We start from the raw sequence: 55,000 nt of genomic DNA, 5'->3' as shown, positions 1-55,000 counted from the left end.
TCATTCTTGCAAATTTGTTCTTGGATCTTGTTTGGAAAATTCAACGGCACCATTATCAAAACGGAAAGAATATGCCACTGAAAATCATTGATTCAAGTACACTCCCGTTGAATTTGACCCATTATAAATGGGCAAAATTCCGTAAAACAAAAGCTGGTGTAAAGCTACACTTACGGCTCGTTTTCATGGATAAAGACACCGTCTATCCTGAAAAAGCAGTGATTACGACAGCAAAAGAACATGACCGAAATCAACTCGAAGTCCTAGTGGATGATCAAGAAGCCATGTATGTGTTTGACCGCGGTTATGTGGACTATGAACGTTTTGATCGGATGACAGATGATGGCTATTTCTTCGTTTCAAGACTGAAGAAAAACGCAGTCATTCGTGAAGTCTATACATTTTCACTTCCTGATGATTGTCACGTTCTATCCGATAAAATGGTCTACATTGGTACCACACAAAATCGTACTGAAAATGTCTTTCGTCTACTAGAAGTTATGGACACAAAAGGGAACTTACTTCGTTTCATCACCAACCGATTTGATTTAAAACCAGAAGAGATAAGTGATATTTACCGATCTCGCTGGGCTATTGAACTCTTTTTCAAATGGCTCAAGCAACACGTAGAAATTAAGCACTTTTATGGAATGAGTGAAACAGCTATTCAAAATCAAATTTTCTTAGCCCTGATCACGTATTGCTTACATGTTCTCATTCAATTGGAGATGAAAAGTAAGAAATCCCTACTTCGAATTACTCGTTGGTTAAAGAGAGCTCTGTGGAAACCAGCTTATGTTTGGTTGCGAAAATTTGATGGGCGAGCCAGTCCATAATCTCCCTTTTGTCGTTGTCGCTCTGGTTTAACTGTATATATTTACCAAATGGGCAGTGCCACCTTTCTTTAGGTTTTGTCTTTTTGGCACAAATTCACAAAAATTAATTAACAGAAAATTCTAACTATATTTATGCAATGCTAATGATAAAAAAATTATTCCATTTCCAGCAGGGAGACAAAAGGGAGACAGCCGTCTCCCTTTTGAAAATCATCATTTGTTTCTCATCTGCGGGAATAAAAGAACATCGCGAATAGACGGAGAATTGGTTAAAAGCATGACTAATCTGTCAATGCCAATGCCAAGCCCACCTGTTGGAGGCATGCCATATTCAAGAGCTTCAATGAAATCTTCGTCCATCATATGCGCCTCGTCATTTCCCTGCTCTCTTTCTTTTAATTGAGCTTCAAAGCGTTCACGTTGATCAATAGGATCGTTTAATTCCGTAAAGGCATTTGCATGCTCGCGGCCGACAATAAACAATTCAAAGCGATCTGTGAATCTTGGATCCGCTTCATTCTTTTTGGCGAGCGGAGAAATTTCAACAGGGTGACCGTAAATAAATGTCGGCTGAATTAGTTTATCCTCGACTTTTTGCTCGAAGAACTCATTGACAATATGGCCGTATTGCATATTTTCGTTAATTTCTACTCCGTGTTCTTCAGCTAATGCCCGCGCTTCTTCGGTAGATGTAACATTCCAAAAATCAACATTTGTATATTCTTTAATCGCATCTACCATGTGAAGTCTCTTCCATTTTGGTTTCAAGTCCACTTTATATTCATCGTATTGGATTGTCGTTGTACCTAATACTTCTTGTGCAATATGAGCAATCATGTTTTCTGTCAATTCCATAATATCATGGAAATCTGCATATGCCTCGTACAGTTCGAGCATGGTAAACTCGGGATTATGTCTTGTTGAAACGCCTTCGTTGCGGAAAACGCGGCCGATTTCATAAACTTTTTCTAAACCGCCGACAATCAGCCTTTTCAAATGAAGCTCAATAGCAATTCTCATGTACAAAGGCATATCCAAAGCATTATGATGAGTGATAAACGGACGTGCTGCCGCTCCTCCAGCAATGGAGTGCATCATTGGTGTTTCCACTTCCAAATACCCGTGACTGTCTAAATAACGGCGCATGGATTGGATGATTTTGCTTCTTGTTATAAATGTGTTTTTGCTGTCAGGGTTCATAATAAGATCTAAATAACGCTGGCGGTAGCGCTGTTCAATATCTTTAAGGCCATGGTATTTATCAGGAAGAGGGCGCAAAGCTTTCGTGAGCAGCACAAATTCCGTTGCTTTTACCGAGAGCTCGCCTACTTTTGTTTTAAAAACCGTTCCCTTCACGCCAATAAGATCACCTAAGTCAGCCATATCAAAAATTTCATACTGATCCTCGCCGACGCTGTCCTTCCGAACATAAATTTGAATTTGGCCCGACAAATCTTGGATATGGGCGAAACCTGCTTTCCCTTTTCCACGTTTTGTCATAATTCTGCCAGCTATAGAAACAAAAATATTTTTTTCCTCAAGTTCTTCCTTTGTAAACTCGCCGTACTGCTCTTTTAGTTCAATCGCCTGATGCGAGCGTTCAAATTTTTTTCCGAAAGGGTCGATTCCTTTATCTTTTAATGCATGAAGCTTTTCCCTGCGAACCTGCAATTGATCATTCAACTCTTCTTGGTTATGCAAACCTTCTTTGCTCATACGTATCCACTCCAATAATCTTAAAATTTAACATAGAAAACTGCCAGATTACTGGCAGCCGTCAAAGTATAAGAGAAAGCAGATTGTCTTTATGCGGATTGACGCTCTTTCTCTTCCACTTCACTTGCAAAACGTTCAAGAAGGGAGACCAGTTCTTCTTTTGTTTCACAGTTATTAATAGCATTTCTCACTTTTGCATTGCCTCGAATACCTTTTAAATACCAAGCGGCATGTTTACGCATCTCTCTAACAGCGATGTGCTCACCTTTTAAATTGATTAAACGTTCTAAATGCAGTTTGCATACATCAATCTTTTCCCGAACTGTCGGCTCTTCAATTAATTCTCCCGTTTCTAAATATTTAACAGTGCGATAGATCATCCATGGGTTGCCTAATGCAGCACGGCCGATCATAACCCCGTCTGCACCCGTCTCGTCCAGCATTCTCTTTGCATCTTGAGGGGTTTTGACATCCCCGTTGCCAATCACTGGAATATTCACAGCCTGCTTAACTTCTCTAATAATGTCCCAGTTGGCTTCTCCCTCATACATTTGAACACGGGTTCGTCCATGCAATGCAACAGCCTTGCCCCCTGCCCGCTCAACGGCTTGGGCATTTTCCACCGCATAAATATGTTCTTCATCCCAACCCATGCGCATTTTGACAGTTACCGGTTTTTTCACTGCATCCACAACAGCGGCAACCATGTCATAAATTTTATTGGGATCAAGAAGCCATTTTGCTCCGGCATCACATTTCGTAATTTTCGGTACAGGACAGCCCATGTTAATATCGATGATATCTGCTGTTGTATTGTTATCGACAAATTTTGCCGCTTCCACTAATGTTTCTTTTTCACCGCCAAAAATTTGCAAGCTTAATGGTTTTTCCCGTTCATCAATATAGAGCATGTCCATTGTTTTCGCATTTTTATATAAAATGGCTTTATCGCTGACCATTTCAGCACAAACTAAACCCGCTCCAAATTCTTTGACCGTCAGCCGAAAAGCCGAATTGCATACGCCGGCCATCGGAGCAAGCACAACACGGTTTTTCAATTGAATATCTCCTATTTTAAACAATTTCACCTGCCTCCTTTATTTTTCAGTATCCTCAGGCATCAGCTCGTTCACGCTTACATTCAGCTTAGCAGCAATAATCTCTACTAATTCCTTGCTGGGAAGTCTGTTGCCCCTTTCAACTTCACCAAGAACCGATACAGAAACGCCTAAGTCTTTTGCAAGGCTTTCTTGTGTATAGCCTTTTAGCTTTCTAAAAGCGCGAATCCTTCTTCCCCATTTTTCTGCTTCCATATTCGCACTCCTTTTTTATCTTTTAATTGATCTATTAAAACCAGTAAAGAACGATGCTGATTAGGCCATTGTACATCTCGATCAATTTCAAACAAAGGAATCAATACGAAAGATCGTTCAAACATTCTCGGATGAGGTATGGTAAGCTGTTCTGTTTCAATATTTTCGTTATTATATAATAAAATGTCAAGGTCTATCGTTCTAGGCCCCCATTTAACTTCCCTTGATCTTCCTAAATCATATTCGATTTTTTGCGTAAATGCCAGCAGCTCAAACGGCGTGAAATTCGTCGCGATTTTAATGACCATGTTCAAAAACAACTCTTGGTCAATATAACCAACCGGATCGGTTTCATAAATAGAAGACATCTTGATAACCTCAACATCTGGATGCCTGTTCAATTGATTGATGCTTTCTTCCAAATAATATTCCCGATCGCCGATATTCGATCCTAAAGAAATATATGCATAGTTTTTCATGTTCTTCCCCTTTTGATTTCTACTGCTACAGACTTGTAATGACCCGGGATTGGCGGATCCGGCTTTACCACTTTTACTGTGCAATACAAAACAGTCGAAAACTCTTTTAACAGTTCAGATGCTAAATTTTCTGCAACGGCTTCAATAAGCTTATAGGGCTTGCCTTCCACAATTTCCTTGCAAACCGTGTACACTTTCGCATAATTCACTGTATCATCTAGTTCATCCGTTTTTCCTGCTTGCTTTAGATCCGTCTCTAAAATAACATCAACTCGAAATCGCTGTCCAAGTTTATTCTCTTCAGGATAAACGCCATGATAGCCCCAAAACTCCATTCCCGTTACATAGATCTTATCAATCGTGATCGCGCCCCTTTCCGAGCATCGCATCCATCATTTTCACCATCCGCGCAATCGGTTTAACGTCATGAACCCGAACGAATTGACAGCCCTTTTGCACTCCTAAGCATACGGTAGCCGCTGTGCCTTCCATACGCTCCTCTACCGGTAGATCGAGAACTCGTCCGATAAATCTTTTTCTCGACGTACCCAGCAAAACAGGGAAACCAAGGTTTGTAAATTCCTCCAGATGACGCATGACGTAGAGATTATCTTCAAAAGTTTTGGCAAAACCGATTCCTGGATCAAGGATGATTTGTTCGTCCCGAACGCCTGCTTTTTTGGCGATCTCGACACTTTCCATTAAATCGGAAATCATGTCTTTAATCAGATCGTTATACCCTTCTTTTTCTCGATTGTGCATTAGAATGATTGGGACGTTATATTCTGCTGCCACGCGAGCGATGTCCGGCTCCTTTTTCGCCCCCCAAACATCATTGATGATGGTTGCTCCAGCTTCCACCGCTTTTTTTGCCACATTCGCTTTGTACGTATCAATGGAAATAGGAACATGAATTTCTTTTGATAATTTTTCAATGACTGGAAGAACTCTGGCCAGCTCCTCCTCTTCTGAAACGGGTTCATGGCCCGGACGGGTTGATTCACCCCCGACATCAATGATATCGGCGCCATTTTCCACCATTTCTTTTGCATGCTTTAAAGCTTTCTCGATATCATTAAATTTTCCGCCGTCCGAAAAAGAATCAGGCGTAACGTTTAATATTCCCATTACTTGGGTTTTATCTTCGTAGTGTAATTGATACGGTCCGCACTGTAATATTTTTTCTTTCTCTATTACACCCATTGTTCATCACCCACTTCGAATTCAGATCTTGTCAAAATATGCTGCCGCACCTTCTTATAAATGGTGATTAATCGATTGGTCAAAATTCCCTGTTCACCTGCAAATGCAGTCTGACCAATATGTGTAATTGGGACAATCTCCTGCAAGGAATTTGTGATAAAAGCTTCTTGTGCAGATAACAGATGATCCAATGGATACAATCCTTCTTCATAAGGGATGCGATGTTTTTCAAGGATGGTTAACACGAACTGTCTAGTAATTCCGTTTAATATTCCTGTGCTGACAGCCGGTGTATAGACGGTGTTGTTTTTTACCCAAAAAATGTTGGAAACAATCCCTTCTGCGACATATCCTGAATGTGTTAAAAATATACCTTCCGTTTTCGGATTATCTCCAATTTCTCTCTTTGCCAGCACATTATTTAAAAAATGGTGCGATTTTATGCGAAATGATCCTTCCGGCGTGTTTCGCCGAACCGAAAGAATGACCCCCTGTTTTGTCAATCTTTCCGGCAAATTTAACTCTTTTATAAAAAAGATTAACACCGGATTTTTATAAGGAGCCGCCGACAACCCCAGCTCCTCTGCACCCGCTGAAACATTTATCCGGATATATGCATTATTTAAATGATTTAATTCAAGCAGTCTTTTAATAATTTGTTCTGCTTCCGAGTAAGAAAGAGAAAAATCTATGCCAAGCTCGCGAACCGCTGCATTTAAGCGATCGATATGATCATACAGTAAAAATGGATGACCGTTATAAGTCCTTAATGTTTCAAAAGCGCCGATTCCGTATAAAAATCCATGATCGAACGGAGAAATATGCAGCTCATCCTGCTTTTTATATTCACCATTTACATATAAGTACACTTTTATACACTCTTTTCTTCCGTACGATAATAGGAAAGGAAATGCTTTAACATCAGTTTTCCATGTTCAGTCATAATTGATTCCGGATGAAACTGCACGCCTTCAACCGGCAAAGATTTATGGCGGATTCCCATAATCTCTCCGTCATTCGTCCATGCTGAAATTTCAAAGCAATCCGGAAGCGTTTCTTTTTTGACAATTAAAGAGTGGTACCTTGTAGCGGTGAACGGGTTGTCTAAGCCGTCGAAAATAGTTTTTCCGTCATGATAAATTTGCGATGTTTTCCCGTGCATTAATTTGTCTGCGCGAACAACATCCCCACCGAACACTTGAGCTATTGATTGATGACCTAAGCATACGCCAAAAATCGGAATTTTCCCTGCGAAATACTTAATTGCCTCCATGCTGATCCCCGCCTCATTCGGCGTACACGGACCGGGAGAAATCATCAAATAGGCTGGATTGAGCTGTTCAATTTCCTCAATCGTAATTTCATCATTTCGTCTGACAACAAGCTCTTCGCCGAGCTCACCAAGGTATTGGACTAAATTGTACGTAAAAGAATCATAGTTATCAATCATTAAAATCATCTCTTCTCACCTCTAACTAACTTATTCTCATCTTCGCTCAAATCTTTTGCTTTCCATAACGCTTTTGCTTTTTTCAAACACTCTTTATATTCATATTCTGCAACAGAATCAATGACGATTCCAGCACCTGCTTGCACATAACCCCAACCGTTTTTAGCCAGTAGCGTCCGTATTACAATATTAAATTCTAAATCTCCATTAAAGCCGAGCCAGCCGATCGAACCAGTATATAACCCTCTTCTAGTCGGCTCCAGCTCTTCAATTATTTCCATTGTTCGAACCTTCGGCGCTCCCGTGATTGTGCCGCCCGGAAATACAGCACGCATAATGTCGTAAAATCCTTTTCCTTCTTGCAGCTCGCCGCGAACATTTGACACGATATGAATGACATGTGAATATTTCTCAATAGCCATCAGTTCGTTAACTTCAACACTGCCATATTTACATACCCGCCCTAGATCATTTCGTTCTAAATCTACAAGCATGATATGTTCTGCACGTTCTTTTTCATTGGTGATTAATTCCTCAGAAAGCTGGCGGTCTTCTTCATCGCTTCTTCCTCTTGATCTCGTTCCAGCAATCGGACGGGTATTCAGTACATTTCCCCTCTTTTTTATGAGCAGCTCTGGAGATCCGCTGGCAATTTGAAACTCAGGAGTATGAATATAGGCCATATATGGGGATGGGTTAATTTTCCGTAATGCTTTATAAATTTCAAACGGATGCGTCGAAAGCGGTTTTGCTTGTCTGACGGATAAGTTGACTTGAAATACATCACCGCTTGCAATATAATCCTTTACTCTTTCAACAGCTTTTTTAAACGGCTGTTCCATAAACATTATCGGCTCATGGCTGAGATCAGCTGAATTCGTATAGCTGAAAATCGTTTCCTCACTTTGCTTACACCATAAAGCTTTCATTTCTTCCAGCCGCTTTTGTGCAGCATCTTTTTCCCCATGTTTATGATACGTTATCAGCCAAAGTGTTTTTTCAGTATGATCAAAAACGGCGATATCTTGAAAAACGATAAAATAAATGTCGGGCACGTGTAAATCGTCCACAGCTATATTGGGTAATTTTTCGAAATAACGAACTGCATCATAGCTAATAAAGCCGATAGCGCCTCCTTGAAAGTCGGGAAGGGAAGGATCGCTTTCACATTTAAACTGTTTCATCCATCCTTCAAAGAGCAAGAGCGGATTTCCTTCCTTTACTTCTTTTTTGTTTTCGCTATAGATCGTAATTGCCCCGTTTTTTCCTTGTATGACGGCAAAAGGGTTTAAACCAGCTATGCTGTAGCGGCCGCCTCTTCCGCTTTCGAGAAGAGCGTAATGTTGTTGTTGTTTTGCCAGCGTTTCAAAGCGATTGAAAAATCGTTCTTTTTCAAAAGGTATTTGGACTGCCAGCAGTTTTCTCACAGATTCCATCGTTCACTCTCCTTCACCCATAAACTTATTTTACAACAAGAAGGAGAGCTTGGCATCAACAGTATTATTTTTCCCCTTCACATAAAATCCAAAAGGCTGCCGACAAATTTCGTCGACAGCCTTTAAACTATTATTCATTCTATTATTCTTCGTCAAACTTATATAATGGAGTACTTAAATATCTTTCTCCATTACTTGGGATGACTGCTAGTACCTTTTTGCCTTTTCCTAGCTCTTTCGCCACTTTCAATGCAGAGAAAATGGCCGCACCTGAAGAAATTCCGCCTAATACTCCTTCTTCTCTCGCAGCTTTTCTAGCGGTTTCAAAAGCTTGCTCAGTTGTAACAGTAATGACTTCATCATAAATCTCTGTATTTAAAATATCCGGAACAAATCCTGCTCCAATACCTTGAATTTTATGCGGACCTGGTTTTCCGCCCGATAATACAGGTGAATCAGCCGGCTCAACAGCATAAATTTTTATGTTCGGATATTTTTCTCTTAATACTTGACCAGCACCAGTAATCGTACCTCCAGTACCGATTCCGGCGACAAATGCATCCAATTGATCGCCCATTTGCTCAACGATTTCCGGGCCAGTTGTTAAACGGTGAATTTCTACATTTGCACGGTTTTTAAATTGCTGCGGCATGAAATAGCCGTGTTTTTCCGCAAGCTCTTCTGCTTTTTTAATAGCCCCTTTCATGCCTTCTGGACCAGGAGTTAAAACAAGCTCTGCTCCATATGCACGCAATAAATTACGGCGCTCTAAACTCATTGTTTCTGGCATAACTAAAATAGCATGTAAACCTTTTGCAGCTGCCACCATTGCTAAACCGATCCCTGTGTTTCCGCTTGTCGGTTCGATAATTGTGTCTCCAGGTTTTAGTTTGCCTTCTTTTTCTGCCGCTTCAATCATTGCTAATGCAATACGGTCCTTTACACTTGATCCAGGGTTAAAAAATTCAAGCTTTAAATAAACGTCTGCACTGTCCTCTTCTACAATTTTTCCTAATTTTACAACAGGAGTCTTTCCAATTAGATCTAATATAGAGTTTGCAACAACTGCCATCTTATACACCTCTATTTCCGAGTAATTATATTGGTTTTATTGAAAATAATATACCAATAAATTTATGAATTGTCAATCTTTTTCTTCATTTTTCATAAAACCATGTTACGCCGATGTCATCCCACAACTGCTTTGCTGATACATTTCCTTCCATCTGTTCCAAAGCGATTTGCCTGCGAATCTGATCCTTTACTTCGTCAAACTCCAGCTGTTCTCCTTTTATTTTCTCATGCAAAAATATAATCGCATATCCTCTTTCCAGCGGTATTGGGTCCGACCACTCATTGACCTTCATTGTTTTAGCTTGTTCAATATATTCCGGCGGTACATCGCTGGAACCTTCGGAAACATAACCGAGGTCTCCACCTTCCTTCGCCGTCAACTGATCCTTGGACCGTTCAGCTGCAATCCCTTCAAAGCTTGATCCGCCTTTTAATTCATTTATAATTTGTTGGACTTCTTTTTTTGAATCAACCACGATATGGGAAAGATGATACGTGTCATTCATAATATATTGATGTTTATTTTCTTCATAAAATTTCTTCAATTCATTCTCATTAATGTTGACATCTTTCGTTAAAAGCTCTTCTAATAAAATACTATAGCGAATTTGTTTTCTCAGTTCTTTGTCGTTAAGCACGCTATCGCCGTATGATTGAGACGATATTTTATACATTTGTATTTCACGTTCAACTGTTTTTTCATCTACATCAATATGATTCTTTTTTGCAAGCTCGTCCACAACTTGAATATTGATCATTTCCTCAAGTGTTGTTTTCCCAAATCGTTTTTCCAGTTCATTTAACCATTCCTGCCTCGTAATGCGGCTATCGCCGATTTTGGCAACAATTTCATCATTTTTCTCTTTTTGCGCTTCTCTTGTATAAGCACTTACCAAAAAGGCAATCGTCACGCAGTTTGTTAATACAAGACTGCAAATTATGACCAAAAGCGCTTTTTTACTCATTCCTCCAGCTCCCTGCCATAATCTATTTTCTAGATGCCGCTTCTTTTAATTCCTGCAACTCTTCTTTTGAAAACACATATACCTCATTACAGAAATGGCATTGAGCTTCAGCTTTTTCATCCTCATCGATGATTTGTTGAATTTCCTCTTCTCCCAGGCTAATAATGGCATTTGCAAACCTATCTTTAGAACAGCTGCAGTGGAAGCTGACAGGCATGCAATCGATCACTTTCATATTCCCTTCGCCTAGGACACCTTCCAATATTTCTTCAGGAGTCAGCCCTTTTTGAATTTGCTTAGAGATCGGCTCTATTGTTTGTAACCGCGTCTCAATTTCCGTAATGATTGATTCTTCAGTTCCCGGCATAAGCTGAATAATAAATCCGCCAGCAGCCAGAACAGAGTTATCAGGATTGACTAAAACTCCCACTCCTACTGAAGACGGGACTTGCTCTGACGTCACTAAATAATAGGCAAAATCTTCTCCCAGCTCCCCGGAAATAATAGGGACTTTACCGGAAAAATGCTCCCTTAATCCTAAATCCTTAACAATCGACAATGTACCGTTTTTCCCGACTGCGCGGGCTACATCCAGTTTTCCATGTTTATTTAATTCAAAATGGGTCTTAGGATTGGATACATAACCTCTCACTTGACCTTTTGAATTACTGTCAATAACAATGGCTCCTATTGGACCGCCGCCTTCTATTTTTATCGTCAGCTTCTCATCACCTTTCAGCATCGAACTCATCATCACGCCGGCTGTCATTGCTCTTCCAAGAGCAGCGGTAGCAGTCGGCCATGTTTGGTGGCGGCGTTGAGCTTCACTCACTGTATCAGTCGTCTTCACTGCATATGCACGCACTCCTCCGTCATAGGCCAAAGATTTGACTAAATAATCGTTCATTTGTTTCCTACTCCCTTCCGAGATTTCGTTCGTAAATTAACCGCAAGCCTGTTAATGTTAACAATGGATCAACGATTTCGATCATGTCAGATTCATTGGCGATTAACCCAGCTAGACCGCCTGTTGCAATAACTTTCGGTTCTTTTTTAGCTTGCGCTTTCATCCTTCTGACAATTCCTTCTACTTGGCCAACATAGCCGAATAAAATTCCTGATTGCATGGCGGCTACTGTATTTTTCCCAATAATATGATCGGGTTTGGCGATTTCGATTCTAGGAAGCTTCGCGGCTTTTGAGTATAAAGCTTCGGTGGAAATGTTAATCCCTGGTGCAATGGCACCGCCTTCATATTGTCCTTTTTCATTAATGTAGCAATAAGTTGTTGCTGTGCCGAAATCAACAATAATAAGCGGACAGCCATATAAATGAACACCGGCAACTGCATTGACGATCCTGTCCGCCCCAACTTCACGCGGATTATCATACTTTATATTAAGGCCTGTTTTAATTCCTGGGCCGACAATAAGCGGATCTACATGAAAATATTTCTCGCACATTTTTTCCATGGCATACATAATCGGTGGAACGACAGAAGAAATAATGATTCCCGTTATGTCCGAAAATTTTAATCCTACGTATTCAAACAATGATTTAAACATCATTCCGTATTCATCTTCGGTTTTATGTCGATTGGTTTCAATTCGCCAATGGTAAAGCAATTGTTCTTTTTCGTATACTCCAATCACGGTGTTTGTATTCCCAACATCTAAAGCTAAAATCATGTCCATCACCTTTTCCCTTCGTTCAAACATTCCCTCATCATCATATCACATATTGATCGCAGTAGGCTGCTATCGGGCACGAAGGCAATAGAAAACCGCCAACTTTGTATAGTTGACGGCTTTATTACTTATTCTTCTTTAAGCTCCGGTTTGATAGAGGGAGCCTCATCTTTCTTTGTCTGAATATTGACTTTTACAGCTTCATCTTTTTGGTTGTTCTCTTCTTTTTTCACATTTTCTGAAGCTGCTTTTTGTTCAGACTTATCAGGCAATGAACCGTGTTCCACCAGATGTTTAATTTGTTCTGCATCAAGTGTTTCCACTTCTAATAACGTTTTTGCAATTAGTTCAAGTTTATCGCGATTTTCTGTCAAAATTCGTTTTGCTTTTTCATAACATTCTTTAATGATGCGCTGAATTTCTAAGTCAATTTCATAAGCAATCGCATCACTATAATTTTGCTCACTTTGGATGTCACGCCCTAAAAAGACCTGGCCTTGAGAGCTTCCAAATTGCAATGGACCCAATTTTTCTGACATTCCAAATTCTGTAACCATTCTGCGCGCAATATTTGTCGCACGCTGGAAGTCGTTGTGGGCACCGGTGCTAACTTCACCGAAAACAATTTCTTCCGCAACCCGACCGCCAAGCAATCCTGTTATTTTGTCAAGGAGCTCAGGTTTTGTCATGAAATAGCGGTCTTCTTTTGGCAGCATGACAGCATATCCTCCAGCTTGACCCCGAGGAACAATCGTTACTTTATGCACCATTTCCGCCTCATCTAAAACGAGACCGATAACGGTATGTCCGCCTTCATGATAGGCAACAATACGGCGCTCCTTTTCCGAAATAACCCTGCTTTTTTTCGCAGGTCCTGCAATTACACGATCGGTTGCCTCATCTATATCCGCCATATCGATTTTCTTTTTATTTTGGCGAGCAGCAACGAGAGCAGCCTCATTCAATAGGTTTTCCAAGTCAGCTCCAGAAAAGCCCGGCGTTCTCATCGCAATGTTCCGCAAATTCACCGATTCATCCAACGGTTTATTGCGTGCATGTACTTTGAGCACTGCTTCGCGCCCCTTCACATCCGGACGATCAACCGTAATTTGACGGTCAAATCGACCAGGGCGGAGAAGGGCTGGGTCTAAAATATCCGGACGGTTTGTCGCCGCAATAATAATGATTCCTTCGTTGGAGCTAAATCCATCCATCTCAACGAGAAGCTGATTTAACGTTTGTTCACGTTCATCGTGACCGCCGCCTAATCCCGCTCCTCTTTGGCGTCCAACAGCATCAATTTCATCAATAAAAATGATACATGGGGCATTTTTCTTAGCCGTCTCAAACAAATCCCGAACACGAGAAGCACCTACACCGACAAACATCTCAACAAAATCAGATCCGCTTATGGAGAAAAACGGCACACCTGCTTCTCCAGCCACCGCGCGGGCCAGCAATGTTTTACCAGTTCCCGGAGGGCCTACTAAAAGGACTCCTTTCGGTATGCGCGCTCCAAGTTCAGAAAACTTGCGGGGATCCTTTAAAAATTCAACAACTTCCACTAGTTCAGCCTTTTCCTCATCGGCTCCTGCAACATCTTTAAATTTTACTTTTTTCTTGTCGTCGTTATACAGCTTTGCCTTGCTCTTCCCGAAGTTCATAACTCGGCTTCCGCCGCCTTGAGCCTGATTGAGCACAAAGAAGAACAAAATAAAGATTATAATAAATGGGATGAGGGATGTGAAAAATTGCACCCATCCGTTTGTATCATCTGCTGGGGACCATTTAACTTCCGTTTGATTTTTTGAAGCAGCCGTATTGATGAGGTTTAATGCGTCATCGCCTGATAAATAGGTGATAAAGTATTGATTTTCTTCATATCCCTTCAGCTGTCCTCTGACTTCATATACTCCTCTTACTGGTTTTAACGTTATATTTTCAACATCTCCGTTTTCCAAATTGGAGATGAAGGTACTATATGTCATTTGTTCAGTTTTTTGGTTACCGCCCTGAAAAAAATTCACAACGCCGATAACCACTAAAAAAATCAGCAAATAAAATATGGTGTTTCGGAAAATCCGATTCATTCCTTACCTCCTCCCACAATGAAACAAACTATATTCAATAGTATCATAGAAAATCATCCCAGCACAACTGATACGCTATCCTTTCAACGATCATTATTTATTTTGATAAACTTCAGGCTTTAATATCCCTATAAACGGAAGATTGCGGTATTTTTCCGCATAGTCCAGACCATAACCGACAACGAACGCATCCGGAACTTCAAAACATACATAATCTGCCTCAATATTTGCCTTTCGCCCACTCGGTTTGTCCAAAAGGGTTACAATTTTAACGGATGCTGCTTTCCGATACCGGAAAAGATCGACTAAATAGCTTAATGTCAATCCGCTATCGATTATATCTTCAATGATTAAAAGATCCCGGCCTTCGACGGAAGTGTCTAAATCCTTAATTATTTTCACCTCACCCGATGAAACGGTTTTGTTTCCATAACTGGAAACGTCCATAAAATCAATTTCCAAATATGTATTAATATGCTTTATTAAATCCGCCATAAACGGCATAGCGCCTTTTAAAACCCCGATAGCGAGGGGAAACTTATTTTTATATTCCTCCGTTAATATCGCCCCTAATTCTTTCACTTTTTCTTTGATTTCTTCTTCTGAAATTAAGACTTTTTCAATATCCTCGATCATTTTCTTTCCTCCTGATGAGATCACTGCTCTTTATATTGTAATACAATATAAGATTCATTGGTAATGCTAATTTCCTCTAAATTTGATTTTTTTACAAGCGGAATCCATATGATTTGGCCGTTGCCATTTTCAACGATTGGGAGAAGGTTGCGCTCTTCCCTCGGTATTTTTTTATCAATAAAAATATCTTTTACCTTTTTCGTGCCGTTCATGCCTTTAATTGTCATTTTGTCTCCTTTTTTTCTGCTCCGAATAATTAAAGGCGGAACGTACCATTTTTTTGGAAGATAGAAAACGTCATCACCTTTATACGAAGGAATCCCAAAAAAGGTTTCAGTAAAAAATATTTTCCCGTTCGGCAAATGTAATTTTCCCGGTACCGGTACCGTGTAGCAGAAAGATTCACTATTTGGCGATTGAAACGTAAAGGTGCATTCATCATAAGATTTTATGACTTTGAGCCCCATAGGCAAATGAAGCATCCCCGAAGGGTGCGCTTTCATCAAAAATTCGTTTACATTTTCAATATGAACAGCCGAGAAGGAGCCGCTTTTTATCAGATCATTCAATATTTGATAAACCGCTCTCCTTTTGATCGGATCAGGAAGCTTTTTATATTCTTGTTTATGAATAGTAACGGAAGAATTCGTTTTTCTTATCACTACTTTATTTAATTTTTCCTTCGTTAATTCCTCCAAAAATCGCTCATCATCCAAAAAGACCTCACTGAAATATTGAAAATGTTCATGCAGCCTTTTGTTCTCCTTTTTCAAAAACGGCAAAACATATTTGCGAAACCTGTTCCGTGTATACGTATCTTTTTCATTGCTTGGATCAAATCGGGGCGCCAGCTGAAATTCTTCACAATACTTTAAAATTTCATCCTTTGTTGCGGCTAAAAAGGGGCGTATGATTCTCCCTCTGCCGAAAGGCCGTATGACAGGAATTCCCGCTAGTCCCTTCCCTATTGTTCCGCGAACAAGATTCATTAAAATCGTTTCAATTTGGTCATCTCCATGATGAGCTAGAGCCAAAGCATCCGCCTGAAGCTGATCCATCAACTCTAAGAAAAATTGGTAGCGGCATTCTCTAGCAGCCTGCTGGGCATTCAACCGGTGTTTCTCAGCATAACGGGCCGCATTGATTTGCTTAGCGTAACAAGGTATGTTTAATTCCCGGCAAAAATTGATGACAAATTCCATCTCTTTTTGTGATTCTATGCCTCGGAACATATGATCAACATGTGCTGCTATAACAGTGATGCCATATTGATCTTTAAATGTATTTAAAAAATGTAGAAGTGCCAGTGAATCCGGGCCGCCGGACACACCTACTATGACCGTACTATTTTTTTGGAGCAATTGATGTTTTTCAATAAACGCACATACATTTTGAATCAAAGACCGTCACATCCAATATTTCTCTAGTTATCTTTATCCTATCATTATTTGCCTGCCTTCTGCAAAGACAAAGCCTTTTGCATTTTACTGTTATTTTCCTAAAAGGGAAGCAGTTCAGATCGGACATTTTTTGAAATAGTCGGGGCACTCGCGGAAGCATGAGAAGGGGGAAAAGCACTGCCGCTTTAAACAAGCAGCAGCCATTTACAGAAGGGTCGCAAAAATATATAAAGAATATAGAAATGCCAGGCAAACCATGATCACCAATGTTTCGATCAGCCCTTTGCTTTTCTTTTTCTTTCTTTTTCGATTGTTAGCTGTCCTTTTCGTTTTAGATTGTGCTTGTACATTTCTCTTTCTTTGCAAATTAGCGTTTGAAACATGATGCAAAAGATCCTGCTTCATTTCCAAAGCGGATGAATAGGAGCCAAATAAAGCTTTCGTCAACACTTGTTTTCTTTCGTTTAAAAAAGGATGGGAGTTAATGATTTGCATCAATTGCTCCTTACTGTTTCCTTTTTTTGAAAAGCGTTTTTGAAAAACAGCATTGATAATAATCATACCGACTGCAAAAAGATCATATTTCGGTTCAGCTTTTCTCGTCCCCAATTCCCAGTATCCCCTGTCAAAAAACTCTGTAAATTCTTTAATGGATCTTCCGTTTATCGTTGTGCCACCTACATCAATACAGCGAATTTTGGGAGGAGGTCCTGTAACAATTAGATTGTCAGGCTTTAAATCTCCAAAAACCCAGCCTGACTGATGAAGCTCCTCCAAATTGGACAAAAGCTGCAAGATTAGCACGTCAATCCAAATCGCACCATTATTTTTAATAAACTGGATAAAATGTTCACCTTTAACATACTCCATAACATAAAACGGAAGCATCTTTCCGCTAGCTGTGTTAAACCAATCGTCCACATCGATCAAAGAAGGCCCAAGGCACGAACCTTGGACCTTGGCCAGTCTCTTTAACACGTTTACTTCTGAAGTGATTCCCATGCTATTTTCACTTATTTTTAATGCTGCATACCCTTTACTGGATTCAATAAGGTAAACCGACCCTGTTGCTCCGCACCCCAGCATTTTTAATATCCGATACGTGTTTCCATGCCATTTTCCTTTAATAATGGTACCGGGAAGAACTTTACATGCTTTGTTCATCGAGGTATTCATCATCGAGCATTCCCCTCAATGAGCGTTTTTGTTTAAAATGTTGTATAGCTCCTTTTATCGCCGGACCAGTTGGTGTCAATCCTTCTGTCGTTAATTTCGGAAAAATGGTTGATAAAGAATCCAGTTTCGGAGTCCAATCCAATAAAATTTCTGTTTCTGATCTTTTCCCAGGAAATATAAACAGCGAATATTGATTATTGCCTATTCTTGAATTTAGGCTAATGGATAAATCAAAAAGCGCTTCTTTTACCGTTGGAAGCTTTGGCCCCATGCTTGCACTCGTATCTACGAGAATTAAAATTTCTAAATTGACCGTTTCACCAAGCTCTTCCACAACCTCCATAACTTCACCACGCTGTTCAGGCGGCAGCTCTTCAATAGAAGTTGATTTTCCTAAAATATGCTTTAATTCACGATTAACAACTCCCTGCAATGTTTGTGTCATCGCTTTTCTAGTGACCATCTGTACTGTTTGTGAAAGCTGATGGGCATAAACTACCTGGCTCACTCCTCCCCCTGCCTCAGCAATTCCTTCTATTTCCTGCATTGCATCTTGATCTATCACATTCTCTTCTAAAATCCCAATTACGTTGACAGTAATCCCATGCTCCTTAGCTAAAGCCGCCATAGCAATTGGATCTTCACCATGATTTGAGCATCCGTCAGTTAACAACAAAATTTGTTTTAATGTCCCTTTTCTCATTTTTCCTCCTCCTGGTCAATGATTTATTACCATCCTCACCAGAAGGAAAACGTTTTATACTAAGCATGGCAGAAAATCAGCTTATCTTTTTCGATTTATAAAAATTTGAAACAGGGATCGCCGCCCATTTCGGTGTATTATGATTAATTCGAGCCACCACAACCGTCATATCGTCATCGATTGCCCCCGATCTGGAGCGGATCACCTCCTCCATAATTAAATCGGCTATTTCTTGTGGATCATCAGTCTCTATTTCTTTTATTTTTCTTTTCATCCATAAATCATAATTTTCTACATGCCTTGGTCCCTCAAATATTCCGTCACTCATCATAATTAATAAATCTCCTGCTTTTAGCTGTTCGTCTACAATGTCCACCTCAAAATCATCGATAATGCCGATCGGCAAATTACTAGACTCGATTTTGATAATTTTATTTCCTCGTTTAATAAAACTCGGAGTAGATCCGATTTTCATAAATTTGCAATTGGCGCTTTGTAAATCAATGATAGACAAATCTAATGTTGCATAAATTTCATCTGTCGTTCTCAGCGACAATATAGAGTTGATGGTTTTGATAGCAATTTTTTCATCAATGCCTGATTGAAGAATTTTTTCCAACAATTTAATCGTTTCATTGCTTTCAAAATGAGCCCTTTCCCCGTTCCCCATTCCATCGCTAATGGCTATGGCAAATTTTCCGACGCCCAATTCAATCATGGAATGGCTGTCGCCTGAAACAAGACCTCCTCCTTTTGCAGCATGAGCAACACCCGTTTCTACTTTGTATGCTTTTGCAGAACCGAACACAACGTGGCAAAATCCATTTGGATAACCTGCACATTCTTCATTTTTCACGATGATCATTTCGTTTAATATATCGGAAAGCATCGGAGCAATAATTTTTTCACATTCTCCATGGCCGCCGCAATACGGAATGCTCATTTCTATATCGACGTTCCCTTTTTCAAGGCTGTATATATCAATATGGCCAATTTCTAAACCGAAGTTTTGAAGAGCATAGAAAATTTGCTCTTCCTGCAGAAAATGATGTTCCCGTTCCTTTTTCATTTCCCGAGAAAAGTCGGACATTACTTGAGCAACTCCTAGCAGCTGTTCAGCTACCAATCTTCTGCTTTCTTGCACTTGCTTTTTTAATTTCCGATTCGCTTCTAAAAAGTGCATTTCCTGCTCAATCGTCCCGACCACTAGATTAGCTTTCGAACAATGCCTGTGAAGCTTTTTCTGCAATCTGCGATTATTTGCATACGTCTTTTCTTTCGTTTCATTCATCACTTGCTTCATTAATTGATATGTCTGGTCAAAATTGTTGACCCAGCATTTCTCCTTCTTAAAACAAGTTTGGCATGTCTGTCCGGTGATCTTGCTTAAAAATAAATCCGTTTCTCTTTCAATATCCTCTCCATCCTCCGGGTAAAAAGTCGAAAAGCTCTCAGATAATGCCCGAAAAACGTTAGAAAATTGATCAACCCGCCGAGCAGTTATATCACGTATATTTCGAACATACTTTTGCTGCTCCAAAACATGCTCGTTTGTTCCAGGAATATGCTTTGCCAACTGTTCTGTAAAGCTTTTCGGGGTCAGTAAAAACAGCAAAACCGCGGCGCCCGATTCCCATAAGGTTGTCCAAACATCAGCCGATCCTTCTCCATATAGCGTGATTAAAAGTGAGCCAATGATCAGGCCAACTGACGCTCCTGCTTTTTGTCCTTCCTTTAGCAGACCTCCCAATAAACCTGAAAATGCAAGTAGGCTCATATGATACAAATTGGAAACATTCGCCAGGCTAAGCACCAAACCTGTTACAGCACCAACTGTACATCCGATGCCTGCACCTCCGGTAAAAGCGAGCAATAGGACAATATATCGTGAAAGAACGTGTTCTGCCTGTATATTTTGGTAACTGATTCCAACTAAGCCCGTCATGACGGACGCAAGCAAAATCATCAAGCAGATAATCTCTTCGACTCGTAAAGTTTGTTTATATTTCCGCACTGAAAGAAGCGGGATGCTCTGCAAAAAAATCAACGTCAGGATGATCGACAGACCTGCCTCAACCCCTGTCATTAAAAGATCGTACGTGCTGATAAATCCTGCAGTTAACTTTGAATATAAAAGGCGGCTGGCAGCAAGTCCCGAAAAAATCGTAAAAGGCAATATTTTTATTTCATCTGTTTTAATGAAAAAACTAGTCATTTTATGAAGCAAAAGAAATATACATATAGAAGAAAGCACTAACAAACATAATTCCAATGAGATGGTGAATGCCCCTGCAATTAGTGATAGTGCAGCAAGCAATGCCTTGTCCCTTTTTAAAAGCCATACAGCTCCAAAAAAAGGAAGGGCGAACGGAATAATTTCAGATAAAATAAAAGCTCTCCCCAGCAAAAACCCGACCAATACATAAACAAACCCTTTGTGAAACAGAAAAGAATGCAAATGCAGCCCCGCTCTTTTCCAAGATCTCCATAGAAGTGATTGTGTTCTTTCCAATTGGACATTGGCAAAAGGTATCAGAAATCTTCTCTCAACTTTTTCCATTATAGCGACACTCCTCCTACTACCGTAATTGATAGTCATTATACAAGCTTTTCATAAAGGAATTTGTCAAAAGGAGGAAATTGTTTATAAGAATATTTCGACGATTTCTGTTATAGACGACAAATCTTTTAAAAGGGACAGAGCAGCCCATTGAGACATTGAGTCGCGTCATTTCAAAGAGATGATTGTAACACCGTGTTGGTCCGTTTTAAAAGCGAAAGCCGAAAAACATGAGTCGGAACTTGTTGAAATCGGTGAAAAATTAAATTTATCTATCCTATATAAATACAAAATTTTAAACTTTTCCATAAAAAAAGACTCTTTCTTTTAAAGAAAGAGCCTCTTCTCATGACCCGTACGGGATTCGAACCCGTGTTACCGCCGTGAAAGGGCGGTGTCTTAACCACTTGACCAACGGGCCAATATTCAATTGGTAGCGGCGGAGGGAATCGAACCCCCGACCTCACGGGTATGAACCGTACGCTCTAGCCAGCTGAGCTACGCCGCCAAATCAACTGCATCTTTATGTTCATGTAAAATACGCACATGTTCTATAATACATATGAACATGAGAGCCGTCAACAATAAAATAAAAAAATAATTTTCGGACAATTTAAATACACCACCTGAATCTTCAGGTGGCGGTCTGCGATCATCTATAACATTAACAGCAGCAAGTTACCCCCTTCTTGCTCCTCTCCCTCCTCGTCTTGATTCAGTGTGACGCCGAAGTGAAGCAAGACGGTCCTCGCTCTCTTTTAAAAAGCGGCTCATTTTTTGCTCAAAACTTTCTTTGGAACGATGATCATGTTTTTTTGGACGATCTTTTGCCTTTTTGATGGACAATCCGATTTTTCCGTCTTCTTCTACATTAATAACCTTGACTTCAACCTCATCGCCGACTTTTAAATGATCATGAATGTCTTTCACGTAATTGTCAGCAACTTCACTAATATGAACAAGTCCTGTTGAGCCTCCTGGCAGCTCCACAAATGCTCCAAAATTCGTAATGCCAGTTACTTTACCTTGTAACTTGCTGCCAACTTCAATTGACATAAAAAAAATGCTCCTCCTTAAATCATAAAAAAATTAAAAATAATTTATTTAATTATACAAAAATAAAAAAACGGGGTCAATATTACTGTTCATTCCCCGGAATATTAAAAATGACTTCTCCTTCATCAGATAAAAAATAATCTTTTCTTGCAAGCTTTGTGATATATTCTTCATCCTTCAGCTTGATGATTTCCGCCTTCAAATCTTTTTCCTCTTCTTTTAAATTCTCCAGTTTTGTTTCAAGCTGTTTTTTTTCTTCAAGCTTCTTATTAATAGCAATTGATTGAGAAACGAGCGTTGACGCCATAATCGCAATACAAGTAACAGCCATTATACCAAATGCAGCTAATCGTCGAATTAGCCCTCGTTTTCTTCTTTGTCTCATCTCAGCTTTAACTTCTTGTCCGGGTTCATTTATTTGCTGCAGCATAGCTACATTCAACTCTCGTTTCTCTCTCATTCCTGCAATCCCTCCTAAATTTAACGGAACCAACGATACAGCTTACGTAACATATTCTTTATATTTATGAATATTCCTTCTATGATTTGTTTCGAATGCAGCATCTTTTGCTTTATTGGTTGAGGAGCTTTTCCCCAAAGTATGTTCAATCCCCATAGTAATGGCGCTAATAAAATTTTACATAACTTGAATAAGAGTTGTGAAGACCATTTAATAAACTTCCATAAAAATAGTAAAAGAGACATAGAACATGCTATCGCCATATGAACTATCCATTTAATAGGATTGATAAGAAGCAGTAAAACGATTTTTACAAAAAATTGGTATATAGAAACAGCGATTTTTATCATAATCCGCAAACAGGTCATGTATCCGTTCCGTAGGAGGCTTTGATAGGCGGCAAAACCGCATAAAAGTGCTAAAAATACATAAAATCTTAATTCCCCTTGATTTACATACAATAGAACATAAAAAGTTAAAAGTCCTTGAACCGCCCAAAATACTAAATCGTTTAAAAAAACAACCCACCTTTTTCGATCCCATCTTTTTAAAAAAAAATTGTAAGTATCTAGTGCGGCGCCTAGAAAACTGCCCATGCCGATCATCGCAATCATGGTGTAAAATTGAGTGGTAAGGGTCATTTAAACAACTTGCTAAAAATGCCTTTAGCCTTCTCCGAGCTGAAATCATCTAAATAAGAAACTTCATAAATTTTTCCTTTTATGGATACGACGCCTTTATCGACATCCAAGTTTTTCATTTGTAAATGTTCTCCCCGAACCGCGAGCGGACCCATTACCGTCTCAAGCAAAAATTCCTCATTATCAAAGCTTTCCACCTGCTTCACGCCAGAAATATCTAACAGCTTCCGGTCCTTCATGACTACGTTATGCTCCTGCACGGTTTCTTTATGTGAATGGTTACCGCCATAATACTGGCTCATTATCATCCCCCCGCACTCTAATTAATGGATGCTTTCCTTTTACATTTTTATGTAAGATGTGCAGGGTTTAGAACAAGCCTTGATGATTCCTTGTACAATACAGGGAGCGTTTTATAAATCTGTCCTTTGTTCTTCCTTCAAAATGGTATAAAGATTTTTTGCCTCTTCCTTCTTTACTGTTTCATTTATAGATTCGATTTTTATTGTCACTACCTTATGTCCAAATTGAATGGACAGCTCGTCGCCAACCTTCACATTGGAGCTCGCTTTTGCTGGATGCCCGTTGATTGTCACTCTTCCTTGATCTGCCACTTCCTTGGCAAGCGTGCGTCTTTTCACCAGCCTCGATACTTTTAAAAATTTATCTAATCTCATGTCCGATCCCCCTCTTTCATTTTAGCCTCTTCCCAATATTGATCCATTTCTGCCAAAGACATACTTTTTAAATTTTTCCCAGCATCACGGGCCTTTTGTTCTATAAACCGAAATCTCCGCGAAAACTTTTCGTTTGTCATGACTAATGCTTCTTCAGGCTCAATTTCGTAAAATCTTCCAACATTAATAAGAGCAAACAGAATATCGCCGAACTCTTCTTTTGCTTTTTCCGTTCCACCATCTCCATTATCGATTTCCTTTTTAAACTCCTGCAGTTCTTCTGACACCTTCTCCCAAGCATCCAGTACATCCGGCCAATCGAAACCGACTTTCGCCGCCTTTCTTTGATATTGATAAGCTTTTGACAGAGCTGGGAGCGCCTTTGAAACAGAATCTAAAAGTGATTTGCTCTCATTCCTGTTTTCAGATTTTTTTGCTTCCTCCCAGCTCTTTACAGCTTCTTCTGCATTTTGTGCCTCGACATTGCCAAAAACATGGGGATGGCGGCGGATCATTTTATCTGTTAACATGCGAATCACATCATCAATGGTAAAAAATCCTTCGTCATCTCCAATTTGGGCATGAAGCACCACCTGAAGCAAAACGTCTCCGAGCTCTTCAATCATATGATCAATATCATTTTCATCAATAGCTTCAATCAGCTCGTAGCATTCTTCAATTAAGTACCGCTTTAATGATTGATGGGTTTGCTTTCGATCCCACGGACAGCCGTTTGGCCCGCGAAGTGTTCGAATGACGTTTCGCAACGCTGAAAAGCGATGATACAGCAATTGTTCATCCTTGACCGGCGGGATGTATAACGATGTTAAATTGCTCAGTTCTACACATCTATCCATTTCATATAATCGAACTTTTTTAATGTCCTCGTATTTGCTCCCTGCAGCCGTTACGAGGTAAACTTCATAATCGAACGGCAAGTCTTCCATTAACGTCAATTTCACATCCGATGCAATCATCTTGTCATAAACCTGGCAAATAATCAAATGTTGCCGAAAGGAAAGCTCTTCCCGTTTCATATCCTGCGCATCAATGAATTGCAAGCCTTCGACAGGATCGATGCGCAGAGCTTGAAACATTGCATCCAAAAACGATTGTCCGCCCTGTATCGACACATTTACTTTTCCTTGCTCCATTTCCTTCAGCAAAAGCTGAACGGTTTTTTCTGCAACAAGCGGATGTCCAGGTACCGCATATACGATATGCTGATATTTTTCTGCTTCCTCCAATAGTTTTTTTGCAATTTCCGCATAAACATCTTCAAATTGATCAAACATTTCATAAACGGAATCGAAAGACTGAAACGAGCCAATTTCGTCTTTAATTTCACTTAAAACAGGATGATCCTCTGTTCTTACAAATAGCGGCAGACTGGAGGTCAAAATTTTAAAAACCCCTAGCGGCAGCTGATCGACATCCCCCGCGCCCAGGCCAACAATCGTAATTTGCTTATCCATTTTCCTTCCTCTCTTTCCATGCACTGATCTTATTTTTAAAAGGCAAGCTCTCTATTTCCTTCCCTGTAAAAATGGCTGATTGGATGATGAAAAACATATACACAGCCGCTCCGAAAACGACAGCTGTCAATGATTGAATGGAAGCGCTCATACGCGTTTCGTCTGATATAAAAAAATCAAATAGAAAAAAGTAAAGCTTGATCGATAAAAACATGACAACAGCAGAGCCAATCATTTTCCATACAGCCTTGAAAGAAGCTAACTTATATTTTTTCCGATTTAAAACCGCTAGATTCAACAAGCACACGACTCCATATCCGCAAACAGTCGCCAATGCCGCCCCGTATGTATGGAAAAACGGAATGAAGCATTCATTGAGTAAGATTTTCACGGCTACTCCGGCTAAAACAGATAAAGCCGGCCAGACGGTTTCATTGACTCCTTGCAAAATGCCGGCAGACGTTATCGCAACCGAGCTAAATAAAATCGAAATGCTGAACACCGATAATACGCCCGCCCCTTTTGTATCGGCAAACAGCATGAAATCAACTTGCTCGATGATGGAAATTAAACCTGCCGTAGCCCCGATGGCGACAATCAAACAAATTTTAAAAGATAAGGCGACATGCTGCTGAATATATTGAAATGCTTTATGCCGAAACGATGAAATAAGCGGAACAAGAGACAATGCGAGAGATGTAGCTGCAACCGTTCCTACCTGCAATAGCGGTTGTCCCCGATCATATATGCCTTTTGCTATTTTCGCTGCTTCAGGATCTGCACCGCTGTTGACCATCAGTTTATACAGCTGAAATGAATCTGCCAATTGCATAAAAATCATCAGCATGCTCGTCAAACAAAAGGTCACAGTATAAATCAGCAATTTGGTTAAGATCTTTTTCACAGATACAGCCGCTTCTATCGATGATCGGGAAAGCGGTAACGGCACTCTTTTTTTCCAATATACAAGCAAAAGCATAAACGCCCCGATATACCCAACGAGGGAGCTAAAAATGGCGCCGGCAGCTGTTTCATAAAGATCGAATCCATTATAAACGAAAAAGCAAGTGATCGATAAAAAAGCACCGACCCGTATAGCTTGTTCAACGATTTGCGACAAAGATACCGGCAGCATTTCATGGCAGCTTTGAAAAACGCCTCTTAGCATTGAAATAAATGGAAAAAACAGAAACGAACATGCAGCCGCTTTTAATAAAAGCGCCAGTTTCGGATCACCCATCCAACGCGCAAGCTTGTCAGCTCCTAAAAACAAGCCCGTGAACGAAAACAGACTGATCAAAGCAAAAAAAGAAAAACAGACGACCAATATTTTCCGGAAATTTTTAAAATTGCTGCCATCGCTATACTCATTCAGCAGCTTTGACAGAATAACCGGAAATCCCGTTGTCGATAAAACCATGACAATTGCTAAAAACGGATATATTTGCTGATAAATATAAAAACCGATATCCCCTACAATATTTTGATAAGGAACTCGGTAGATAGCACTTAATCCTTTCGTAATGATTCCAGCAGCCGTCAATAAAACCGCACCTTGCAAAAATTTGTTCGTTCTTGCTTGAGGCACATTTTGAATCACACGTTTACTCCTTCCAAAATTCATGCTTCATCTTTTTCCAGCATATTATAACATAATCTCATCCACATTCGGCCGAAAGAGAATCTTTAGAGCGCTCGGCTAAACTTCACGGCTTTTAAGTCCAAATTCCGGCATAAGTTCCGTAAATAAAAAAAATCTAACACATACCCCATTTTTAACCTTCGTGGTTATCGCAAACCTAGAGACACCTTTCCTGAAAGGTTTATTTTCTGCTCCTTGCCACGCTCAATAAAATTTAACAGCGATGAAATGCCTGCTATCCTGTTGACTATTGTGAAGGGAATTGGCTGTCCGCCCTTCGAAGTGATGAGCTTTCTTGGCAAATTCATCGGCAGGATTTTAGAAAAATTCCCCAAAATAAGAAGGTGAATTAGAGGAACAAAAGGTTTTAGTCTGTTCCTAAAGAGGAAAACCAGAACTTCAACAAACCGTGTCGAAATATCATATAGATGAACTTTGAAAATGATGGAAATAAATCCATCCAACACAATCATGTTTTACGTTGTAGCTTTCCATCCGAAAGATGTTTTAAACAGGTAGCGCCGTCGTTCGTTAAATACGTGAAGAGTGGAAATAAAGAAGAGACCACAGAAACTGTTGTGAATTCTGTGGTCTCTTTTATTAACGTGGTGTTGGAGACAGTCTGCTTGTGGAAGAAGTAAAAAAGTAATTATTCCCTTTATTGTTCCATTTGTCTTGCCAAAAAACTAGCGGCTGTCTCAACTGCCTTACTTTCTACTTCTGTTAAAGGCTGCTCTTTCGAAAATATGACAACAGCCCCGATAGGATCACCGTTTGCAATGATCGGTCCAATGCAATAAGATTTTACTTGTTCTGTTACACCATCAGCGATTTCAATTTCTTCTTCTTCTGAAATGAAAACCGATTGCCGTTCATCCATCACCCGTTCCAGCAGCTCGCTTATATTTTTATTCAAATACTCTTTTTTCGAAACTCCGGAAACAGCAATAATAGCATCACGATCACATATGAGAACGGGGCTGTTTAAGCTATCGAATAACGCTTCAGCATATTCTTTCGCAAAATCACTCAATTCACTGATTGGGGAGTATTTTTTCAGTATTACTTCACCATCTCGGTCAACGAAAATTTCTAATGGGTCGCCTTCACGGATACGCAATGTTCTTCGAATTTCTTTAGGAATGACTACACGGCCTAAATCATCAATCCGTCGAACGATACCAGTTGCTTTCATCTTATGCTGCCTCACTTTCATCTAAAGATTAGTAAAGTAGCGATTGCCCTTTTTCCATTTTTGGAACAATCAGCATCGTTGAAATTAGTATCCTTCACTACCCACGTAATATACATGATGAAAGCGAATTTTTTCCAAACACTGCTTAAAAACCCATTGCCAGCATTTCCATTTTAACCCTGTTTCAATATTAGCCGGCAGAAACTTCTTCTTTCTTTGCGTCTTTTAAGCCTGCCAACAGCTTCATTAAAATAGACAGCCATTTTTCAGTTTCTAAATTATGAATTTGCAATGTTAATTTCAGCCTTTTCCCTTCCATGCCAAACCCGACTATGCGACCGAATTCATCCGTTAGCTCGAACAATTTTTGTCCGTCAAAGGAGCTGCTTGCTTCCTCTGAAATAAGAATCGTGATTAGATCTTTCGTTTGTTTAATGACTTCGACTTTTTCTTGCCGTGCATATAACTTTAGCTTCGCTACTTTAAACAAAAAGTCTACTTCCTTTGGATACTCGCCAAATCTGTCCAATAATTCTTCATGCAGTTCCTGTAAATCATCAAACGTTTCGATGCCTCTAAACCTTTTGTACATGTCAATCTTTTGTTTTCCATCATCAATGTAAGACTGCGGAATGTAGGCATCTAATTCAAGCTCAATTTCAACTTCCCTTTTTGTCTCTTTTGGCCGTTCACCTTTCCGTTGTTCGATCGCTTCCTTCAGCATTTGGGAATATAAATCAAAACCTACCGAATCAATGAAGCCATGCTGTTGAGGACCTAACAAATTACCGGCTCCCCGAATGGCCAAATCACGCATCGCAATTTTAAAACCTGAACCTAATTCAGTAAATTCTTTAATGGCCTGCAATCGTTTTTCAGCAACTTCTGATAAAACTTTGTCCTTCCGGTAAGTAAAATATGCGTAAGCGACACGATTGGAACGACCGACACGCCCGCGCAATTGATAGAGCTGAGAAAGCCCCATTTTATCGGCGTCATAAACAATCAATGTATTTACATTCGGAATGTCCACACCTGTTTCAATAATAGTTGTGCTGACAAGCACGTCATATTGGCCATCCAAAAAGTTTAATATTACCGATTCAAGCTCATTTTCAGACATTTTTCCATGTGCAAAGGTTACTCTTGCATCTGGAACAAGCATAGAGATTTCATTGGCTTTCCGGTCGATATCCTCAACCCGGTTATATAAAACGTATACTTGACCTCCTCGCGCTAATTCACGTTCGATCGCTTCTTTCACAAGCATTGGGTTATATTCCGCTACATATGTTTGAACAGGAAAGCGATTTTCTGGAGGAGTTTCAATAATTGATAGATCACGCACGCCGATCATGGACATGTGGAGTGTTCTTGGAATCGGAGTTGCCGTCAAAGTTAACACATCAATGTTTGCTTTCATTTGTTTTATTTTTTCTTTATGTGTAACTCCAAATCGCTGCTCCTCATCAATAATCAACAAGCCTAAATCTTTAAATTGAACATCTTTGGAAAGCAAACGATGTGTTCCAATGACTAAATCGATCGTTCCATTTTTCAAGCCTTTAATCGTTTCATTCTGCTCTTTTCTCGTCCGGAAGCGGCTTAATACACCAATGTTAATTGGGTAATCTTGAAAACGATCCCTGATCGTTTCGTAATGCTGCTGCGCTAAAATGGTTGTCGGAACAAGAAAGGCAACTTGTTTTTGATCCATAATCGCTTTGAAGGCAGCCCGAATCGCCACCTCGGTTTTCCCATATCCGACATCTCCGCAAAGAAGTCGATCCATCGGCCGCTCCCGTTCCATATCCTTTTTCACCTCTTGAATGGAACGAAGCTGATCTTCTGTTTCTTTATAAGGGAATGTTGCTTCAAACTCCCTTTGCATTTCCGAATCAGGGCTGAACGCATAGCCTTTGCTTGCTTCCCGCTCAGCATACAGTTTAATTAAATCGTCAGCAATATCTTGAACAGACGATTCCACTTTTTTCTTGACTCTTTTCCATTCGTTTCCGCCTAATTTGTAAATTTTCGGCTCTTTTCCTTCTGTGCCCACATATTTTTGAACTTGATCAATTTGTTCAACTGGAACATACAGTTTGTCATTTCCTTGGTAACGAATGTGCAGGTAGTCTTTGTGTATACCGTTAATTTCTAAAGTTTCAATTCCAAGATATTTTCCAATCCCATGATTAACATGTACGACATAATCTCCCACTTCAAGCTCAGAATAGCTTTTAATTCTTTCTGCATTTGAAAGCTTCTGCCTTTGCTGTCTTCGTTTAACCCTCTTTTTGAAAAGTTCTTCTTCCGTTATGACCGCAAGTCGTCCTAAAGGAAGTTCAAAGCCTGTCTGTAAATCTCCTTTTAAAATGTGCAGCCCCTTTGACAGAATGTGGTTTGAATCAGAAATGACCGCTTCAATCTCATAGTCTCCAAGCACCCGTTCAAGTCTTTTGGTCCGTTCATCATTTGCACCGAGAAAAACTACGGTGTAATTTGCCTTGATCCAGCGATCAACTTCTGATTTCAACAAGTGCATTTGTCCATGGAAATTTTGCATCTGCTTGCAAGACACGTTCATCAAATTTTGCGGGTTTGTATAGGGGACATGCCGCAAAAACAGTGATAAATAAACAATTGGATAAGATGTGTCACGTATAAGCTGGTAGTATTTATGGGACACTTTCGCATCATGGACAATTTTCCCTTGTTCCAGTAAAGAAGTAAACCATTCTCCTTCTTCATTCTCAAGATGATCAACCATTTCATGCACACGGCTTACTTCATCAATGACAATAACCGTATCCGCAGGGAAATAATCTAGCAAACTAGCAGGTTTGTCATAAAAGAATGAAAAATATTTAAAGAACTCCTGATCCTTCTGCCTATTTTGCAATTTTTCCAGATCATAGCGGATATTTTCTATAAATAAATTTTTGTGCTCATCTTTTTTCAATTTCTTTAAGCTGTTTGATAAAGCCGCTTCTAACTGCTTCATTCCTTTTTCATAATGGCTGTCCGTTAAAATGATTTCCTCTGCCGGTCCGATTGTCACTTCTTGAATCATTTCAATCGATCTTTGGTCTTCAAGACTGAACGTTCGGATTGAATCTACTTCCGTATCAAATAGTTCGATGCGAATAGGATGTTCCTCCGTTAAAGGATAAATATCAATAATTCCACCGCGCACGCTGAATTCCCCAGGAGCAGACACCATGGAAACACGTTCATATCCCATTGAGTGAAGATGCGGAAGCTTCTCGTTTAATTCAAATGTTCCTCCAACAGAAATAGAAAGCTGATGGCTTTTCCATAACTCTTTCGGTGGGAGCATTCGTCTTAATGCAGCAACAGGGGCTACAACGATGCTTTTTTCACCTTTACATAAACGATTCAACACTTCCATCCTTTGTGCTTTTAGCTCTGGACTTGCGACTGCGATCTCAGATGCGATCAATTCATTTACAGGATACAAATAGACGGAATCGCCTAGTAAATTATTTAAATCTTCATAAATGATCTGAGCTTGATAAAGGTTATGAGTCACAACCAGCATCGGTTGTTTGATATCTTTGTAAAAAGCGGAAATAAATACAGACCTTGCTGAGCCAGAAAGTCCGGCTACCATTTGCTCTTTCAAACCTTCTTTTATACCGTCTACAACTGCTTGAAAGTCGTTTTGCGCATAAAAAAATTGATACAGGCTTTCCAATCTCCAGCCTCCTCTCGACAAATATAAAAATGCTTTGGAAATTTTGAAATCAAGTTTCCAAAGCTTTTACTGTATAAAATTTTCATATTGATGAAAATCGGGATTTCGCTCTAGCGCCTCCTGACAATCTTCACAAATACTTTTGACATGAATATCACCGTTTGGAAGATACTCGATCATTTCTTTCCGCTCTTCATTCGTTAAATGATGAAATCCTAAATCGACGCTAAAAACAGATTTTTCAATGCTACCAATTTTGACGCCGCAATGGCGGCAATAATAATGAAGCGGCATCCTCCAACCTCCTGCACTTGTGGAATGAAAGGTTTTATGATTATTATGAACGGCAGGAGCCATTTTTATACGTTTGTTAATTGTATTCGTTCATGACTTCTAAGAATGGCGTGTGTATCCATTTTTCACATGCACTAGCCGATCGATCAACGGAATGTTGAATATGGTGCATTTCTTCTTCTGTAAATTTTCCTAATACATAGTCTACGATATCCATCGCGTGTTTCGGACGGCCAATCCCAATTCGAATCCGTTTAAAATCTTCCGAACCTAAATGCTGAATGATAGATTTCATTCCGTTGTGACCACCAGCACTCCCTTTCATTCTAAGGCGAATCTTGCCTACAGGCAAATCTAAATCGTCATATATTACAACCAACTGTTCAGTTGGGACATTGTAATAATTCAGTAAAGGACGAATGCATTCACCCGATAAATTCATAAATGTAAGCGGTTTTATCAATAATATCTTTTCATTTGAAAAATGACCGATACCGTATATCCCGTTAAATTTGCTTTCATTTAAAGATATGTTTAAACGCTTTGATAATTCATCAATTACCATAAACCCAACGTTATGTCTAGTTTGTTCATATTTTTTTCCAGGATTGCCAAGCCCTGCTATTACTTTCATGAAATGTCCCCCAATTTTTTATGATAGTGAGATGACAATTAATAGCATAAAAGACGTAACCAAAATAGGTTACGCCTAATTTATTCTTCTACAGCTCCGTCTTCCTTCTCTTCACTTTTTTGCTCATCAGCCGTATCCAAGTCTTCATTTTCCGGCGGCAGGATGGTTGCCACAACCGTTTCAGGCTCATCTAAAATTTTAAACTGTCCATCTGTTTGAATATCTTGTACATGGATTGTATCATCTATTTCTAAGTTTGTTACATCGACTTCAATCGTCGAAGGAATATGAGCAGGTTTCGCTCTCACTTCCACCTCATGTGTTGTCTGCTGCAGCACACCGCCCTCTCTTACTCCTTTTGCTTCTCCAATTAAGACAATTGGTACTTCGATATCTACTTCATCATCCATATCGACAACATAAAAATCCGCATGTATAATCGTGTTTTTCATTGGGTCATGCTGCAGTTCGTACAGGAGGGCTTGATGGTTTTCGCCGTCAAGCTGAATGTTCAACATCGCATTGCGCCCTTGTTCGCGCAAAATTTTTAACAATTCCGATTCGCTCACTAAAATCGCTTTGTTCTCTTGTTTTTTTCCGTAAATTACGGCAGGAATTTGTCCTTGCTTTCTAGCTTTTCTTCTTGACGAATTGGTAAATGATTTTCTTTCTTTTGCATGTATGACTGCTGTCATGGTAATCCCCTTTCTTTCAGACTTTTTTTCTAATAACTCAATTCGAAAAAAGCCTTCTTACTACTATTGGTTTCCCATCATCACAAAGTCTAAACATGCTAATGAAAGAAATAATCAACTCACAACTCGCAAAGAAGATCCCTATAATATTATAATCTGCTAAAATCGTTTAAAAGTCAAAGACAAAATATTAGTCAAAAAGCACGCTGACCGATTGTTTTTCATGAACACGGATGATCGCTTCACTTAGCAATGGAGCGACAGAAAGCTGAATCAGCTTTTCAATTTTTTTCTCTTCCGGCAAAGCGATTGAATTCGTTACGACTAACTCTTTAATCTTCGAGTTTTGAATTCGTTCTATCGCAGGTCCAGACAACACCGGGTGTGTACAGCAGGCATAAACTTCCCTTGCTCCATGCTCTACTAGAGCATTTGCCGCAAGCGTAATCGTTCCTGCTGTATCGATGATATCATCAATTAAAATGGCTGTTTTGCCTTCGACATTCCCAACAATGTTCATAACTTCAACCATATTTGGCTTAGGACGTCGCTTATCGATTATGGCAATTGGCGCCTTCAGCCGATCTGCCATTTTTCGTGTTCTCGTCACACCGCCATGATCAGGAGAAACAATGACAATATCATCAAAGCGTTTTTCCAAGAAATAATCTGCTAAAATCGGCACTCCCATTAAGTGATCGATAGGAATGTCAAAGAAACCTTGGATTTGCGGAGCATGCAAATCAAGAGTAATCATCCTTGTCGCGCCTGCAGTTTCCAATAAATTCGCAACAAGCTTAGCAGTAATAGGTTCTCTTGCACGTGCTTTCCGATCCTGCCGCGCATAACCATAGTATGGCATAACAATATTAATGGTTTTGGCAGATGCACGTTTAAGCGCATCAATCATAATGAGCAATTCCATTAAATGCTCATTGACTGGATCACTTGTCGATTGGATCACGTATACATCGCAGCCGCGAATGCTTTCTTCAATATTAATTTGAATCTCCCCGTCACTAAATCTCGTAACCGAACTTTTTCCCAAATCGACTCCTACTATATCCGCGATCTCCCTGGCAAGGGCTGCGTTTGAGTTTAAAGAAAAGATTTTTAAATTTTCGTCTTTATAACGATTTTTTGTCATTGTAAAGGGACCCTCCAAATTACGATTTTTTGCCATTCATTTTTTCGATGACGTATCTCTCTTTATTCACTTGACGAGCCCTTGCGATCGATAATGCGCTGCCAGGGACGTCATCTGTAATAGTTGATCCGGCTGCTACATATGCTCCTTCGCCAATCGTAACCGGCGCAATAAGGTTTGAATTACATCCAATAAAAGCTCCGTCTTCGATTTTCGTTAAATATTTATTTTTCCCGTCATAGTTAACTGTTATCGAACCGCAGCCAAGATTCACCCCATTCCCAACTTCTGCATCTCCAATATAGCTTAAATGGGATGCTTTCGATTCTTTTCCAATTTTAGATTTTTTGACTTCGACAAAATTCCCAATTTTTACTCCATCGTCAATAACGGAGGCTGGGCGAATGTGTGCGAACGGACCGATGTTAACCTGATTTCCGATCTGACTGTCATGAACAACAGAATGACGGATGTTCGTATTATGGCCAATTTGGCAATCTTTAATTTCGGAGTTGGGACCGATTTCACATTCCTCTCCGATGACCGTTTTACCGATAATGACTGTACCCGGATAAATGACAGTATCTTGTCCGATCTCTGCATCTGCTGATATATATGTATTATCAGGATCGACAATTGTAACTCCGTTTTTCATATGCTTTTGATTGATTCGCCTTTTCATAATAAGCTCCGCTTGCGAAAGCGCTATGCGGTCGTTTACCCCTAACGTTTCTTCAAAAGAATCTGTTTGAAACGCTGAAATGATTTCGCCTTTTTCCTTCAAAATCTCAATTACATCCGGCAAATAATATTCGCCTTGCGCATTGTCATTATTGACATGCTTTAAAGCTTCAAATAAGGAAGCGTTATCAAAGCAATAAGTTCCCGTATTAATTTCTGTCACAAGACGTTCACTTTCTGTAGCATCTTTATGCTCAACTATTTTTTCAACCAGCCCTTCTTCATTGCGGATCACTCGTCCATATCCAGTCGGATCATCCGCTTCTGCTGTCAGAATGGTGGCTTTTGCTTTCGTTTCCAGATGATGCTTTAACAATTTTTCAAACGTCTCGCTGGTGATCAGCGGCGTATCGCCACAAACAACAATTGTCGTTCCTTCTTTCCCCTCAAGATATTGAGCCGCCTGCAAAACAGCGTGAGCAGTTCCAAGCTGCTGCTCCTGCAAAACATACAATGTCTGTTCGCCGAGCTCTGATTTTACTTTTTCCGCACCATGACCGACGACGGTAATGATTTCGTCAACTTGAAGCTTGGAAACATTGTCTATCACATGCTGTACCATAGGTTTACCGCAAACAGGATGCAGCACTTTATAGAGCTTTGATTTCATTCTTGTTCCTTGCCCGGCTGCTAAGATGACTGCAAAACATTTCTCCATTTATAGGCCTCCAATACCCTTTTTATCCATAAAAATCTTATCTTAAATAATGTTCTATTTCAAGAAATCTTGTGTGATTCCGTAAATTTCCGTTTCACTCTATTTTTCTCGAAAAAGGTACAGAAATAGGATAGGAATTTTATTAAAAATCTACGAGGAAGCCCTAAATTTTATGCTTCTTCCCTCTTCTCTAAAGGCCGGTTTTGATACTTTGACGAAAAAACAAGAAGGAAAAGAACACCTGATTGGAGGCCTTAACACAAAAAAAATTAATTTCAGCAGAACAATATTGCCTAAAGTTTTTTTGATTTATTCGATTGCTTCCTTTCGATGAACCAGATTTTCTGACAGTGGCTGAACGTAGAAGGTTATACTTGGATGCATTGTTGTTCAACGAAGTTGATTTACGATTTACAGCTCTGCATTTCTTCGTTTTTTCAAATGCCGATGTATGAACATTAATTTTTGAAACAAATACCATTTCCTATACAACCATCAGACTTGATGATCAATAGCTGCATAACAATTGAGTATGTAAGAAAAACAAAGGAGGCCATCTATTCTTTTGCAAACGTTTACTAAATCGTATTAGTGAACAGATCCTTTAAAAAAGAAAGGGCTTGTCTAAAAAGTCCATAAAAACAGAGCGAATGGAGAAAACAATGAGTTTTTCCATTCGCTCTGTTTCCTTATTTTTGAAATTGGTTTGGGAATTTGCGGCCCATTTCAGTATGTTGTGGGCCATTGCCACAATCCCGAATTCTGTTCGGACTTTATGAAGCCCCCGTAACAGAAATCGAGTGAAACGCAAATTGCCCTTGATGTTACCGAACACACTTTCGACATCCACTTTACGCTTCGCATAAAGAGCTGCCTTTTGTTCGTCACCAAGAGCTGCTTTGGCTTTCGCTTTCATTTCTTCATAAATCGTGTTCCAATATACTCGACGATTTCCTTTGGCTTTCGTACACCCATTCTTCAACGGGCAATCCGTACAATCTTCACACTCGTACACTTTCAAATCTTGTATGTATCCAGATGCATTTTTTCTTTTTTGATAATACTTGAATACGACTTTCCGATTGTTCGGACAGATAAAGCAATCGTCTTCTTCGATGTATTTCCAGTTTTGTACTTTTGATAAATCCTTTTTAAACTTTTTACTTTGTTCCTTCAAATAGGTTTGGTATGGGGCTAATAATTCAAAACGAGGTTCTTTTTCTTCGCCAATCGCATATAAATAGTTTTCTTCACTCGCATATCCTGCATCGGCAATGACATACTTGAGTTTCTTTTCCTTCGGCATCGATTCCAATAACTTTTCCATAAATGGTTGGAAACAGCGAGTATCTCCTGGATTTTGATAAATTTCAAATCCCACGATAAATTGATGTTGTGTGGCGAGTTGAACATTATAACCCGCCTTGAGTTGGCCGTTTTTCATATGGTCCTCTTTCATTCGCATAAAAGTGGCCTCATGGTCGGTTTTCGAGTAGCTATTTCGTTCACCTAGAATCTGTTTTTGTACTTTGTATTTTCGTAATCGTGGAAGATAATCCGTTTGAATCGTTTTCAGTTGTTTGGTGAGTTGGGATTTTTTAGAGCGAAGTTCTTTTTTTCTTTCTTTGTCTTCTTCCTGTTTATAATCTTTTTCCAAAGCTTCTATTCTCTCAGAAAGTTGTGCCGATGATTTTTCTAATTCTTCTTCTAATTGTTCTTCTTTTAATTCCTCCAAGGCGATTTGGTGCGCTTCTTGTAGAAACGATTGAATTTTGGCTCGTAGTTTCTGATCATATTTTTCTACGGATTTTCGCCATACAAACGTATATTTGTTGGCATTCGCTTCTATTTTCGTACCATCCACAAAAATATGGTCGAGGTCGATAAGTCCTTGTTCTACTAGTTGAAGGACAAATTGTTCAAATACAGAATCCATCATGTTTGACATACGAACACTACGAAAATCATTTATTGTGCGATGGTCAGGGGTTTGCAATCCCGCCAACCACATCATCGGAAGATTTTCTTTCACCATTTGCGCTATTTTCCGACTTGAATAAACATTTTGAGTGTACGCATATAAAATCACTTTCAATAACATTTTAGGGTGATAGGGTGCACGACCCCCACCAACATAATGAGTATACAACACTTCATCCGGAATCGATTCCACCATTTCATCCACTAAACGGGCGACATGATTTTCAGGAATATACATTTCGATATCTAAAATGCTCATGACTTGACGATTGCAATAAGGTTGGAAAACTAGTTTTTTGCGTTTCTTATTCTTTTGAACCTCTATTTTTTGAATACCCTCTAGAGTCATTTCTAATTGCGTGTTATAATTTTCTTGAATAGTCATTTGATTATTCATAAGAAATCGTCCTTTCTGTAGAATGTTTTTTGGTCAATTTCATTCTATAAAAAAGGACGATTTTTTTGTACCCTAAAAACAGAAAAAAGGGCTGAGCCCAAGGTCGATTCAATCGACTTTTCGGACAGCCCCATCCTTTAAAAAAGAAAGGGTCTTAAGCTGAATGCTTTAAGCCCCTTCTTTTACATCATATTTTTATGAAGCCCCTGCTTCTTCATATTCAAAATCTTCCGTCTCACCTAAACGGTGATATTCAGCTAGAACAGCGTCTTGAATTTTACCGCGAGTATTTGAATTAATAGGATGTGCAATGTCTCGAAACTCTCCATCCGGTGTACGTTTACTAGGCATTGCTACAAAAAGGCCGTTATTTCCGTCAATTACACGTATATCGTGGACGACAAATTCATTATCCAATGTTATGGACGCAATCGCTCTCATCCGACCTTCTGTATTGACGCGGCGCAATCTTACATCTGTCACTTCCATCCTGTTCACCACCTTTTTCTTCGCAAAAACTTTAGTAACCATAATTCAACAATTCAACGGATTTTTAAATTTTCCTTCTTTTCACACAAAAAATTTTTGGGAAAAATAAAAAAATAAAAAAGGATCCGATTCGCAAAACGGATCCTGAACAATCAACCTTTTATTTAACTAAAGCAATCACTTCAATTTCAACGAGGACATCTTTCGGAAGTCTTGCAACTTCCACACATGACCGAGCAGGCTTATGCGTTTGAAAATATTCCCCATATACTTCATTAAAAGCAGCGAAATCGTTCATATCTTTTAAAAATGCGGTTACTTTGACAACAGTTTCCAACGAAGCGCCTGCTTCTTCCAATACACCCTTTAAATTCGCGAAAACTTGGTGAGTCTGTTCTTTAATATCTCCTTGTACCAAGTTTCCTTCAGGGGTTAAAGGAATTTGTCCAGAGCTATAAAACATGTTATTCACAATAATTCCTTGAGAGTATGGTCCGATTGCAGCCGGAGCCTTTTTTGTTGAAACGACTTTCATTTTGAAACACTCCCTTACGATTCATTATTTTTATGCTAGAGGAAATCGAAATAATTTCCTTTACTAACTTGTATGGATCGTTCCTTTTCATTCATATCGGAAAGTTTTAAAATGGAAATATATTCATTTACAAGCCGTTCATCCACGCTTTCTGATTCCACAAGAACCCCAATTCCTGAAACATTTGCGCCAAATTCAGACAGCATGCTGATCATGCCGTTGATCGTTCCTCCGGCCTTCATAAAGTCGTCAACAATTAACACATTCGATCCTTCTTTTAAGCTCCTCTTTGCAAGCGTCATAGTTTGGATTCTTTTCGAAGAGCCTGAAACATAATTAATGCTTACCATCGGCCCTTCTGTCACTTTATTGTCACGGCGAACGATGACAAAGGGAACATCCAAATAGCTGGCAACTGCATAAGCAATTGGGATCCCTTTCGTAGCTACAGTCATGACGACATCAATTGTACGATTCGCAAAAACCGAAGCAAATAAACGCCCGATTTGATTCATCATTTTTGGATTTCCCAGTAAATCTGTTAAATATAAATAACCTCCAGGCAAAAGCCGGCTGGGGTCTGAGACTTTCTCGCACAGTCTTTGAATAATTCCATTTGCTTCGTCCCTCGTCACCTTCGGAATAAATTTGACACCGCCAGCTGCGCCTGGGGTTGTGATTAAAGTTCCGATCCCTTGTTGCTCAAAGGTTTGCTTTATGATCACTAAATCCTCGCTAATGGAGGATTTAGCTGATTCGTACCGTTCAGAGAAAAAAGTTAATGGGATGAGCGCATGTGGATGATGAAGCAAATAGTGTGTCATATCGACAAGTCTCCCACTGCGTCTAAATTTCATAGACGAACCTCCAAATCCCGAATGTTTTTAAAGTAAATATAACTTAATATTCGCATTTAATCAAGGGCTATCCGATCCCCAAGCATTCTGACTGCATACACTTGATCGCAAAATCCCCTCAAGCCGTTATAAACACGATGAAGCCTCGACTCGTGTTGAACAAGTCCATATACTGTCGGTCCGCTTCCGCTCATTAAAACAGCATCAGCTCCAAAACGTTTCATTTGTTCTTTAATCAAAGCAACTTCCGGATACATCTTCATTGTGACCGACTCAAGGACATTTCCAAGCTTCGCACAGATTTCTTGATAATTTTGATCCTTTATCGCTTTGACCATTCCACTAACATCAGGATGCTCAATGTCATTTATCTTCAAATGTCGGTAAATTTCAGCAGTGGACACACCGATATCAGGCTTCGCCAATACGACCCAGCAATGCGGAGGAGGATCAATCAGCTCAATTTTTTCGCCTCTTCCGGTCGCCACAGCTGTGCCTCCGTAAACACAAAAAGAAACATCTGAACCAATTTCTGCTCCAAGTTTCGCAAGATCATCAAGGGAAAGATCCAAATTCCATAGTTTATTTAATCCCCTTAACGTTGCTGCTGCATCACTGCTCCCTCCTGCAAGGCCCGCAGCAACAGGGATGCACTTTGAAATCGTGATTGCCACACCCTTTTGAATCCCGAAACGGTCCTTTAAAAGCTGTGCCGCTTGGTAAGCTAAATTCCGATCATCATCTGGCACAAATCGATTATGCGATATGATACGTATTTTATTTTCATCAAGAAGCTTCAGCTCGATTCGATCAGCTAGATCTATGGTCGTCATGACCATATTCACTTCATGGTATCCGTCAGATCTTTTATGTAAAACATCTAAAGATAAATTAATTTTTGCCGGAGCTTTTTCCAATACTCGCAAATACTTTCACCTACTTTTTCGTTCTGACAAAATGTATTCACATTGTACCATAAATAGGGATATAATAGCATAATTCGACAAAATCCGTCCATTGAAAACACAAAAAAATGCCGGCCCAAACTATGAGCCGGCCACCCGAATGTCTGCTTTTAAAAAGTTTTGCCGTTTTGCTTAGCCAATTGCTCTTCTGCAATCTCGATCGCCCGTTTTACCATGTTTCCGGCATCACGAGCCCGAATGGCTCCCCATCCTTCATTTTTGACCGTTTCATAAAAGCCCAATTCCTTAGCCAATTCATACTTAAAGCTTTCTGACATAATGCCTCGGCGTCTAGCCATTCTTTGACTCCCCCTTAAATAAAAACAGACATTCCTGCGGATTTTATCCGCTTACTGTTAGTTTTCAAGCGAAAAGCTTGATTTATGCTTTTAAAAAAATGCCAGAGAAAAAAATAAAAGCAGCAAACAAATTTCGTTTACTGCCCGCCCATTGCAACATTGTTGTTTTCATCTATAAAAGTAATTTGGACTGTTTCCGTTAACACATCTGCATAGCTGTATGAAACGCGTTCAAAAGCATTTTCTTCCTGGTCAAGTTCAATCACAAAAACCGATGGATACGTCTCGGCTAAAACGCCTGAACGTTCAATTGTTTTTCTACGTCCGCCATTCGCTTTTAATGTTAATCGACGGCCTAGATTAGAATCGAGAGCTTGTTTAATATCGGATAACGTTTTTGCCATTGGAACCACCTCACAAAGTTCATTATACACAGAATCGACTAATAAGTCAAATAAATTTTTTATTATAACAGCCTTTAAACATCTGTGTCAACGTTTTCTTTTCAACAAATTTCTCTAATACTTGTCATAGTTTTCCCGTTTTTGCAAAAATTATATGGATTTATCCAAAAAAAAAAGCAGTCCAAACGTTTATTCGTTTTGACCTGCTTCCTCAATATATCGGTTAAATGGTAAACCTGACCGCATGACGCCCTTTGTTTCAATGCCTCCTAATCCTTTTTCCCGCGACAAGGTGTTTCGAAGTACATCCCAAACATTAATTCGTTCAACAAAAGGAGTAAAGCTGATTTTAGAAACAATATACACAGGATCTAAAGCATGAATGTTCACTCTTGACGGTGAACTTGCAAAATTAGCCCCAGCTCTTATTAATGACTCAAAATGAGATTGGCATGCACCGGCAAAAATAATCAGCTGATCAAGCCCGGGAATTTTTTTCCGTGCCTTCCTGACCGTTTTAATAAAATCCTTCGAGTGTCGGTAAGCATTCAAATCCAATATTGTCCCTTTATGCTTCGAATAAGAATCATGTCCAGTAATGACAAGTATATCCGGCCGATATTTTTCTAAAAGCTCATCAATATGATCAGCCATTTCGTTTTCTTTTAAATGTATGCCGTGAACAGGAACACCAATTTTTTCGTATAAATTTAAACATTTTTCCAAATAATTGGGGTCGCCATCTACATGTAATACTCTGCCTGGAATATGAAAACATTCATTTTGATATTCAAATTCGGACGAAGCGTAAAATTCTTGTTTTTCACGAGATAGATCATAATCTTGCTTCAGGAGATAAAGCGTATTTTCTATTTTTTCCCTTTCTTGTTTTTCACGTATTTTTTGTTCTTCTTTATTCATGATGACTAAGTCGTCATACGGGGCATCAGCAATTAAACGGACGTCCTGTCCTGAAATAAGGGCAATCAGACGGCCAGTATGATCCTTTTTTATTTCTAAGATCCGAAAAAGCAAATCGCACTGATAAGACTTTCTGGCCACTATCATCCCCGGCTTTATTAGCATAATGTTCACTCCGAACGGGAATAGTTTTCTTTTCTTCTTTAACGTATGTCTTGCTTTTCAAAATGGTGATTTACCCTATTTAAATATTTCGTAAAGTCTGTCGCTCAATAAAGCAAATTCTTCAATGGTCAATGATTCCCCCCTGCGCTTTCCATCGATTCCTGCTGATGTCAAACATTCTTCAATTATGTTTTTATTCGCCTTCCCATTGGGTAAGTTGTTGAGTAAATTGTTCAATAACGTTTTTCTTCTTTGAGCAAAACTTGCTTTTACTACTTGAAAGAAAAATGCTTCATTTTTGACATGAATAAGCGGTTCTGGACGCAAATCGAGGCGAATGACAGACGAATCCACGTTTGGCTGAGGGATGAATACTGTCTTCGGCACCGACATAACCGTTTTCGCTTCAGTGTAATATTGGACGGCAATGGATAATGAGCCGTAATCTTTTGTTGACGGTTTGGCTGTCATTCGTTCTGCCACCTCTTTTTGAAGCATGACGACGATCGATTTTAGTGGCAAACGGTTTTCCAAAAGCTTCATAATGATCGGCGTGGTGATATAGTATGGCAAATTGGCGACTACCATGACTTCACGGCAATTGTTCAATTTTTTTTCAATGATTTCGTGGAGATTTGTCTTTAATACATCTTGATAAATGATTTCGATATTTGAATATGGAGCTAAATTTTCTTCAAGAATCGGAAGCAGTCTGCCATCGACTTCAAAGGCAACAACTTTCTTAGCATTTTTTGCTAATTGTTCTGTTAATGCGCCGATCCCTGGGCCTATTTCGATGACTCCTGTTTCTTCTGTTACACCTGCACGCTCAATCATTCGATGCAATATGTTCGGTTCCACAATAAAGTTTTGCCCTAGGCTTTTTTTAAAAGAAAAGCTGTATTTTTCAAGAATTTGTTTCGTTCGGCTTAACGTTGCTATTTCTTTTTCCATCTGCCTCTTCCTCCTTTAAGATCGCCTCAATTGCCTCCAAAAACGCTTCTTTCGTAATATGAAACATTGCCAAGCGTTTCATTAGCTGTTTTCCGTTAGCATAGCCGATTTTTAGCCGCTCTCCAAGCTTTTCCCTCCGCTTTTTTGCCGTTGGACCGCCAATTAAACCATAAAAAATCAAATCTAACATGGAAATGCTGCTTTTCCATTCGTTCATTTCCTCTCTCACCGAACGCAGCGCTTTCCGAATAGATTCTGCGCTGGCATGTTCAACGCCAATTCCTCTCCCGTTTTTTGCTCTGGCTTCATTGCGTGGCAAAAAGGCATGTTTGCATCCAGGAACATGTTCAGCTATTGTTTTGCGAATTTTTTCTCCCGGAGCGTCAGGATCCGTAAAAATAATAACTCCCCGCGTGTTTTGGGCAAGGCGTATTTGTTCAATAATCGATTGATTAATGGCAGAGCCGTTCGTTTCAATCGTATCGGCGTCCACTGCTCTTTTTATTGCCAGCGTATCATCTTTACCTTCAACGATAATAATTTCTTTTATTTTTTTTTCATTTTTTCCTCCAAAACTTGAAACCTTTTTGTAATATTTGTCGTCAAATTGTATAAAAGGCTACTGATTTTCAATTATAACGTAAAAAAACAGAGGGTCGAAACCCTCTGTCAAAACAGCACTCGATAAAGTTAACGTAAAACCCTTATTTTGACCTTTTTTCGACCCCATTGATATGCTTGAGACTTATTTGGGAAAAATACGTCAATTTTATTTCCGGAAATTGCTGAACCAGTATCGGCGGCAACTGCATATCCGTATCCTTCAACATACACCTTTGATCCGAGCGGAATGACAGACGGATCAACTGCGATTACCTTTGCATTTGGATTTGAGCGCAAATTGTACCCCGTTGCTGTTGTGCCTGAACAGCCATTGCAGGATGCTGTATATGCAGTAGCCGTCACATAAAATTCTTTAGACTTGCTGCCAGTTCCTCTTGAAGCTAGTGCAGGCTGCGAAGAAGCTTTTGTCCCGACAACAACAATTTTATCTTTGCTTTCCTTCGTTGTTACAGTTTTTATAAGCTTACGGGAAATTTCTTTTCCATTTTCCAAAATGACTTCAAACTGTTTTTGGCGTGTTCCTTTTTCGCCTTCTTGAATCACTTTTTTCGTTCCTTCAGCTAAATTTTTATCTGTACGTTGAACGATTTTAAATACAATTGGTTCTTCCACTACATCGGTGACTTTTTCTACTCTGGTAATTTCTACATTTGTGTTTTTATTTAACACTGTTGTTAGCCCAGGCTTTACTTTATCCATTGGATTCAATTTTACGTTATGTTCCTTTAAAAAGTCAGCGACAGTAGTCGAAGTAGACCAAATCTGTTGGTTTTTCCCACCAATATTTAAAGTGATAAGATGCGCTTTATTCACCTTTAGTTCCATGTTTTTTTCAATTTTTGCATCTAATGCTGGTAGAACTTCATCTTTTTCGGTAATGGAAATTTTTTGCTGCCTTAAAACATCTTCTACCGTATCAGCAGTTGTGAAAATCTTCCTTCGCTCATTGTCTACAATCAGCTGGACAGGTTTGGCATATTTTATCACTATATTCATGTTGTCTTGAATGTCCCGATGTTTCGCATGAGAAATATAATCATTAGCTTGTAATTTTATATCTAATTCTTTCAAAAGATCACTGACTTGGTCTGCATGGGTCCTTACTTCCTCTGTTTTCCCATCAATAGTGACTCTAACAGTATCTTTTGTTCCTTCATAGCCCCCATACGTTGCTCCTGTGCCAATTAAACATACACCGACTGCAGAAAGGACATACTTTTTTCTCTTGGAAAGGTTGGATACCATATTTTTCATGTTTTCAATCACGAAAACGCCTCCTTCTCCTCCGTGAGATTATATAGAGTATTTTTAAACCTGTCAACCCTCCTGCACTTTTCTCGTTTTTTGTAACTATTATCTTGAAGTTTGAACAAAAAGTGAAGAAAGACTTCTCGACACGTTTATCCTATGAGGAAAAGAAGACGTGTAGAACTTTTTTGAATCATTCTTTTTTCAGACAAGCTTGTACAAGCTTCGACAGAAATCTTTATCATGAAATGCCGAATAATTTTTTTCCATTTCTGGTTGTAATTTTTGCTATTTCTTCAAAGGTGAGTCCTTTCAGCTCTGCAATTTTTTCTGCGATATATTTGACATAGCTTGGTTCATTCCGTTTGCCACGGAATGGATGAGGGGTTAAATAAGGACAATCGGTTTCAATTAATAATCGGTCCAATGGAATTTCCGCAGCTACTTCTTTTGGTTTTTTTGCATTTTTAAATGTAACAGGACCGCCGAACGAAATATAGAAATTCATGTCCATACATTGCTTGGCAACCTCTAAGCTTCCGGAAAAGCAATGCATGACTCCGCCTACTTCCTTCGCATTTTCCTCTTTTAATATTTGAACAATGTCTGCAGTTGCTTCTCTGTTATGAATAATGATCGGCAGCTGTACTTCCTTTGCTAATGCAATTTGCTTGCGAAACACTTCTTTTTGCACATCCTTAGGTGATTTATCCCAATGATAATCCAGGCCCATTTCACCTAGTGCGACAACTTTCGGATGGCTGGAAAGCTCTCTTAACCAATCTAAATCGTGATCCGTCATATCAATGGCATCAACCGGATGCCAGCCGACAGCTGCATATATAAAGTCATACCTTTCAGAAAGCTCTATAGCCTTTGGAATTGTTTCGCGGTCAAAGCCGACAACAACGATAGTTTCCACTTTTTCTTGAAGTGCCCGGTCAATTACTTCGTTTAAATCCTCCTCAAATTGCACCGCATTTAAATGTGCATGAGTATCAAACAGCATATTTTGACATCCTTTCCAATCATTTTTTCCCTTTTTCGATAAAAGGGAAAGAGGTGTTCCACGTGAAACACCCCAAAAAAACAATCTTCGACAAATTTATTTGATTTTCGTTCCATTCGGTAAATCTGAATCGACGGTAGCAAGCGACAAGGTTCCGTTTTCTTCCCCTGCCAAAATCATTCCTTGCGACAATTCTCCACGCAATTTTACCGGTTTTAAATTTATTGCACAAATAACTTTTTTGCCGATTAATTGTTCAGGCTGATAATATTTAGCAATTCCAGAAACAACTTGGCGTTTTTCAGATCCTAAATCCAACTGAAGTTTTAACAGCTTGTCTGCTTTTTCTACTCTCTCCGCTTGAATAACCTCCGCCACGCGTAAATCCACTTTCATAAAATCATCAATTGTAATTTCATTCTCATCATCTGCTGTTTCTTTTTTAGCCTCAGGTGCCGATCCTTTCATCTGCTCTTTTATATAGTTCACTTCCTGTTCGATATCTAAACGCGGAAACAGCGGCTCTCCTTTTTGTACCCGAACCTCTTCCAGCTGTCCAAACTTATGAATGGATTCCCAATTTTTCAAATGATCGTCCTCTACACCTATTTGCGCAAAAATTTTATCCGGTGTTTTTGTTAAAAATGGTTTTAATAAAACGGCTATATGTCGAAGCGACTCAGCCAAATGATACATGACGGATGCAAGCTGATTTCTTTTTGACTCGTCTTTTGCCAGTACCCAAGGCTCCGTCTCATCAATGTATTTATTTGTCCGGCCAATAAATTGCCATAGGGCTGTCAGCGCAACGGAAAACTCCATTTTATCCATGGCTTCTTCGTACTTTTTAACTGTTTCGGTTCTGAATGAGCGAAGAGCCTCATCGTAAGGGGTTTCATCCGCTTGTTCTTTTTTTACAATGCCGTCAAAATATTTATCGATCATGGCCACCGTTCGGTTTAGTAAGTTTCCTAAGTCATTAGCTAAATCATAGTTAATGCGCTCCACAAAGCCTTCAGGAGTAAATACTCCGTCCGCTCCAAACGGAACTTCACGCAGCAAATAATAGCGCAAAGCATCAAGCCCATAACGGTCAATCAATGTAACTGGATCCACAACATTTCCTTTTGATTTAGACATTTTTCCGTCCTTCATTAACAGCCATCCATGTCCAAACACTTTTTTAGGAAGAGGCAGATCAAGCGCCATGAGCATAATCGGCCAGTATATCGTGTGAAAGCGGACAATCTCTTTCCCTACTAAATGAACATCTGCAGGCCAATATTTTTTAAATTTTTCTTCATTCTCGGTTCCGTAGCCGAGCGCCGTAATATAGTTTGTCAATGCGTCAATCCAAACATAAATAACATGTTTTGGATTACCAGGAACTTTAATGCCCCAGTCAAAAGTCGTCCGGGATACCGCCAAATCTTCCAGCCCAGGCTTTATAAAGTTATTGATCATTTCGTTTTTTCTTGATTCCGGCTGAATAAACTCTGGATTTTCTTCATAAAATTGCAGAAGCCTGTCGACATATTTGCTCATTTTAAAGAAATAAGACTCTTCTTTTACCTTCTCAACAGGGCGGCCGCAATCAGGGCAATTTCCGTCCACTAGCTGTCTTTCTGTAAAAAATGATTCACAAGGCGTACAGTACCATCCTTCATACTCATCTAAATAAATATCTCCCTGCTTTACTAGACGGTCGAAAATTTTTTCTACTACCTTCTTATGTCGCTCTTCAGTCGTTCTTATAAAATCATCATAGGAAATATCTAATTTTTTCCATAATTCTTTAATCCCTGAAACAATATCATCAACATACTTTTTAGGAGATACTCCTTTTTCCTCCGCTTTTCGCTGGATTTTTTGCCCATGCTCGTCAGTTCCCGTTAAATACATGACATCATAACCGCGAAGGCGTTTATATCTCGACATGGCATCGCCGGCTACCGTTGTATACGCATGACCGATATGTAATTTATCGCTCGGATAGTAAATGGGCGTCGTTAAATAAAATGTTTTTTTTCTGTTTTCCACAATATTAATCCTCCTTTGCCACTACATTACAGAAAAGCTCTCGTCAGTTGGACGAGAGCGACAAAACCAAGCATTGATTACATATTCTATGATACCATCATAGCCTGTTTTATCAAGAAAATATACATAATCTTTCATCATCTTATAAGATTTACACAGTTATTTAAATTGAACAGTATTTCGAATCAAAAGGATTGACGTTTATTGGAAAAACTGTTATTCTATTAATTGACAATCGCAAATGTCGAATAATGGCGAAAAAGGGAGTATATAGGCGATAAATCTTTATTTTACAAATGGGAGGAGACAAATTTTATGAAATCTACTGGAATTGTTCGTAAAGTTGATGAGTTGGGACGCGTAGTTATTCCGATTGAATTGCGCAGAACATTAGGAATTGCTGAAAAAGATGCTTTAGAAATTTATGTGGATGACGACCGCATCATTTTGAAAAAATATAAACCTAGCATGACTTGTCAAGTAACTGGAGAAGTTTCTGATGATAACTTCCAGCTTGCAGGCGGAAAAATTGTTCTTAGCCGCGAAGGTGCAGAGCAAATTTTAAAAGAAATCCAAACCATTTTGGAATCTTCTAAATAAAAAGTTAAAAGTCCCTACTATTCAGGGACTTTTATTTCAAATGATACTCCTGATACACTTCCCGTTTTGGCAAATTTCGATCCAATGCGGCCAATTTGATCGCTTCTTTTGATGGATAGCCTTTTTCTATATAATGTTCAACATGTTCTTTAATCGTCCATTTACTCCACCATGTTTCTTTGTTATCATCGGGAGTATTTTCTTGACTGCCTTCAATGATTAAACAAAACTCCCCTTTGATTTCATGATTTTCCGCCCAATCTAATAGTTCATCAACTGTCCCCCTCACAAACTCCTCATACATTTTTGTTAACTCTCGAGCAACAGCTATTTTCCTATTGCCAAAAAATTCATGAATATCCTTTAACGTTTCAACGAGTCGATGAGGAGATTCATAAAGGATAATGGTTTCTTTCTTATTTTTTAATTGCTCCAATTGTTTTTTCTTTTCTTTTTTCTTGTGATGTAAAAATCCAAAAAAATAAAAAGGCTGAGGCGCAATTCCTGAAGCGATCAATGCCGTTAATGCAGCATTAGCCCCCGGAAGCGGTATAACCGGATAATGATGGTCTAAAACTAGCTGAACAAGCTCACTTCCTGGATCAGAAATGGTTGGCATGCCGGCATCGCTGACAAGTGCAACTTTTTTCCCCTCTTCAATCATTTTCATGATCTGTCTTCCACTCGAATTTTTATTATGTTCATGATAGCTGATGATGTTTGTATCAATATGATAATAATGACATAATTTTTTCGTTTGTCTCGTGTCCTCCGCTGCAATAACGTCACACTCTTTTAACACACGGATTGAACGGAACGTCATATCTTCTAAATTTCCGATCGGCGTCGGCACTAAATATAGTGCGCCCTTCTCTACATCTTCCGCATAGCTTTTTTGCTGCCACATCCCTATTCACCACCATAATTTATACATTCCGCTTTAGTCACATTTTATTTACCCGTACAATATTTTTTGAACTTCATCCGTATAATTGTTTTGATCATCGTAAACGATCAATGGGGGTAGAATTTTTAAATCAGGATTCCCATCTTTTATTCCTTCTACTAATAAAGTATTTGCTTCCTTTCCAAGCTTTGGATATACAAAGCGAATTCTTTTCGGTTCCACTCGATATTTTTTCATGAGTTCGATCATTTCTAAAAATCGTCCTGGACGATGGACAAAGGCAACTTTTCCCCCCGGCCTTACCAATTGGCTGCTTACACGTATAGCATCTTCAAGAGTGCATAATATTTCATGCCTTGCAATCGCAAAATATTCGTTTTTATTTAACTCTTCTTGTCCCGGCGTTTTGAAATAAGGGGGATTGCATGTTACAACATCGAACTTCCCATACCCAAGCTGTTTCGGCATGTCCAAAATGTCGCCGTGAATGATCTTTATTTGATGTTCAAGGTGATTATATTGGACAGATCTGACAGCCATATCAAACAGCCGCTTTTGTATTTCCACTCCTGTGATCGTTCCTTTTGTTCTTGTGCTTAATAAAAGTGGAATCACCCCGTTTCCTGTACAAAGGTCAATCAAATTCCCTTTTTGGATCGGGACATACACAAATTTTGCGAGAAGAACTGCATCGAGAGAAAATGCAAAAACTGAAGGACTTTGAATGATGCGCAAATCTTCCGCTAACAAATAATCCAGCCTTTCATCATCGTGCAAATATACCATGTAAATTTCCCTTTCTTGAGATTACTTACTCGTCCTAGTCATAAGAAAAGCCTCCTGAAAAGGAAGCTGCACTTACTTTTTATTTAAAAATGAGAGGCAGAACAGGCAATCTCCATCTTTCCTTACACTGCCATAATGCAGATTACAAATATGAAATCCTTCCTGATAAAGTCTTGCCAGGTTATCATACCCTTCGCCAATATCTATATGTCCAAGCTTTTTTTCCTTCTTCTTAGCGCTTTTCAATTCTTCTTGTTTCAAATTCATTTGATCAAAAGAAGACATTCGTTTGCGCAAGTGGTCGTTTTCCAATTTTAAATGTTGGTTTTCTTCAATTAATTCTCCTATATGCTGCTTTAATTCTCCTAATTGGCGGTACAAATAACCAATTTGTTCCTCCAGCAATGTCACAGCATCAAAAATTTCTTTTTTGTTCACTGGTTTTCCACCTCTAATCTGTGAACTCCATAGAAACAGCATCGTCTTGTATTAATTCTTCCCATGTGTATTCAACGACGCGATCGCGATTGATCAGTTCGACTTGCAGCACACGTTCTAAAATATTTAGTCCGACAACCTTTCCTGTTCCATTCGGAGTTTCTATAGTATCTCCAATATCCGGAAGTTGCTCTTTTGCTGTTTCATATTCATCATTCTCATATTTTAAACAGCACATTAATCTTCCGCATAACCCCGAAATCTTTGTAGGATTCAAAGACAAATTTTGATCTTTCGCCATCTTAATCGAAACAGGCTCAAAATCCCCTAAAAATGTGGAGCAGCATAGCATTCTTCCACAGGGGCCGATTCCGCCAAGCATTTTCGCTTCGTCTCGCACCCCGATTTGTCGAAGTTCAATTCTCGTTTTAAAAATAGAGGCCAAATCTTTTACAAGCTCGCGAAAATCAATACGCCCGTCAGCAGTAAAGTAAAAAATGACTTTGTTGCGGTCAAATGTATACTCTACATCGACAAGCTTCATCTCTAAACCGTGTTCTTCTACTTTTTTTAAACAAATATCCATCGCTTCTTTTGCTGCCCTGTTGTTTTCTTGGACAATCATCCGATCCTTTTCATCAGCTTTCCGAATGACTTTCTTTAATGGAAGCACAATATCATGCTCTTCCACTTGTTTTTTGCTGACTACTACTTTTCCATATTCAATCCCTCTGATTGTTTCAACAATGACATAATCATCAAGCTGTATATCAAAACCATTTGGATCAAAATAATAAATTTTTCCCGCCTTTTTAAAGCGAACTCCTACAACATCATACAAGCTTATCCCTCCTGCAATGTTAAAACCAAATCTTCCATAAGAAGCTGCGGATTAACATTGAAATTTAACCGTTTTTTTGCATTCAAAATGGAGACGATTTGGTGTAAAACAGTTCGTTGGCCAAGCTTTAGCCCTTGCTGTTTTAACATTGGCAATATATCTAAATAAACAACGTCATCTTCATTTCCGATTTGAATTGATAATAAATCTTTATATAAAAATAGGAGAAAATCCAGTCCCATTTCCATTTGCTCTTTATCTGCAAAAAAAGGCACCCAATGATTATGAATAAAAAGCAATGCATGGTCGGGACGGGAGTCCAATACTTCATATAATTTTATCACTTTGGTTCTTGCTTCCGCAAACCAATCGTCACGGCTAAGTGAAAATGCTTCTTCAATATTATTGGTAACTTGACTGACGAGGGCAGCTATATGACTTGGAGTTCCTTTTTTCTCAAGTTCCTGCTGAATCATTTTTGGGGGAATGGGTTGGAAGGTTAATATTTGGCATCTAGAAAGAATTGTCGGCAACACTCGATGAACTTGATTTGTTATTAATATTGCCATTGTTCCTTCCGTCGGTTCCTCCAAAAATTTCAATAAACTGTTGGCCGCATTGACAGTCATCTGGTCGCATCCAGATATGATATAAAGCTTCCGGTTCGATTCAACGCCCGTTTTTGCAAATTCCTTCTGCAATGCTTCTATTTGTTCTTTTTTGATTGATAAGCCATCAGGCTCTATAAAGTGAAGATCAGGATGATTTCCGCTCTCAACTCTCTTGCAGTTTGAACATTGTCCGCACGGTTTATAATTTTTCTCCAAATGCTCGCAAAAATAACTTTTTGCAGTTAAAAAAGCAGCATCCTTTTTTCCTGTGCCCTTTTTCCCTTGAAATAAATAGGCGTGGGCCAATCTATTTTTCTTAAAAGAATTTTGTATTATTTTCAATACTTTTGGCTGAAGTTTTTCGAGTTCTTCCCATGTTTTCATTTATTGTACCACTCACTTACGTATATAAATTCACGATCAGCCCTTTTATTTCCCCTATTTTCCCTAAAATGTTTACGGCATCTTTTTCTTTATTTAAAATTTCTTCGGTCAATTCCACCAGCTTTTGGTCAATTTGGGAAACGATTTTTAAATTCCGTCTGTTCCCATAAAAATCCCAGCTCTTTGATTCTTTGACACCCATTCCGAATTCAATCGTTTCACGAATAAGCCGCTTTACTAATCTTTTAAACTTAGACAAATCATGCATATTTCTCGATTTACTTAGACGTTCTCCGGCTTCCTCCAGTTCATTTAAAAGCTGTTTCCATTGTTCTTCATGGAGCTTGGATTCATGCTTTTCAACCATTTGAGAAAATATTTTAGATCTGTTTTGTGTTCCGTTCTGTTCAATTGTTTGTTTAGGCAGTATTGTTCTTAAATCTTCATTAACTTTCATTTGCTCTCACCTTTAAAATTGATGAAATTGTTCAACTGGAAGGACAAAAACAGTTGCACCGCCAACCTCAATTTCAAGCGGATAGGGAACGTAAGAGTCGGTATTCCCGCCTATCGGTGAAACTGGAGCAACAAGCTGTTGGCGAGATTGGCAGTTCGTTTTAATGATATCGAGCGCTTTTTGCACACGAATGTCTTCTGTTCCAATAATAAAAGTAGTGTTGCCGGACTTTAAAAATCCCCCGGTGCTTGCAAGCTTTGTCACACGAAAGTTATGTTCCGTCAGGGCTTTTAATAAGCGGTTGCTATCTTGATCCTGGACAACAGCCATAATCAATTTCATACGGAAAAGCCTCCTTATTAATAAAAACGGAAAAGCAGGACATCTTGCCAGGACATTTTGCAGCGAATATCAATTTTTCTTCATTATATCAAGCTTGAGAACGATATGACTACAATGTTTCCTTCCAAAATAAGTCCAATGCACTCTCCGCTTCAAAAAAAACTTTTTCTAAAGGCTGATCTGCATTGATCACTTTTATTCTATTCGGAAACATTTCAATGATTTTCTTGTATCCTTCATAAACCTTTTGATGGAAATCCAATTTTTCCAAGTCAAGTCGATTGATTTCTCGATTTTGATTGCTAGTTATTCTTGCTAATCCTTTTTCCGGCAAAATATCAAAAAACAGCGTAAGATTGGGCATCATGCCGGTTATTGCAAATTGATTTATTTCAAGCACCTCTTGAATCCCGAGACCTCTTGCATACCCTTGATAGGCTAAAGAACTGTCAACGAATCGATCGCAAAGTACAATTTTTCCTTTATGAAGAGCGGGAATTACTTTTTCGACTAAATGCTGTCTTCTCGCGGCAGCATAAAGAAGCGCCTCGGTCCTTGCATCCATCTCTGTATGTTCTTTATGAAGAATAATTTCCCGAATTTTCTCGCTGATGACAATACCGCCTGGCTCGCGCGTCACGACAACGTCTTTTCCTTCTTTTTCTAACTTTTTTTCAAGCTTTTTAATAATTGTCGTTTTCCCCGCTCCTTCAGGTCCTTCAAACGTAATAAAAATTCCTTTCATTAAGATCACCTTTTCCTGAAAATAGAAATAAGGCCTTCTGCTAATTTCTTTCCTCCTTGAAAATTAGCACGCAGCTCCATTAACCTTTTCAACGCTTCAATTTGATTTTTTGTAATTTTTTCTCCTCTCATCAAAAGCGGTATTCCCGGCGGATAAGGAATAATCATTTCAGCAGAGATCTCTCCTATCGCTTCTTCTAATGATACAAATGTTTTTGTACTGTTTTCCATTGCCTCGTAAGAAA

General features: G+C 39.2%; 57 protein-coding genes and 2 tRNA genes (2 of these 59 running past the window's edge). 2 read left to right on the top strand and 57 right to left on the bottom strand.

The annotated features are described in order from the left end of the window. Window positions 1-836: the 3' portion of an IS4 family transposase gene (locus NSU02_RS00455; RefSeq protein WP_339193778.1), read on the top strand. Its footprint begins 280 nt before the window's first position; only the last 836 of its 1,116 coding nucleotides appear in the window; the start codon falls outside the window, past its left edge; its stop codon occupies window positions 834-836. Window positions 837-1,049: 213 nt separating this feature from the next. On the opposite strand, the gene lysS is transcribed toward NSU02_RS00455, so the two are convergent. The 48 genes from lysS to metG all read right to left on the bottom strand — a co-directional run bounded on the left by lysS (window position 1,050) and on the right by metG (window position 48,645). Further along, complete coding sequence (gene lysS, locus NSU02_RS00450; protein WP_339193776.1) at window positions 1,050-2,552, bottom strand: lysine--tRNA ligase; 1,503 nt, start codon at window positions 2,550-2,552, stop codon at window positions 1,050-1,052. Window positions 2,553-2,641: 89 nt separating this feature from the next. Beyond that, on the bottom strand, window positions 2,642-3,634 hold the full coding sequence (dusB, locus tag NSU02_RS00445) for a tRNA dihydrouridine synthase DusB (protein ID WP_063387552.1): 993 nt from the start codon (window positions 3,632-3,634) through the stop codon (window positions 2,642-2,644). 15 nt (window positions 3,635-3,649) lie between these two features. After that, the gene (locus NSU02_RS00440; RefSeq protein ID WP_063387553.1) at window positions 3,650-3,865 is read right to left on the bottom strand and encodes a helix-turn-helix transcriptional regulator; all 216 of its coding nucleotides are present in this window, start codon (window positions 3,863-3,865) and stop codon (window positions 3,650-3,652) included. Then, window positions 3,817-4,344, bottom strand: a complete 528-nt coding sequence (folK, locus tag NSU02_RS00435; protein ID WP_339193773.1) for a 2-amino-4-hydroxy-6-hydroxymethyldihydropteridine diphosphokinase — start codon at window positions 4,342-4,344, stop codon at window positions 3,817-3,819. Before folK ends, NSU02_RS00440 begins: the two co-directional genes overlap by 49 nt. After that, window positions 4,341-4,703 carry a dihydroneopterin aldolase gene (gene folB, locus NSU02_RS00430; protein ID WP_063387603.1) on the bottom strand — a complete coding sequence of 121 codons (363 nt, stop codon included), beginning with the start codon at window positions 4,701-4,703 and terminating at the stop codon, window positions 4,341-4,343. The genes folK and folB overlap by 4 nt, the downstream gene beginning before the upstream one ends. Beyond that, entirely contained in the window at window positions 4,699-5,547 is an 849-nt protein-coding gene (gene folP, locus NSU02_RS00425; protein WP_063387555.1) for a dihydropteroate synthase, read from the bottom strand. Before folP ends, folB begins: the two co-directional genes overlap by 5 nt. Further along, window positions 5,538-6,416, bottom strand: coding sequence for an aminodeoxychorismate lyase (gene pabC, locus NSU02_RS00420; protein ID WP_339193771.1), 879 nt, complete (start codon window positions 6,414-6,416; stop codon window positions 5,538-5,540). The genes folP and pabC overlap by 10 nt, the downstream gene beginning before the upstream one ends. A gap of 2 nt (window positions 6,417-6,418) precedes the next feature. Continuing rightward, window positions 6,419-7,006: an aminodeoxychorismate/anthranilate synthase component II gene (gene pabA / locus NSU02_RS00415; protein WP_066247253.1), complete on the bottom strand. Its 588-nt coding sequence runs from the start codon at window positions 7,004-7,006 to the stop codon at window positions 6,419-6,421. Further along, the gene (gene pabB, locus NSU02_RS00410; protein WP_339193769.1) at window positions 7,003-8,433 is read right to left on the bottom strand and encodes an aminodeoxychorismate synthase component I; all 1,431 of its coding nucleotides are present in this window, start codon (window positions 8,431-8,433) and stop codon (window positions 7,003-7,005) included. Before pabB ends, pabA begins: the two co-directional genes overlap by 4 nt. A 142-nt stretch (window positions 8,434-8,575) precedes the next feature. Next, window positions 8,576-9,505, bottom strand: coding sequence for a cysteine synthase A (gene cysK, locus NSU02_RS00405; RefSeq protein ID WP_066247248.1), 930 nt, complete (start codon window positions 9,503-9,505; stop codon window positions 8,576-8,578). A gap of 85 nt (window positions 9,506-9,590) precedes the next feature. After that, window positions 9,591-10,472, bottom strand: coding sequence for a peptidyl-prolyl cis-trans isomerase (locus NSU02_RS00400; protein WP_339193766.1), 882 nt, complete (start codon window positions 10,470-10,472; stop codon window positions 9,591-9,593). 22 nt (window positions 10,473-10,494) lie between these two features. Next, window positions 10,495-11,379, bottom strand: coding sequence for an Hsp33 family molecular chaperone HslO (hslO, locus tag NSU02_RS00395; protein ID WP_339193764.1), 885 nt, complete (start codon window positions 11,377-11,379; stop codon window positions 10,495-10,497). 7 nt (window positions 11,380-11,386) lie between these two features. Then, a complete protein-coding gene (locus NSU02_RS00390; protein WP_063387562.1) occupies window positions 11,387-12,160 on the bottom strand; it encodes a type III pantothenate kinase in 774 nt (257 codons plus the stop codon). Between the two features lie 128 nt (window positions 12,161-12,288). Continuing rightward, a complete protein-coding gene (gene ftsH, locus NSU02_RS00385) occupies window positions 12,289-14,250 on the bottom strand; it encodes an ATP-dependent zinc metalloprotease FtsH (protein WP_066247240.1) in 1,962 nt (653 codons plus the stop codon). 93 nt (window positions 14,251-14,343) lie between these two features. Next, window positions 14,344-14,886, bottom strand: a complete 543-nt coding sequence (gene hpt / locus NSU02_RS00380) for a hypoxanthine phosphoribosyltransferase (protein ID WP_066247237.1) — start codon at window positions 14,884-14,886, stop codon at window positions 14,344-14,346. A 20-nt stretch (window positions 14,887-14,906) separates the two neighbouring features. Next, entirely contained in the window at window positions 14,907-16,283 is a 1,377-nt protein-coding gene (gene tilS / locus NSU02_RS00375) for a tRNA lysidine(34) synthetase TilS (RefSeq protein ID WP_133309093.1), read from the bottom strand. Window positions 16,284-16,490: 207 nt separating this feature from the next. Then, complete coding sequence (locus tag NSU02_RS00370; RefSeq protein ID WP_066247232.1) at window positions 16,491-17,465, bottom strand: serine/threonine protein kinase; 975 nt, start codon at window positions 17,463-17,465, stop codon at window positions 16,491-16,493. After that, window positions 17,434-18,165, bottom strand: coding sequence for a VWA domain-containing protein (locus NSU02_RS00365; protein WP_066247229.1), 732 nt, complete (start codon window positions 18,163-18,165; stop codon window positions 17,434-17,436). The genes NSU02_RS00370 and NSU02_RS00365 overlap by 32 nt, the downstream gene beginning before the upstream one ends. Window positions 18,166-18,241: 76 nt before the next feature. Further along, window positions 18,242-20,725: a stage II sporulation protein E gene (gene spoIIE / locus NSU02_RS00360; RefSeq protein ID WP_094244844.1), complete on the bottom strand. Its 2,484-nt coding sequence runs from the start codon at window positions 20,723-20,725 to the stop codon at window positions 18,242-18,244. Between the two features lie 349 nt (window positions 20,726-21,074). Then, window positions 21,075-21,146, bottom strand: a tRNA-Glu gene (locus NSU02_RS00355). Window positions 21,147-21,156: 10 nt separating this feature from the next. Beyond that, a tRNA-Met gene (locus NSU02_RS00350) sits at window positions 21,157-21,233 on the bottom strand. Between the two features lie 170 nt (window positions 21,234-21,403). Further along, the gene (locus tag NSU02_RS00345) at window positions 21,404-21,781 is read right to left on the bottom strand and encodes a S1 domain-containing RNA-binding protein (RefSeq protein ID WP_063387569.1); all 378 of its coding nucleotides are present in this window, start codon (window positions 21,779-21,781) and stop codon (window positions 21,404-21,406) included. 82 nt (window positions 21,782-21,863) lie between these two features. Then, a complete protein-coding gene (locus NSU02_RS00340) occupies window positions 21,864-22,241 on the bottom strand; it encodes a septum formation initiator family protein (RefSeq protein ID WP_242513787.1) in 378 nt (125 codons plus the stop codon). Between the two features lie 20 nt (window positions 22,242-22,261). After that, window positions 22,262-22,837, bottom strand: a complete 576-nt coding sequence (gene yabQ, locus NSU02_RS00335; protein ID WP_339193752.1) for a spore cortex biosynthesis protein YabQ — start codon at window positions 22,835-22,837, stop codon at window positions 22,262-22,264. A 41-nt stretch (window positions 22,838-22,878) separates the two neighbouring features. Further along, entirely contained in the window at window positions 22,879-23,184 is a 306-nt protein-coding gene (gene yabP / locus NSU02_RS00330) for a sporulation protein YabP (RefSeq protein ID WP_063387572.1), read from the bottom strand. A gap of 111 nt (window positions 23,185-23,295) precedes the next feature. Beyond that, window positions 23,296-23,559: an RNA-binding S4 domain-containing protein gene (locus NSU02_RS00325; protein WP_063387573.1), complete on the bottom strand. Its 264-nt coding sequence runs from the start codon at window positions 23,557-23,559 to the stop codon at window positions 23,296-23,298. Then, the gene (gene mazG / locus NSU02_RS00320) at window positions 23,556-25,034 is read right to left on the bottom strand and encodes a nucleoside triphosphate pyrophosphohydrolase (protein WP_339193750.1); all 1,479 of its coding nucleotides are present in this window, start codon (window positions 25,032-25,034) and stop codon (window positions 23,556-23,558) included. Before mazG ends, NSU02_RS00325 begins: the two co-directional genes overlap by 4 nt. Continuing rightward, complete coding sequence (locus NSU02_RS00315) at window positions 25,027-26,634, bottom strand: polysaccharide biosynthesis protein (RefSeq protein ID WP_339193748.1); 1,608 nt, start codon at window positions 26,632-26,634, stop codon at window positions 25,027-25,029. Before NSU02_RS00315 ends, mazG begins: the two co-directional genes overlap by 8 nt. A gap of 700 nt (window positions 26,635-27,334) precedes the next feature. Beyond that, window positions 27,335-27,871: a stage V sporulation protein T gene (gene spoVT, locus NSU02_RS00310; protein ID WP_063387575.1), complete on the bottom strand. Its 537-nt coding sequence runs from the start codon at window positions 27,869-27,871 to the stop codon at window positions 27,335-27,337. A gap of 190 nt (window positions 27,872-28,061) precedes the next feature. Continuing rightward, window positions 28,062-31,589, bottom strand: coding sequence for a transcription-repair coupling factor (mfd, locus tag NSU02_RS00305; protein WP_242009343.1), 3,528 nt, complete (start codon window positions 31,587-31,589; stop codon window positions 28,062-28,064). 66 nt (window positions 31,590-31,655) lie between these two features. Further along, a complete protein-coding gene (locus NSU02_RS00300; protein WP_063387577.1) occupies window positions 31,656-31,883 on the bottom strand; it encodes an anti-sigma-F factor Fin family protein in 228 nt (75 codons plus the stop codon). Window positions 31,884-31,959: 76 nt separating this feature from the next. Beyond that, a complete protein-coding gene (gene pth / locus NSU02_RS00295) occupies window positions 31,960-32,517 on the bottom strand; it encodes an aminoacyl-tRNA hydrolase (protein WP_063387578.1) in 558 nt (185 codons plus the stop codon). A gap of 80 nt (window positions 32,518-32,597) precedes the next feature. Next, a complete protein-coding gene (locus NSU02_RS00290; RefSeq protein WP_339193745.1) occupies window positions 32,598-33,212 on the bottom strand; it encodes a 50S ribosomal protein L25/general stress protein Ctc in 615 nt (204 codons plus the stop codon). A gap of 190 nt (window positions 33,213-33,402) precedes the next feature. Then, on the bottom strand, window positions 33,403-34,359 hold the full coding sequence (locus NSU02_RS00285; RefSeq protein ID WP_063387580.1) for a ribose-phosphate diphosphokinase: 957 nt from the start codon (window positions 34,357-34,359) through the stop codon (window positions 33,403-33,405). A gap of 19 nt (window positions 34,360-34,378) precedes the next feature. Then, complete coding sequence (glmU, locus tag NSU02_RS00280) at window positions 34,379-35,758, bottom strand: bifunctional UDP-N-acetylglucosamine diphosphorylase/glucosamine-1-phosphate N-acetyltransferase GlmU (RefSeq protein ID WP_066247215.1); 1,380 nt, start codon at window positions 35,756-35,758, stop codon at window positions 34,379-34,381. A 604-nt stretch (window positions 35,759-36,362) separates the two neighbouring features. Then, the gene (locus NSU02_RS00275) at window positions 36,363-38,135 is read right to left on the bottom strand and encodes an IS1182 family transposase (RefSeq protein WP_339193743.1); all 1,773 of its coding nucleotides are present in this window, start codon (window positions 38,133-38,135) and stop codon (window positions 36,363-36,365) included. Window positions 38,136-38,330: 195 nt separating this feature from the next. Then, entirely contained in the window at window positions 38,331-38,624 is a 294-nt protein-coding gene (gene spoVG / locus NSU02_RS00270) for a septation regulator SpoVG (protein ID WP_063387582.1), read from the bottom strand. A gap of 160 nt (window positions 38,625-38,784) precedes the next feature. Continuing rightward, on the bottom strand, window positions 38,785-39,159 hold the full coding sequence (ridA, locus tag NSU02_RS00265; protein WP_063387583.1) for a 2-iminobutanoate/2-iminopropanoate deaminase: 375 nt from the start codon (window positions 39,157-39,159) through the stop codon (window positions 38,785-38,787). Between the two features lie 35 nt (window positions 39,160-39,194). Continuing rightward, the gene (gene purR, locus NSU02_RS00260) at window positions 39,195-40,016 is read right to left on the bottom strand and encodes a pur operon repressor (protein WP_063387584.1); all 822 of its coding nucleotides are present in this window, start codon (window positions 40,014-40,016) and stop codon (window positions 39,195-39,197) included. A gap of 56 nt (window positions 40,017-40,072) precedes the next feature. Continuing rightward, complete coding sequence (gene ispE, locus NSU02_RS00255; protein WP_063387585.1) at window positions 40,073-40,942, bottom strand: 4-(cytidine 5'-diphospho)-2-C-methyl-D-erythritol kinase; 870 nt, start codon at window positions 40,940-40,942, stop codon at window positions 40,073-40,075. A 149-nt stretch (window positions 40,943-41,091) separates the two neighbouring features. Further along, complete coding sequence (locus NSU02_RS00250; RefSeq protein ID WP_063387586.1) at window positions 41,092-41,280, bottom strand: small, acid-soluble spore protein, alpha/beta type; 189 nt, start codon at window positions 41,278-41,280, stop codon at window positions 41,092-41,094. A 137-nt stretch (window positions 41,281-41,417) separates the two neighbouring features. Beyond that, window positions 41,418-41,684, bottom strand: coding sequence for a Veg family protein (locus NSU02_RS00245; protein ID WP_063387587.1), 267 nt, complete (start codon window positions 41,682-41,684; stop codon window positions 41,418-41,420). 189 nt (window positions 41,685-41,873) lie between these two features. Further along, window positions 41,874-42,770: a sporulation peptidase YabG gene (gene yabG, locus NSU02_RS00240; RefSeq protein WP_063387588.1), complete on the bottom strand. Its 897-nt coding sequence runs from the start codon at window positions 42,768-42,770 to the stop codon at window positions 41,874-41,876. Between the two features lie 75 nt (window positions 42,771-42,845). Continuing rightward, window positions 42,846-43,724 carry a 16S rRNA (adenine(1518)-N(6)/adenine(1519)-N(6))-dimethyltransferase RsmA gene (gene rsmA, locus NSU02_RS00235; RefSeq protein WP_066247210.1) on the bottom strand — a complete coding sequence of 293 codons (879 nt, stop codon included), beginning with the start codon at window positions 43,722-43,724 and terminating at the stop codon, window positions 42,846-42,848. Continuing rightward, window positions 43,678-44,217 carry a ribonuclease M5 gene (gene rnmV / locus NSU02_RS00230; RefSeq protein WP_339193742.1) on the bottom strand — a complete coding sequence of 180 codons (540 nt, stop codon included), beginning with the start codon at window positions 44,215-44,217 and terminating at the stop codon, window positions 43,678-43,680. Before rnmV ends, rsmA begins: the two co-directional genes overlap by 47 nt. A gap of 197 nt (window positions 44,218-44,414) precedes the next feature. After that, window positions 44,415-45,614: a G5 and 3D domain-containing protein gene (locus tag NSU02_RS00225; RefSeq protein ID WP_232515628.1), complete on the bottom strand. Its 1,200-nt coding sequence runs from the start codon at window positions 45,612-45,614 to the stop codon at window positions 44,415-44,417. Window positions 45,615-45,837: 223 nt separating this feature from the next. Then, window positions 45,838-46,605, bottom strand: coding sequence for a TatD family hydrolase (locus NSU02_RS00220; RefSeq protein WP_063387590.1), 768 nt, complete (start codon window positions 46,603-46,605; stop codon window positions 45,838-45,840). 96 nt (window positions 46,606-46,701) lie between these two features. Then, complete coding sequence (gene metG / locus NSU02_RS00215; RefSeq protein ID WP_063387591.1) at window positions 46,702-48,645, bottom strand: methionine--tRNA ligase; 1,944 nt, start codon at window positions 48,643-48,645, stop codon at window positions 46,702-46,704. A 315-nt stretch (window positions 48,646-48,960) separates the two neighbouring features. Here metG and NSU02_RS00210 point away from each other — a divergent pair, with 315 nt between their 5' ends. After that, window positions 48,961-49,245 (top strand): AbrB/MazE/SpoVT family DNA-binding domain-containing protein, encoded by a 285-nt coding sequence (locus tag NSU02_RS00210; protein ID WP_063387592.1) that lies wholly within the window; start codon window positions 48,961-48,963, stop codon window positions 49,243-49,245. Between the two features lie 31 nt (window positions 49,246-49,276). Here the strand turns inward: NSU02_RS00210 and rsmI are convergent, their stop codons facing one another. From rsmI to NSU02_RS00165, 9 genes are all read right to left on the bottom strand, one after another. After that, window positions 49,277-50,152, bottom strand: coding sequence for a 16S rRNA (cytidine(1402)-2'-O)-methyltransferase (gene rsmI, locus NSU02_RS00205; RefSeq protein ID WP_066247202.1), 876 nt, complete (start codon window positions 50,150-50,152; stop codon window positions 49,277-49,279). A gap of 48 nt (window positions 50,153-50,200) precedes the next feature. Next, entirely contained in the window at window positions 50,201-50,938 is a 738-nt protein-coding gene (locus NSU02_RS00200; protein WP_066247199.1) for a tRNA1(Val) (adenine(37)-N6)-methyltransferase, read from the bottom strand. Between the two features lie 72 nt (window positions 50,939-51,010). Beyond that, the gene (gene yabA, locus NSU02_RS00195; RefSeq protein ID WP_063387595.1) at window positions 51,011-51,376 is read right to left on the bottom strand and encodes a DNA replication initiation control protein YabA; all 366 of its coding nucleotides are present in this window, start codon (window positions 51,374-51,376) and stop codon (window positions 51,011-51,013) included. Window positions 51,377-51,389: 13 nt separating this feature from the next. Next, window positions 51,390-52,217: a stage 0 sporulation family protein gene (locus NSU02_RS00190; protein WP_063387596.1), complete on the bottom strand. Its 828-nt coding sequence runs from the start codon at window positions 52,215-52,217 to the stop codon at window positions 51,390-51,392. A 2-nt stretch (window positions 52,218-52,219) separates the two neighbouring features. Beyond that, window positions 52,220-53,212 (bottom strand): DNA polymerase III subunit delta', encoded by a 993-nt coding sequence (holB, locus tag NSU02_RS00185; RefSeq protein WP_063387597.1) that lies wholly within the window; start codon window positions 53,210-53,212, stop codon window positions 52,220-52,222. Window positions 53,213-53,228: 16 nt separating this feature from the next. Further along, window positions 53,229-53,669, bottom strand: a complete 441-nt coding sequence (locus NSU02_RS00180) for a YaaR family protein (protein WP_063387598.1) — start codon at window positions 53,667-53,669, stop codon at window positions 53,229-53,231. Window positions 53,670-53,681: 12 nt separating this feature from the next. Then, complete coding sequence (locus NSU02_RS00175) at window positions 53,682-54,011, bottom strand: cyclic-di-AMP receptor (RefSeq protein WP_063387599.1); 330 nt, start codon at window positions 54,009-54,011, stop codon at window positions 53,682-53,684. A 109-nt stretch (window positions 54,012-54,120) separates the two neighbouring features. Further along, the gene (gene tmk, locus NSU02_RS00170; protein WP_063387600.1) at window positions 54,121-54,756 is read right to left on the bottom strand and encodes a dTMP kinase; all 636 of its coding nucleotides are present in this window, start codon (window positions 54,754-54,756) and stop codon (window positions 54,121-54,123) included. 5 nt (window positions 54,757-54,761) lie between these two features. Then, on the bottom strand, window positions 54,762-55,000 hold the 3' end of the coding sequence (locus NSU02_RS00165; protein WP_339193740.1) for an aminotransferase class I/II-fold pyridoxal phosphate-dependent enzyme. It continues 1,201 nt past the right edge of the window; only the last 239 of its 1,440 coding nucleotides appear in the window; the start codon falls outside the window, past its right edge; it ends in the stop codon at window positions 54,762-54,764.

The sequence above is a fragment of the Aeribacillus sp. FSL W8-0870 genome, from assembly GCF_037963755.1.
Taxonomy (GTDB): Bacteria; Bacillota; Bacilli; order Bacillales; family Aeribacillaceae; genus Aeribacillus; species Aeribacillus composti.
The sequence above is the reverse complement of the archived record's forward strand: the minus strand, read 5'-3'. Positions and strand labels throughout refer to the sequence as shown.

Excerpts from the sequence above, each read along its gene's own strand:
- lysS (WP_339193776.1), bottom strand. The coding sequence starts at position 2,552 with ATGAGCAAAGAAGGTTTGCATAACCAAGAAGAGTTGAATGATCAATTG.
- NSU02_RS00440 (WP_063387553.1), bottom strand. The coding sequence starts at position 3,865 with ATGGAAGCAGAAAAATGGGGAAGAAGGATTCGCGCTTTTAGAAAGCTA.
- folK (WP_339193773.1), bottom strand. The coding sequence starts at position 4,344 with ATGAAAAACTATGCATATATTTCTTTAGGATCGAATATCGGCGATCGG.
- folP (WP_063387555.1), bottom strand. The coding sequence starts at position 5,547 with ATGGGTGTAATAGAGAAAGAAAAAATATTACAGTGCGGACCGTATCAA.
- pabA (WP_066247253.1), bottom strand. The coding sequence starts at position 7,006 with ATGATTTTAATGATTGATAACTATGATTCTTTTACGTACAATTTAGTC.
- pabB (WP_339193769.1), bottom strand. The coding sequence starts at position 8,433 with ATGGAATCTGTGAGAAAACTGCTGGCAGTCCAAATACCTTTTGAAAAA.
- cysK (WP_066247248.1), bottom strand. The coding sequence starts at position 9,505 with ATGGCAGTTGTTGCAAACTCTATATTAGATCTAATTGGAAAGACTCCT.
- NSU02_RS00400 (WP_339193766.1), bottom strand. The coding sequence starts at position 10,472 with ATGAGTAAAAAAGCGCTTTTGGTCATAATTTGCAGTCTTGTATTAACA.
- hslO (WP_339193764.1), bottom strand. The coding sequence starts at position 11,379 with ATGAACGATTATTTAGTCAAATCTTTGGCCTATGACGGAGGAGTGCGT.
- NSU02_RS00390 (WP_063387562.1), bottom strand. The coding sequence starts at position 12,160 with ATGATTTTAGCTTTAGATGTTGGGAATACAAACACCGTGATTGGAGTA.
- ftsH (WP_066247240.1), bottom strand. The coding sequence starts at position 14,250 with ATGAATCGGATTTTCCGAAACACCATATTTTATTTGCTGATTTTTTTA.
- hpt (WP_066247237.1), bottom strand. The coding sequence starts at position 14,886 with ATGATCGAGGATATTGAAAAAGTCTTAATTTCAGAAGAAGAAATCAAA.
- NSU02_RS00370 (WP_066247232.1), bottom strand. The coding sequence starts at position 17,465 with ATGATGAATACCTCGATGAACAAAGCATGTAAAGTTCTTCCCGGTACC.
- NSU02_RS00365 (WP_066247229.1), bottom strand. The coding sequence starts at position 18,165 with ATGAGAAAAGGGACATTAAAACAAATTTTGTTGTTAACTGACGGATGC.
- spoIIE (WP_094244844.1), bottom strand. The coding sequence starts at position 20,725 with ATGGAAAAAGTTGAGAGAAGATTTCTGATACCTTTTGCCAATGTCCAA.
- NSU02_RS00345 (WP_063387569.1), bottom strand. The coding sequence starts at position 21,781 with ATGTCAATTGAAGTTGGCAGCAAGTTACAAGGTAAAGTAACTGGCATT.
- NSU02_RS00340 (WP_242513787.1), bottom strand. The coding sequence starts at position 22,241 with ATGAGAGAGAAACGAGAGTTGAATGTAGCTATGCTGCAGCAAATAAAT.
- yabQ (WP_339193752.1), bottom strand. The coding sequence starts at position 22,837 with ATGGGCAGTTTTCTAGGCGCCGCACTAGATACTTACAATTTTTTTTTA.
- yabP (WP_063387572.1), bottom strand. The coding sequence starts at position 23,184 with ATGAGCCAGTATTATGGCGGTAACCATTCACATAAAGAAACCGTGCAG.
- NSU02_RS00325 (WP_063387573.1), bottom strand. The coding sequence starts at position 23,559 with ATGAGATTAGATAAATTTTTAAAAGTATCGAGGCTGGTGAAAAGACGC.
- mazG (WP_339193750.1), bottom strand. The coding sequence starts at position 25,034 with ATGGATAAGCAAATTACGATTGTTGGCCTGGGCGCGGGGGATGTCGAT.
- spoVT (WP_063387575.1), bottom strand. The coding sequence starts at position 27,871 with ATGAAAGCAACTGGTATCGTTCGACGGATTGATGATTTAGGCCGTGTA.
- NSU02_RS00300 (WP_063387577.1), bottom strand. The coding sequence starts at position 31,883 with ATGCCGCTTCATTATTATTGCCGCCATTGCGGCGTCAAAATTGGTAGC.
- pth (WP_063387578.1), bottom strand. The coding sequence starts at position 32,517 with ATGAAAGTAATAGCAGGGCTTGGCAATCCTGGAAAAAAATATGAACAA.
- NSU02_RS00290 (WP_339193745.1), bottom strand. The coding sequence starts at position 33,212 with ATGACAGCAGTCATACATGCAAAAGAAAGAAAATCATTTACCAATTCG.
- NSU02_RS00285 (WP_063387580.1), bottom strand. The coding sequence starts at position 34,359 with ATGACAAAAAATCGTTATAAAGACGAAAATTTAAAAATCTTTTCTTTA.
- glmU (WP_066247215.1), bottom strand. The coding sequence starts at position 35,758 with ATGGAGAAATGTTTTGCAGTCATCTTAGCAGCCGGGCAAGGAACAAGA.
- NSU02_RS00275 (WP_339193743.1), bottom strand. The coding sequence starts at position 38,135 with ATGAATAATCAAATGACTATTCAAGAAAATTATAACACGCAATTAGAA.
- spoVG (WP_063387582.1), bottom strand. The coding sequence starts at position 38,624 with ATGGAAGTGACAGATGTAAGATTGCGCCGCGTCAATACAGAAGGTCGG.
- ridA (WP_063387583.1), bottom strand. The coding sequence starts at position 39,159 with ATGAAAGTCGTTTCAACAAAAAAGGCTCCGGCTGCAATCGGACCATAC.
- purR (WP_063387584.1), bottom strand. The coding sequence starts at position 40,016 with ATGAAATTTAGACGCAGTGGGAGACTTGTCGATATGACACACTATTTG.
- NSU02_RS00250 (WP_063387586.1), bottom strand. The coding sequence starts at position 41,280 with ATGGCTAGACGCCGAGGCATTATGTCAGAAAGCTTTAAGTATGAATTG.
- NSU02_RS00245 (WP_063387587.1), bottom strand. The coding sequence starts at position 41,684 with ATGGCAAAAACGTTATCCGATATTAAACAAGCTCTCGATTCTAATCTA.
- yabG (WP_063387588.1), bottom strand. The coding sequence starts at position 42,770 with ATGCTAATAAAGCCGGGGATGATAGTGGCCAGAAAGTCTTATCAGTGC.
- rsmA (WP_066247210.1), bottom strand. The coding sequence starts at position 43,724 with ATGGAAAAAGAAATAGCAACGTTAAGCCGAACGAAACAAATTCTTGAA.
- NSU02_RS00220 (WP_063387590.1), bottom strand. The coding sequence starts at position 46,605 with ATGCTGTTTGATACTCATGCACATTTAAATGCGGTGCAATTTGAGGAG.
- NSU02_RS00210 (WP_063387592.1), top strand. The coding sequence starts at position 48,961 with ATGAAATCTACTGGAATTGTTCGTAAAGTTGATGAGTTGGGACGCGTA.
- rsmI (WP_066247202.1), bottom strand. The coding sequence starts at position 50,152 with ATGTGGCAGCAAAAAAGCTATGCGGAAGATGTAGAGAAGGGCGCACTA.
- NSU02_RS00200 (WP_066247199.1), bottom strand. The coding sequence starts at position 50,938 with ATGGTATATTTGCACGATGATGAAAGGCTGGATTATTTGTTAGCGGAA.
- holB (WP_063387597.1), bottom strand. The coding sequence starts at position 53,212 with ATGAAAACATGGGAAGAACTCGAAAAACTTCAGCCAAAAGTATTGAAA.
- NSU02_RS00180 (WP_063387598.1), bottom strand. The coding sequence starts at position 53,669 with ATGAAAGTTAATGAAGATTTAAGAACAATACTGCCTAAACAAACAATT.
- NSU02_RS00175 (WP_063387599.1), bottom strand. The coding sequence starts at position 54,011 with ATGAAATTGATTATGGCTGTTGTCCAGGATCAAGATAGCAACCGCTTA.
- tmk (WP_063387600.1), bottom strand. The coding sequence starts at position 54,756 with ATGAAAGGAATTTTTATTACGTTTGAAGGACCTGAAGGAGCGGGGAAA.